At 73.0% G+C, this 56643-nt stretch carries 50 protein-coding genes and 2 pseudogenes (1 of these 52 running past the window's edge); 36 read left to right on the top strand and 16 right to left on the bottom strand.

Going from position 1 to position 56643, the window contains the following annotated elements:
* The 9 genes in view from PSU4_RS03615 to PSU4_RS03655 are tightly spaced (at most 19 nt apart) and all read left to right on the top strand, a layout consistent with a single transcriptional unit that may run on beyond the window.
* A protein-coding gene (locus tag PSU4_RS03615) for a creatininase family protein (RefSeq protein ID WP_147102505.1) crosses the window boundary here: on the top strand, window positions 1-274 show its final stretch. 434 nt of this gene lie to the left of the window's left edge; the window shows 274 of its 708 coding nt (coding positions 435-708); the start codon falls outside the window, past its left edge; the stop codon is at window positions 272-274.
* Between the two features lie 19 nt (window positions 275-293).
* On the top strand, window positions 294-581 hold the full coding sequence (locus PSU4_RS03620) for a putative quinol monooxygenase (RefSeq protein ID WP_186816721.1): 288 nt from the start codon (window positions 294-296) through the stop codon (window positions 579-581).
* 14 nt (window positions 582-595) lie between these two features.
* Window positions 596-1447, top strand: coding sequence for a fumarylacetoacetate hydrolase family protein (locus PSU4_RS03625; protein ID WP_147102507.1), 852 nt, complete (start codon window positions 596-598; stop codon window positions 1445-1447).
* Window positions 1447-2328, top strand: a complete 882-nt coding sequence (locus PSU4_RS03630; RefSeq protein ID WP_147102508.1) for a VOC family protein — start codon at window positions 1447-1449, stop codon at window positions 2326-2328. Before PSU4_RS03625 ends, PSU4_RS03630 begins: the two co-directional genes overlap by 1 nt.
* Window positions 2325-3170, top strand: a complete 846-nt coding sequence (locus PSU4_RS03635) for an SMP-30/gluconolactonase/LRE family protein (protein WP_147102509.1) — start codon at window positions 2325-2327, stop codon at window positions 3168-3170. The genes PSU4_RS03630 and PSU4_RS03635 overlap by 4 nt, the downstream gene beginning before the upstream one ends.
* Before the next feature lie 2 nt (window positions 3171-3172).
* Complete coding sequence (locus tag PSU4_RS03640; RefSeq protein WP_186816722.1) at window positions 3173-4684, top strand: bifunctional 3-(3-hydroxy-phenyl)propionate/3-hydroxycinnamic acid hydroxylase; 1512 nt, start codon at window positions 3173-3175, stop codon at window positions 4682-4684.
* Window positions 4681-5667 carry a fumarylacetoacetate hydrolase family protein gene (locus PSU4_RS03645; RefSeq protein WP_147102511.1) on the top strand — a complete coding sequence of 329 codons (987 nt, stop codon included), beginning with the start codon at window positions 4681-4683 and terminating at the stop codon, window positions 5665-5667. The genes PSU4_RS03640 and PSU4_RS03645 overlap by 4 nt, the downstream gene beginning before the upstream one ends.
* A gap of 7 nt (window positions 5668-5674) precedes the next feature.
* Window positions 5675-6469: an enoyl-CoA hydratase/isomerase family protein gene (locus PSU4_RS03650; RefSeq protein WP_147102512.1), complete on the top strand. Its 795-nt coding sequence runs from the start codon at window positions 5675-5677 to the stop codon at window positions 6467-6469.
* A 3-nt stretch (window positions 6470-6472) separates the two neighbouring features.
* Window positions 6473-7267: an SDR family oxidoreductase gene (locus tag PSU4_RS03655; protein WP_147102513.1), complete on the top strand. Its 795-nt coding sequence runs from the start codon at window positions 6473-6475 to the stop codon at window positions 7265-7267.
* Between the two features lie 19 nt (window positions 7268-7286).
* Here the strand turns inward: PSU4_RS03655 and PSU4_RS03660 are convergent, their stop codons facing one another.
* On the bottom strand, window positions 7287-8960 hold the full coding sequence (locus PSU4_RS03660) for a helix-turn-helix domain-containing protein (RefSeq protein ID WP_186816723.1): 1674 nt from the start codon (window positions 8958-8960) through the stop codon (window positions 7287-7289).
* A 100-nt stretch (window positions 8961-9060) separates the two neighbouring features.
* Between PSU4_RS03660 and PSU4_RS03665 the strand changes: the two genes are divergently transcribed.
* From PSU4_RS03665 to PSU4_RS32720, 3 genes are all read left to right on the top strand, one after another.
* Window positions 9061-10605 (top strand): class I adenylate-forming enzyme family protein, encoded by a 1545-nt coding sequence (locus PSU4_RS03665; RefSeq protein ID WP_222596155.1) that lies wholly within the window; start codon window positions 9061-9063, stop codon window positions 10603-10605.
* 26 nt (window positions 10606-10631) lie between these two features.
* Window positions 10632-11870, top strand: a complete 1239-nt coding sequence (locus PSU4_RS03670; protein WP_147102515.1) for a cytochrome P450 — start codon at window positions 10632-10634, stop codon at window positions 11868-11870.
* Window positions 11871-12521: 651 nt separating this feature from the next.
* A complete protein-coding gene (locus PSU4_RS32720; RefSeq protein WP_147102516.1) occupies window positions 12522-13235 on the top strand; it encodes a DUF6319 family protein in 714 nt (237 codons plus the stop codon).
* On the opposite strand, the gene PSU4_RS03680 is transcribed toward PSU4_RS32720, so the two are convergent.
* Entirely contained in the window at window positions 13202-14266 is a 1065-nt protein-coding gene (locus PSU4_RS03680) for an FUSC family protein (RefSeq protein WP_147102517.1), read from the bottom strand. The genes PSU4_RS32720 and PSU4_RS03680 overlap by 34 nt on opposite strands.
* An 87-nt stretch (window positions 14267-14353) precedes the next feature.
* Window positions 14354-15553: a GAF domain-containing protein gene (locus tag PSU4_RS03685; protein WP_147102518.1), complete on the bottom strand. Its 1200-nt coding sequence runs from the start codon at window positions 15551-15553 to the stop codon at window positions 14354-14356.
* A 140-nt stretch (window positions 15554-15693) separates the two neighbouring features.
* On the opposite strand from PSU4_RS03685, the gene PSU4_RS03690 reads away from it, so the two are divergent.
* On the top strand, window positions 15694-17517 hold the full coding sequence (locus PSU4_RS03690) for a flavin-containing monooxygenase (protein ID WP_147102519.1): 1824 nt from the start codon (window positions 15694-15696) through the stop codon (window positions 17515-17517).
* A 60-nt stretch (window positions 17518-17577) separates the two neighbouring features.
* On the opposite strand, the gene PSU4_RS03695 is transcribed toward PSU4_RS03690, so the two are convergent.
* Window positions 17578-19182: an AMP-binding protein gene (locus tag PSU4_RS03695; protein ID WP_147102520.1), complete on the bottom strand. Its 1605-nt coding sequence runs from the start codon at window positions 19180-19182 to the stop codon at window positions 17578-17580.
* A 107-nt stretch (window positions 19183-19289) separates the two neighbouring features.
* On the opposite strand from PSU4_RS03695, the gene PSU4_RS03700 reads away from it, so the two are divergent.
* From PSU4_RS03700 to PSU4_RS03710, 3 genes are read left to right on the top strand one after another with little or no spacing between them, the layout of a single operon-like run.
* Window positions 19290-20219, top strand: coding sequence for a thiamine pyrophosphate-dependent dehydrogenase E1 component subunit alpha (locus PSU4_RS03700; RefSeq protein WP_147102521.1), 930 nt, complete (start codon window positions 19290-19292; stop codon window positions 20217-20219).
* Window positions 20216-21196, top strand: coding sequence for an alpha-ketoacid dehydrogenase subunit beta (locus PSU4_RS03705; protein ID WP_147102522.1), 981 nt, complete (start codon window positions 20216-20218; stop codon window positions 21194-21196). The genes PSU4_RS03700 and PSU4_RS03705 overlap by 4 nt, the downstream gene beginning before the upstream one ends.
* A complete protein-coding gene (locus PSU4_RS03710; protein ID WP_186816724.1) occupies window positions 21193-21957 on the top strand; it encodes an SDR family NAD(P)-dependent oxidoreductase in 765 nt (254 codons plus the stop codon). The genes PSU4_RS03705 and PSU4_RS03710 overlap by 4 nt, the downstream gene beginning before the upstream one ends.
* A 60-nt stretch (window positions 21958-22017) precedes the next feature.
* On the opposite strand, the gene PSU4_RS03715 is transcribed toward PSU4_RS03710, so the two are convergent.
* The 3 genes from PSU4_RS03715 to PSU4_RS03725 all read right to left on the bottom strand — a co-directional run bounded on the left by PSU4_RS03715 (window position 22018) and on the right by PSU4_RS03725 (window position 26781).
* Entirely contained in the window at window positions 22018-24783 is a 2766-nt protein-coding gene (locus tag PSU4_RS03715; protein ID WP_147102524.1) for an FAD-binding and (Fe-S)-binding domain-containing protein, read from the bottom strand.
* Between the two features lie 88 nt (window positions 24784-24871).
* Window positions 24872-25324, bottom strand: coding sequence for a hypothetical protein (locus tag PSU4_RS31790; RefSeq protein WP_222596156.1), 453 nt, complete (start codon window positions 25322-25324; stop codon window positions 24872-24874).
* Entirely contained in the window at window positions 25321-26781 is a 1461-nt protein-coding gene (locus PSU4_RS03725) for an MFS transporter (protein WP_147102525.1), read from the bottom strand. Before PSU4_RS03725 ends, PSU4_RS31790 begins: the two co-directional genes overlap by 4 nt.
* A gap of 73 nt (window positions 26782-26854) precedes the next feature.
* Between PSU4_RS03725 and PSU4_RS03730 the strand changes: the two genes are divergently transcribed.
* The 4 genes from PSU4_RS03730 (at window position 26855) to PSU4_RS03745 (ending at window position 30652) form a co-directional block, all read left to right on the top strand.
* Complete coding sequence (locus PSU4_RS03730) at window positions 26855-27532, top strand: TetR/AcrR family transcriptional regulator (RefSeq protein WP_186816725.1); 678 nt, start codon at window positions 26855-26857, stop codon at window positions 27530-27532.
* Between the two features lie 157 nt (window positions 27533-27689).
* Entirely contained in the window at window positions 27690-29267 is a 1578-nt protein-coding gene (locus PSU4_RS03735; protein ID WP_147102526.1) for an alpha/beta hydrolase, read from the top strand.
* A 296-nt stretch (window positions 29268-29563) separates the two neighbouring features.
* Complete coding sequence (locus PSU4_RS31120) at window positions 29564-30250, top strand: hypothetical protein (RefSeq protein ID WP_186816726.1); 687 nt, start codon at window positions 29564-29566, stop codon at window positions 30248-30250.
* 3 nt (window positions 30251-30253) lie between these two features.
* On the top strand, window positions 30254-30652 hold the full coding sequence (locus tag PSU4_RS03745) for an Lsr2 dimerization domain-containing protein (RefSeq protein ID WP_147102527.1): 399 nt from the start codon (window positions 30254-30256) through the stop codon (window positions 30650-30652).
* 62 nt (window positions 30653-30714) lie between these two features.
* Here PSU4_RS03745 and PSU4_RS03750 read toward each other — a convergent pair whose 3' ends face one another.
* Window positions 30715-31533 (bottom strand): PaaX family transcriptional regulator, encoded by an 819-nt coding sequence (locus PSU4_RS03750; protein WP_147102528.1) that lies wholly within the window; start codon window positions 31531-31533, stop codon window positions 30715-30717.
* A 428-nt stretch (window positions 31534-31961) separates the two neighbouring features.
* Here PSU4_RS03750 and PSU4_RS03755 point away from each other — a divergent pair.
* The 3 genes and pseudogenes from PSU4_RS03755 to PSU4_RS32165 form a co-directional block, all read left to right on the top strand.
* Window positions 31962-32189: pseudogene (locus tag PSU4_RS03755) on the top strand (cupin domain-containing protein); the annotation flags it as partial.
* 83 nt (window positions 32190-32272) lie between these two features.
* Window positions 32273-33772: an FAD-dependent monooxygenase gene (locus PSU4_RS03760; protein WP_147102529.1), complete on the top strand. Its 1500-nt coding sequence runs from the start codon at window positions 32273-32275 to the stop codon at window positions 33770-33772.
* Between the two features lie 245 nt (window positions 33773-34017).
* Window positions 34018-34677: pseudogene (locus tag PSU4_RS32165) on the top strand (AMP-binding protein); the annotation flags it as partial.
* A 53-nt stretch (window positions 34678-34730) separates the two neighbouring features.
* On the opposite strand, the gene PSU4_RS32170 reads toward PSU4_RS32165, so the two are convergent.
* A complete protein-coding gene (locus tag PSU4_RS32170; protein WP_147102530.1) occupies window positions 34731-35474 on the bottom strand; it encodes an alanyl-tRNA editing protein in 744 nt (247 codons plus the stop codon).
* Between the two features lie 107 nt (window positions 35475-35581).
* On the opposite strand from PSU4_RS32170, the gene PSU4_RS03775 reads away from it, so the two are divergent.
* Entirely contained in the window at window positions 35582-36265 is a 684-nt protein-coding gene (locus PSU4_RS03775; protein WP_147102531.1) for a RibD family protein, read from the top strand.
* Here PSU4_RS03775 and PSU4_RS03780 read toward each other — a convergent pair.
* Window positions 36156-36896, bottom strand: a complete 741-nt coding sequence (locus PSU4_RS03780) for a CDP-alcohol phosphatidyltransferase family protein (protein WP_147102532.1) — start codon at window positions 36894-36896, stop codon at window positions 36156-36158. The two genes, PSU4_RS03775 and PSU4_RS03780, sit on opposite strands and share 110 nt — an antisense overlap.
* 286 nt (window positions 36897-37182) lie before the next feature.
* On the opposite strand from PSU4_RS03780, the gene PSU4_RS03785 reads away from it, so the two are divergent.
* The 6 genes from PSU4_RS03785 (at window position 37183) to PSU4_RS03810 (ending at window position 42544) form a co-directional block, all read left to right on the top strand.
* Window positions 37183-38160, top strand: a complete 978-nt coding sequence (locus PSU4_RS03785; RefSeq protein WP_147102533.1) for a zinc-dependent alcohol dehydrogenase — start codon at window positions 37183-37185, stop codon at window positions 38158-38160.
* Window positions 38161-38162: 2 nt separating this feature from the next.
* Window positions 38163-38561, top strand: coding sequence for a 6-pyruvoyl trahydropterin synthase family protein (locus PSU4_RS03790; protein WP_147102534.1), 399 nt, complete (start codon window positions 38163-38165; stop codon window positions 38559-38561).
* Complete coding sequence (locus tag PSU4_RS03795; RefSeq protein WP_147102535.1) at window positions 38558-39622, top strand: glycosyltransferase family 4 protein; 1065 nt, start codon at window positions 38558-38560, stop codon at window positions 39620-39622. The genes PSU4_RS03790 and PSU4_RS03795 overlap by 4 nt, the downstream gene beginning before the upstream one ends.
* Window positions 39619-40569 (top strand): lysylphosphatidylglycerol synthase transmembrane domain-containing protein, encoded by a 951-nt coding sequence (locus PSU4_RS03800; protein WP_147102536.1) that lies wholly within the window; start codon window positions 39619-39621, stop codon window positions 40567-40569. Before PSU4_RS03795 ends, PSU4_RS03800 begins: the two co-directional genes overlap by 4 nt.
* A 738-nt stretch (window positions 40570-41307) precedes the next feature.
* Window positions 41308-42129 carry a sulfatase-like hydrolase/transferase gene (locus tag PSU4_RS32175; protein ID WP_246114924.1) on the top strand — a complete coding sequence of 274 codons (822 nt, stop codon included), beginning with the start codon at window positions 41308-41310 and terminating at the stop codon, window positions 42127-42129.
* Between the two features lie 4 nt (window positions 42130-42133).
* Complete coding sequence (locus tag PSU4_RS03810) at window positions 42134-42544, top strand: hypothetical protein (protein ID WP_147102537.1); 411 nt, start codon at window positions 42134-42136, stop codon at window positions 42542-42544.
* Here the strand turns inward: PSU4_RS03810 and PSU4_RS03815 are convergent.
* Entirely contained in the window at window positions 42520-43032 is a 513-nt protein-coding gene (locus tag PSU4_RS03815; RefSeq protein ID WP_147102538.1) for an Lrp/AsnC family transcriptional regulator, read from the bottom strand. The genes PSU4_RS03810 and PSU4_RS03815 overlap by 25 nt on opposite strands.
* Before the next feature lie 133 nt (window positions 43033-43165).
* Between PSU4_RS03815 and hppD the strand changes: the two genes are divergently transcribed.
* Window positions 43166-44329 (top strand): 4-hydroxyphenylpyruvate dioxygenase, encoded by a 1164-nt coding sequence (hppD, locus tag PSU4_RS03820; protein ID WP_147102539.1) that lies wholly within the window; start codon window positions 43166-43168, stop codon window positions 44327-44329.
* A gap of 1135 nt (window positions 44330-45464) precedes the next feature.
* Here hppD and PSU4_RS03825 read toward each other — a convergent pair.
* Genes PSU4_RS03825 through PSU4_RS03835 form a run of 3 tightly spaced genes read right to left on the bottom strand, consistent with a single transcriptional unit; the run spans window position 45465 to window position 49041 of the window.
* Window positions 45465-47093 carry an ABC transporter substrate-binding protein gene (locus PSU4_RS03825; RefSeq protein ID WP_147102540.1) on the bottom strand — a complete coding sequence of 543 codons (1629 nt, stop codon included), beginning with the start codon at window positions 47091-47093 and terminating at the stop codon, window positions 45465-45467.
* Between the two features lie 58 nt (window positions 47094-47151).
* Complete coding sequence (locus PSU4_RS03830; protein ID WP_147102541.1) at window positions 47152-47679, bottom strand: VOC family protein; 528 nt, start codon at window positions 47677-47679, stop codon at window positions 47152-47154.
* A 12-nt stretch (window positions 47680-47691) separates the two neighbouring features.
* Window positions 47692-49041 (bottom strand): Rieske 2Fe-2S domain-containing protein, encoded by a 1350-nt coding sequence (locus PSU4_RS03835; RefSeq protein ID WP_147102542.1) that lies wholly within the window; start codon window positions 49039-49041, stop codon window positions 47692-47694.
* A gap of 237 nt (window positions 49042-49278) precedes the next feature.
* Here PSU4_RS03835 and PSU4_RS03840 point away from each other — a divergent pair, with 237 nt between their 5' ends.
* On the top strand, window positions 49279-50214 hold the full coding sequence (locus tag PSU4_RS03840) for a LysR substrate-binding domain-containing protein (protein ID WP_147102543.1): 936 nt from the start codon (window positions 49279-49281) through the stop codon (window positions 50212-50214).
* 277 nt (window positions 50215-50491) lie between these two features.
* On the opposite strand, the gene PSU4_RS03845 is transcribed toward PSU4_RS03840, so the two are convergent.
* Both PSU4_RS03845 and PSU4_RS03850 read right to left on the bottom strand, forming a co-directional pair.
* The gene (locus PSU4_RS03845; RefSeq protein WP_147102544.1) at window positions 50492-51373 is read right to left on the bottom strand and encodes a phosphoribulokinase; all 882 of its coding nucleotides are present in this window, start codon (window positions 51371-51373) and stop codon (window positions 50492-50494) included.
* 25 nt (window positions 51374-51398) lie between these two features.
* On the bottom strand, window positions 51399-52475 hold the full coding sequence (locus PSU4_RS03850; RefSeq protein WP_147102545.1) for a class 1 fructose-bisphosphatase: 1077 nt from the start codon (window positions 52473-52475) through the stop codon (window positions 51399-51401).
* A gap of 331 nt (window positions 52476-52806) precedes the next feature.
* On the opposite strand from PSU4_RS03850, the gene PSU4_RS03855 reads away from it, so the two are divergent.
* From PSU4_RS03855 to PSU4_RS03870, 4 genes are read left to right on the top strand one after another with little or no spacing between them, the layout of a single operon-like run.
* Window positions 52807-53811 carry a sensor histidine kinase gene (locus PSU4_RS03855; RefSeq protein ID WP_147102574.1) on the top strand — a complete coding sequence of 335 codons (1005 nt, stop codon included), beginning with the start codon at window positions 52807-52809 and terminating at the stop codon, window positions 53809-53811.
* Window positions 53811-54605 (top strand): LytR/AlgR family response regulator transcription factor, encoded by a 795-nt coding sequence (locus tag PSU4_RS03860; protein WP_147102546.1) that lies wholly within the window; start codon window positions 53811-53813, stop codon window positions 54603-54605. The genes PSU4_RS03855 and PSU4_RS03860 overlap by 1 nt, the downstream gene beginning before the upstream one ends.
* A gap of 25 nt (window positions 54606-54630) precedes the next feature.
* Window positions 54631-54969 (top strand): hypothetical protein, encoded by a 339-nt coding sequence (locus tag PSU4_RS03865; RefSeq protein WP_246114921.1) that lies wholly within the window; start codon window positions 54631-54633, stop codon window positions 54967-54969.
* Window positions 54966-56642, top strand: a complete 1677-nt coding sequence (locus PSU4_RS03870; RefSeq protein WP_147102548.1) for a sodium/solute symporter — start codon at window positions 54966-54968, stop codon at window positions 56640-56642. The genes PSU4_RS03865 and PSU4_RS03870 overlap by 4 nt, the downstream gene beginning before the upstream one ends.
* Window position 56643: the final 1 nt, after the last annotated feature.

The raw sequence follows: 56643 nt of genomic DNA on the forward strand, positions 1-56643 counted from the left end.
ACTGGCCACCGGGCTGGCCGAGGCGGGGCACGCCTCGTGGGTCGAGAACTTCCCCGCCTCGCGCGTCGACGGCGTCGAGACACCGGCGGGCGGCAAGCCGCTGGTGCCCCCGTCCGCGCTGCAGGGCGCCACACCCGAGCAGGTCAAGGAGCTGCTCGGCGACGGGTCCGCGGGCGGGGCCTACCACCTCGACGGCGGTGAGGCCGACACCGTGTGGAACGCCGCCGTCACCCTGCTGCGCGAGCGGCTGACATCCGGCTGGCATGGCCGATGAACCGAGAGGAACGACAGCGATGAGCGTGCTGGAACTGGCGACGATGCGGGCCCGCGAGGGGCACGGTGATGCCATGGCCGAGGCCCTGCCCATGGCGCTGAAGGTCGTTGCGGAGGCCGAGGGATGCCTCGAGACCGGCGTTCTGCGGTGCGTCGAGCGCCGCGACGAGTTCGTGCTCCGCATGCGGTGGACCGAGGTTGCCGCACACGAGGCCTTCCGCGACTCGACCGACTTCCCGCGGTACCGGGCGATCTTCGCCGACCACCTCGCCGAGGTGGTCGGGTTCGCGCACTACACCGAGATCTGAGAGACGGAGACATCATGCGAGTAGCCACCATCCGCACGGACGACGGACTGCGGGCGGTCCGCGTCGACGGCGCCGAGCTGGTGGTCCTGCCCTACGCCGACGTGCGGCAGCTGGTCGCATCGGGGGAGGACTGGGCGCAGCGCGCCGCCGGGGAGGACGGCGCCCGGCTCGACCTGGCCGATGCCGACTTCGCACCGGTGACCCCGATGCCGGAGAAGGTGATCTGCGTCGGCCTCAACTACGGCAGCCACGCGGCGGAGGCGAGCCTCGCCCTGCCGGAGCACCCGGTGCTGTTCGCCAAGTACGGGCGCAGCCTGATCGGGGCGAACGACGACCTGGCCATCCCGGCCGCCTCGCAGCAGGTCGACTGGGAGGTCGAGCTCGGCGTCGTCATCGGCAGGCCCGCCCGCAACGTGAGCGAGGCCGACGCCGAGGCCTACGTCGCCGGCTACACGATCGTCAACGACGTGTCGATGCGCGACTGGCAGCTGCGCACGTCACAGTTCCTGTCGGGCAAGACCTTCGAGGCGTCCACGCCCGTCGGCCCGTTCCTGGTGACCCCCGACGAGGTCGACCACGCCCGGTCACTGCGGATGGAGCTGTCCGTGGACGGCGAGGTGCGACAGGCCGCCTCGACCGCGGAGATCCACTTCTCGGTCCCGCAGATCATCTCCTACATCAGCACGATCATCACCCTGATGCCCGGTGACCTGATCGCGACGGGAACCCCGGCCGGGGTCGGGCACTGTGCCGACCCGCCGTCCTACCTGACGCCGGGCAGGACGCTGAGCTGCACCATCGAGGGTCTCGGTGCGCAGACCAACCGCTGCGTGGCGGCCGCTCACGACGTGCTGCAGGCCGTCTGATGGGCGCCCCGGTCATCCGCGAGATCGGCCACGTCTCGCTGCGGGTCCGTGACCTGCCTGCGGCTCAGGACTTCGCCGCCGGCATGCTTGGTCTGCACGTCCGCGAGCGGACCGAGGACGAAGCCTGGTTCGCCCTCGGGGCGGGACATCACGCCCTGCACTACCGCGCCGCGGACGAGGACGCACTCGACCACGTCGGGCTCGTCGCTTCGGACGCCGACGCCCTCGCCGAGGCCCGCAAGCGCGTCGAGTCCGCGGGCCTTCGGATCCTGCAGGACGGGCCCCTGAGCCACGGCGTCGAGGACGGGTTCGCCTTCACCGACGAGTTCGGGTTCGTCTTCGAGATCTACAGCCGGATGGTGCAGACCACCCCTGCGCCGCCGACCGCCGCGCTCCGCCCGACCCGCTTGGGGCACTTCAACTTCTTCGTCCCCGAGCCGCGGCGGATGGAACGGATGCTGGTCGAGCTCTTCGACTTCCGGGTGTCCGACCGGATCGAGGAGGGCGTGTTCCTGCGCTGCAACGTCGACCACCACGGCATCGGGGTCTTCCCGGGTCCCGGGCAGATCCACCACTGTGCCTGGGAGTACCCGACGATCGTCGAGGTCGCCGCGATCGCCGACCTCGTCGACGCGCGCGGCGAGACGGTGCTCTGGGGCCCGCTGCGCCACGGCATGGGCCGCAACATCGCCACCTACGTCCAGGAGCCGAGCGGTCTGGTCCAGGAGTTCTACTGCGACATGGAGCGCATCTACGACGACGAGGCGCACACCCCGGGCGAGTGGACCTTCGACGGGCACAAGTGGGTCAGCCTGTGGGGCCCGCACCTGACGCCGGAGGGCTTCTCCGAGCTGGGGTTGCCGCCGGGGACGCGCACATGACCACCACCGGCGGCCGGGTCCTGGTCGACGACCTCCGCTGGGCCGAGTCGCCGAGGTTCCGGGACGGGGTGGTCTGGGTGTCGGACACCCAGGGATCGAGGCTGATCGAGATCCGGCCGGAGGGCACGCGGGTCCACCAGCTCGACACCGCGGTGAACGGTACCGGGTTCCTGCCCTCCGGCGAGCTCGTCGCCGCCCGGATGCACGCCGCCCGGGTCGACCGCTTCGACGGCGAGCGGTGGGCGCCGCACGCCGACCTCACCGGGCTGGTCACCGGGAGACTCGGTGACCTGATCGTGCTGCCGGACGGCACCGTCTACGTCGACGAGGTGCACTCGCCCGACCTCCCGGGGCGGCTGCTGCGGATCGACCCCGAGGGACGCGCGTCGGTCGTCGCCGAGGACCTGATGTTCCCCAACGGGCTCGTGCTCCTCGACGACGGCGCGACCCTGCTCGTCGCCGAGACGTTCGCGGGCAGGATCACGGCCTTCTCCGTCGACGCGGACGGCGGCGTGAGCGACCGCCGCACGTGGTTCGACCTGTGGGCCGAGCTGGGGAAGCCCTTCCGGCCCGACGGGGCGTGCGGGCTCCCGGACGGGTCGGCATGGGTCGCGGCCACGGACGGCAATGCCTTCCTCCGGCTCCGCGACGGCGTGCTCGTCGACCGCATCGACGTCGACGGGTTCGCGATCGCCTGCTGGCCCGGCGCCGACGGCGAGCTGCTGCTCACCACCGCCACGAGCCTCGATCCCGCCGTCCCCGTGATGGAGGCGGCCCACCAGCAGGGCACCCGGGCCCGAGCCGTCGCGGTCCGGCCCTCCACCTTCGACGACGAGGGATGACAATGACCGACACGAACCGGGTCGACGTCGCCGTGATCGGCTGCGGCACCACCGGCCTCGCGCTCGCGCGGCTGCTCGAGCTCGAGGGCCTGAGCGTCGCCGTGATCGACCGCGGGCGGATGCCGATGGCCCGCCCGCGGGCGACCCATCTCGACGACGAGACGATGCGGGCTTTCCAGACCCTCGGTCTGGAGCACCTGGAGAAGTCCTTCTCGCTCGTCGGGACCTATCGTCATTACGACGCCAAATGGCGGGTGATCATGGCGATGGACATGAACCGCGGGATCACCGAGCAGGGCTGGCAGTCCGACTACATGTTTCACCAGCCGGACTTCGAAGCGGTCCTGCGCGGCTACGCCCACGAGTACCCCGCCGCACGGACCTACTTCGGCTGGGAGGTCCGCGCGCTGGCCGAGGAGCCGGACGGTGTCCTGGTGACCCTGCAGGAGACCGCCACCTCGGTCGAGGAGCGGATCGAGGCGAGCTATGTGGTCGGCTGCGACGGCGCGAACTCGTCGGTCCGGACCCTCATGGGCTGCACCCAGATCGACCACCACGCGACGCATCGATCGTTGATCGTCGACATCGTGCCGTTCGTCGAGAAGAACCGCCTGCCGGGGCGGGACTCCTGGATCCAGGGCGCGATCCGCAACCCGCTCACGCTCGTCCCGATCGCGGAGCCGCGGCTGCGGTTCGAGCTGCTGCTGCGGGAGGACGACGACGCACGTGAGTTCGAACGGACCGACAAGGCCTACGAGGTCGTCGCTCCGTGGTTCAAGCCCTTCGAGTACCGGCTGCTGCGCTGCGACGTCTACGAGTGGCGCTCGCTCACGGCGACCCCGTGGCGGGTCGGTCGCGTCCTGCTCGCCGGCGACGCCGCGCACACCATGCCACCCCACCTGGGCCAGGGGATGTGTTCCGGGATCCGGGACGCCACCGCGCTGGCCTGGAAGCTGGGCCGGGTCGTCCGGGGGGAGTCCGACGACGCTCTCCTGGACACCTACGAGACCGAACGCCGCCCGCACGTGACGACCTACACGACGCTCGCCGCCGAGCTGGCGAACCGGATCGAGACGCTCGAGGCGCCGGAGGAGGAGCCCCCGGTGTTCGCTGCACAGGCCCTCCGACCCCGGCTCGGCCCCGGGGTCCGGGACCAGGACGGCGAGGCGGCGGGCACCCTCAGTCCGCAGCCGAGGACCGGCGACGGGCAGCTGCTCGACGACGTCGTCGGCTACCGCTTCGCGGTCGTCGCGGATCCCGCGGTCCTGGCCGCCACGGCACCGGAGACGACCGTGCTGCTCGACGAGCTGGGCGTCCGGACCGTGGCGGCCGACGCCGACGGGCTGCGGGACTGGCTCTCCGAGCTCGGGGCGGGCGCGGTGCTGGTGCGGCCCGACCGCTACCTGTTCGGCGCCGCGGAGGATGCGGCCGGCCTCGACGCGCTGGTCGCCCGCCTCCGTTCCGGGCTCCGACCGGTCGAGGTCACGGCAACGGCCGGGGTGAGCGGCACATGAGGCTGGTGACCTACGCCGTGTCTCGGGCGGAACGACCGGCGCTGCGGGCGGGGGTTCTGCACGGCGAGCTCGTGGTCGACATCGAGCAGGCTCTCGCGGCCCACGGCCGGGCTCTTGTCGCGGACGACCCGTCGGACCTGCTGCAGGTGATCGCCGGCGGACACCCGGCCATCGAGGAGGTCCGGGCGGCGGTCGACGCGGTCGCCCGGGCCGGGGAGACCGGGCGGCCCGGAGCCGAACGGCTCCATGAACTCGGCTCCGTCCCGCTCGTCGCGCCCCTGCCCCGCCCGAACAGCCTGCGGGACTACCTCGTCATCGAGGAGCACATGCGCGGGGTGGTGGCCGCCGGTGTGATCAAGGAGGTGCCCGAGGAGTGGTTCTCGGTCCCGGCGCACTACAAGGGCAACGTCGACGAGATCTACGGGCCGGAGGACACCGTCCCGTGGCCCGCCTACACCGACAAGCTGGACTACGAGCTGGAGATCTGCGCGGTGATCGGTGCCCCCGGCCGCCGGATCCGTGCCGCCGACGCCGGGCGGCACATCGTCGGCTACACCCTCTACAACGACTGGAGCGCCCGCGACATCCAGGCACGCGAGATGAGCATCGGGAACGGGCCCGGCGTCAGCAAGGACTTCGCCAGCTCGATCGGCCCGTGCATCGCCACCCCGGACGAGTTCGACCCCGCCACCGCGCACCTGCAGGCGCGGATCGACGGTGAGGTCTGGTCCGCGGGGACGATCGGCACGATGCAGTTCTCGTTCCCCGAGCTCGTCGAGTGGACCAGCCAGGAGCAGACGCTGCGCCCGGGAGACCTGCTGGGCAGCGGCACGATCGGCAAGGGCTGCGGGGTGGAGATCGACCGGTGGCTCACCCAGGGCTGCGTGGTCGAGCTCGAGGCGGAGGGCATCGGGGTGCTGCGCAACCGCGTCGGCCACAAGGGACAGGGACCGGCCCGAGCGGTCGCGCTCCCGGAACGGTGAGGAACCGATGAGCTACGACGACTACACCTTCCTCAAGGTCGAACCCGGCAAGGACCGGGTGCTGCGGATCACGATGAACCGGCCCGAGAAGCTCAACGCGTCCGGCGAGATCGGGCACGGTGAGCAGGGCCGCATCTGGCGCGAGTTCGACGCGGACCCCGACATGAACGTCGCCCTCATCACCGGTGCCGGGCGGGCGTTCAGTGCCGGTGGCGATCTCGAGGCCGGGAACGGCCCGCTCGCCACCGACATGCGCGACGGGCGGGCCCTGGTGCGCAACATGATCGCGTGCCGGAAACCGATCGTTTCGGCGATCAACGGATTCGCGGTCGGTGGGGGGCTGGCCATCGCGTTGCTCGCCGACATCAGCATCGCCAGCGAGAAGGCGGTGCTGATGGACGGCCATCTCAAGATCGGCCTGGCCGCCGGAGACCATGCCGCGCTCGTGTGGCCGCTGGCCATCGGCATGGCCCGCGCCAAGTACCACCTGCTGATGTGCGACCGGATCAGCGGGCGGGAGGCGGCGGAGATGGGCCTGGTCGCTCGGTGTGTGCCGCACGAGGACCTCCTACCCACCGCCGAGGAGATCGCGGTGCAGCTCGCGGCCGGTCCGCAGTTCGCCATCCAGGGCACGAAGGCGGCGCTCAACGACTGGTACCTGCACAACATCGGCATCTTCGAGCACTCGCTGTACGTGGAGGCGCTCAGCGCGACCCTGCCGGATGCCGAGGCCGGACGCGAGGCGTTCCGCGCGGGGAGCACACCGGAGTTCCCCGGTGCCGCGCACGCCGACGCGTACTAGCCGGTGACCGTGCACGGCACCGTCGTCGTCACGGGGGCGGCCGGCGGGATCGGGAGTGCCACGTGCCGCCTGCTGGCGGCACGCGGCGTCCCGGTCGCCGCGGTCGATCTGCCGGACGGCGACGGGGTGTCCCTGGCGGAGCCGATGGCCCGGGCGGTCCGGGAGCGTGGAGGTACGGCGGTCGCAGTGTCCGCGGACCTCCGCGACCCGACAGCGCTCGACGCGGCGACGGCTGCCGTCGTCGAGCGGCTGGGGCCAGTCGGCGGGGTGTTCGCCAACGCGGGCGTGCTCCGCGCGGGCGGGGCCGCCTCACCGTCGGACGAAGGCTGGCAGGAGTCGTTCGACGTCAACGTCACCGGAGCGTGGAACGTCGTCAGGGCGGCGCTGCCGCACTTCCGACCCGACGGTGGCGGCATCGTCCTGACCAGCTCGATCGCCGGCGCGAAGGGCATGAGCGGGTTCGCCGGGTACGTCGCGAGCAAGCACGCGGTCGTCGGTCTGATGCGGGCGTTGGCCCACGAGCTGGGGCCGCGGTCGATCAGGGTCAACACCGTCCATCCGACGGCCGTCGACACACCGATGGTCAACAACGAGGACCACGCGCAGCGCTGGACCGGCCTGCGTGGACCCGAGGGGCTGGCCGCGCTCCGAGACGTCTACCGGGCGCGGCACCTGCTCCCCGTCCCCTGGCTGGACCCGTCGGACGTCGCCCACGCCGTGGCCTGGCTGCTGTCCGCGGAGGCGCGCTACGTCACCGGCGTGACGCTCCCCGTCGACGCGGGGGCGCTCGCCCGCTGAGCAGGCGCCGTCCCCGGGATCATCGGGGACGGCGCCGCTCCGGCATGGCACGGACCAGGTCGGAGAGGCGGAACGCGAGGGCGATCTCGAACCGGGTCTCCCAGTGCTGCAGGGGACGGCCGAGCAGCTCGGCGATGCGTCCGAGCCGGTACTTCACCGTGCTGACGTGGACATGGCAGCGCGCGGCGATGCGCTCGTGGTTGCCGTCCTCCTCGATGAACGCACGCAGGGTCGTCAGCAGCCGCGCCCCACCGCGCTCCTCGTGGGCCGCGACCGCACCGAGCACCTCGTCGACGAACTCGCTCGCCGCGCCCAGATCCTGCATGTCGACCATGAACCGCAGAGGGCCGAGCGTGTGCCCGTGGACCACGTGCGAGCCCTCGGTCTCCGCGAGCCGCGCCAACCGGCAGCATGCACTCGCCTCCCGCATCGCCGCGGCGATCGTCGGCCTTCCGCCGCTGGTCCCGATCCACACGACCTCACCGCAGGCGCGGTCCAGGAGCGCCTCGACGAACCGGGCAGGTTCGTGGCCCTCGCCGACGAGCGCGACCACGGCACGGTCACCCCGCTGTCCACTCAGGACCGTCTTGCGGTCGACGCCCGAGGCGGGCGAGTCGAGGACCCGGCGGACGAGGGTGCGGAGACCGGGCAGGCCCAGCGCGGGTGCGTCGATCACGACGAGGGTGCACTCCAGGGCCAGGTCGATGCCGTGCCGCGCGGCGCGTGCGACCAGGTCGGGCGAGCGAACGTCCTCGGCCTCCAGCAGCTGCTCGAGCAGCTCGCCCCGCAGCCGCCACTCCACCGCCCGGGCAGCCTCGTGCTTCATCAGTTCCAACGCGAGCACCGTCGCCCCGTGCGACAGGGCGTTCTCCTCGAGCTCTCCCAACGGCTCGCCGAACACCGAGATCGTGCCGAGGTCGGTGCCGTCGCGACGGACCGGGACCGTCGCGACGGGCTGTGGTTCGGTCCCCTGTGGGTCGGTCTCCTGAGGGTCCTCGCTGTGGATCTCGAAGGGCTCCACCACGTGCTGTTCCAGCACCAGCCGGCGACCGGTCAGGCCGCCGAGTGTCGCCAGGACCCGCTCGAGACCGAGATCGGCCACCGCCGCCGCCCCGAGCACGCGGTGGATCTCGAATGTCGCCTGGAGGGTCCGGGTCTTCTCCAGCAGGCCCTGGTAGAGCTTGCCGTTCCCGATCGCGATCGACGCCTGCGCAGCCAGCGCGCTGACCACGGAGACCTCGGTGGGTGAGAAGTCGGTTCGGGTGCGGTTCCCGACGTAGAGCACCCCGATCGCCTCCCCGCCGCGGAGCAGCGGGGCGCAGACCACCGACGCGACTCCCTCCCTGAGCATCGCGTCGCGGACCAGGCCGGGGGCGGCCCACGTCTCGTAGTCCGCCACCACGACCGGGCCTCCCGTCGCGAGGGCGGCCCCACCCAGGCCTTCACCGTGCACGACCTGCATCTCGGCGAACCCGGGCGTCGTCACCCCGTGGCTGACGGCGACCCGCATCGAGCGGGCCGCCTCGTCGTAGAGCGAGAGCCAGGCGATGTGCGTACCGAGCAGCCGAGCCGCGTTCTCCGTGGCGAGCCGCAGCACCCGGGGCAGGTCGACCTCCTCGGCCTGCAGCTCGGCCCCCAGATCGACGAGCGCGCTCAGTACCTCGAGCGGGAGGTCGCGCGGGGTGGTCGGCACACCGCCAGTATCGGTTGGTCTGTAGCAGACGAGCAAGGTGTCGTTCTTTGGTCTGTCGACGACATGGCCCCGGCGTCGAGTCGGTCCTGATACTGCGTCGGTGGAACGACTGACGGACTGGACCACCCTGGCCCGGCGATGGGAACAGGCAGTCGCCGCCGTGCCGGACGCGAGCTTCCTCGAGTTCGTCCCCTCGGAGGGGGAGGGATCGGCGTGGACCTACGCCGAGTTCGACGCCGTCGTCGACGAGACCGGTCGAGCGCTCGGCGCGTACGGCGTGCGACCGGGCGACACGGTTCAACTCGTCCTGCCGAACCACCCGGCGTTCGTGGCGACCCTCCTCGCCGCGGCGCGCGGAGGCTGGACGGTGGTCCCGTGCGATCCGCGCAGTACACCGGCCGAGCTGGCTCGGCAGGCCGCTCGGACGGGCGCCGTCGTCGCGGTCTGTGGCGCGGCCCAGGCGGCCGCGTACCGTGCGTCCGGGACGGTCCTGCCCCTCGTCCCGGTCGCGCCGCAGGACGCGGGAGTCCCCGCTGCGCCGGGCCCGGCGGGACCAGGACACGCACCGGCCGACCCCACGTTCCCGCTGTCGCTGATGTTCACCTCCGGTACCACCTCGGCGCCCAAGATGGTCGAGGTGACTCAGGCGAACTACGCCTTCGCCGGGGACGTCATGGCCGCGGCGGCGGGTCTCCGCCCCGGTTCGCGCTTCCTCGTGGTGCTGCCGCTGTTCCACGCGAACGCGCAGTACTACTCGGTGTCCGCGTCGATCTCCGTCGGTGCCACCGTCGTTCTGGCAGAACGGTTCTCGGCGTCCCGGTTCCTGACGCAGGCCGAACGGGTCCGCGCCACCCACGCCTCGTTGTTCGCCGCCCCGATCAGGATGATCCTGGCGCGCGCCGAGCCCGTCGCGCTGACCCGGCCGATGGAGAACGTGTGGTTCTCCCAGAACCTCACCGCCGACGAGTACGGACGGTTCGCCGCGCTGGTCGGCTGCCGCCCACGCCAGATCTACGGCATGACCGAGACCGCGCCCGCCGTCCTCATGAGCCGACGCCTCAACCTCGCGCCGACGACCATCGGTAGCGCCACGCCGGGCTGTCACGTCCGCCTCCGCGACCCCGACGCCGACGCGCCGCCCGCCCCCGGCGGGACGGGCAGGATCCAGGTCGGCGGGTTCCCGGGGCTCTCGCTGTTCCGCGCCTACCGCGACGACCCGATCGCCACCGCGTCGACCTTCACAGAGGTCGGTCCGGACGGGTTCACCTGGATGGACACCGGTGACCTGGGCCGGCTCACCGACGACGGCGAGGTCGAGTTCATCGGCCGCGGCGGGGACCTGCTGAAGGTCGCGGGGGAGAACGTCTCGGTCGTCGCGATCGAGGCGGCCCTGGTCGAGCACCCCGACGTGCTCGACGCCGCGGTCGTCGGCATGCCGGATCCGGTCCGCGACGAGGTCGCCGTCGCATTCGTCGTCCCGACCGCCGACGCACCGTCGACCCTGGCCCACGACCTCGGGCTGTGGTGCGCGGAGCACCTGTCCGGACCTCGTCTCCCACGGGAGATCCACGTCGTCGAGGAGCTCCCGCGCACCGCGGTGGGCAAGATCCAACGGTTCCGGCTGGTCGAACGCTCCACCGGCTGAACCGACCGTTCTCAAAGGAGAGAGCCATGACCACGGACACGCAACACGGCACCCGGTTCCCGCTCGAACCCGACTACGACCCGTTCGCGCCGGCGATCCGGGAGGACCCCTACACCTGGCTCGCGAACCGGCGGGACCGCGGGCCGGTCTTCTTCAGCCCAGCCGTCGGGATGTGGGTGATCACCCGGTACGCGGACGTCGACGCGGTGCTCCGGGACCCGGACACCTTCTCCTCGGAGAACGCGATCGTCGGGCGCTACCACCCCGAGGTCACGGCGCGGCTCGCGGGGAAGGTCCCGATGACGGCCACCCTGATCGGGATGGACCGACCGGACCACACCCGGCTGCGCCGCATCGTGAACGCCGCGTTCACCCGGGCCCGCGTCGCGCGGATGGAGGAGGACGTGACACGGCTGGCCCGCCGCCTCGCCGAGGACCTGCCCCGGGACGAGCCCTTCGACGTCCTCGCCCGGTTCTCCTACCCGCTGACCCTCACGGTGATCGCCGGGCTGGTCGGCATCCCGCAGCAGGACATCCAGCGCTGCCACGACCTGTCCGAGCAGTGGAACGAGCTCCTGGGCGCCGACGAACGCGGCATGCCGCTGGACGACCAGCTCCGCTGCGCAGACGCCGCCCTGGAGTACCACGCCCACATCAGCGAGCTCATCGCCCAGCGAGAACACGAGCCCGCCGACGACCTGATCACCGCGGTCTGGGACGTCCGCCGGACCGGCGACGTCCCCCTCTCGGACATGGAGATGCTCTCGCTGTTCCCCGGCCTGATCAGCGCCGGGCACGAGACCACCGCCAACCTCATCGGCAACACCCTCTGGCACCTACTGCGGCGGCCGGAGCGCTGGCGAGCGTTCGTCGACGGGACGACCGACGTCGGGAACCTGGTGGAGGAGATGCTGCGGTTCGACACCTCCATCTACGGCATGCCGCGACGCGTCACCCGGGACACGGTCGTGGGGGGCGTCGCCATCCCCGCCGGGGACCTGGTGTTCCTCCACTTCGCCGCCGCCGGCCACGACCCGGACCGGTTCCCCGACGCAGCCGAGCTCCGGCCCACCCGCGAGGACCTCCAGCACCTGTCCTTCGGCCGCGGCGCGCACTTCTGCCTGGGTGCGGCACTCGCCCGGCTCGAGACCCGGATCGCGCTCGAACAACTCGCCGCAATACGTCCCGGGCTCCGGCTCGTGAGCGAACCGGAGCACGTCCCGCACTTCGTCTTCCGCGCACTGCGGGAGCTCGTCGTGGAGTAGTCGGCCCGCCCGGGGCAGACCTCTGGGCCCGCCTGCCGCTCGACCTTCGGCGACGGCCATCGAACCCCGCTGTCCACCCGGAACGGGTCGTCGACGTCCGCGACGGCGAGCGGCTCGCCCGCACGACCGTCCCGCCCTACGACGAGGACTCCTACCTCGCCGTGGCGCCCGGTCCGTACACGATCAAGGGTTTCGGCTCCGGGATCGCCAGCGGCGTCGACGGTCGATCAGCCTCCTCGCGGACCTCCCCGCACCACCCGGACGGCCACGGGCATCCACACCGGACTTCGCTCGGGTCCAAAGTTCGACTGATCGCGACGGGCCGCGGCGCGGAGTGCGCGTGCCCGCAGAGGGAGGGCCGTCGAGCTGGGCCGGTCAGGGGCGTCCACCGGTGCGAACTCGGTGGTGCCGGCGAACCGGTCGTGACCGTCGCGCGGCCCCGACGGGGACGAAGATCAGGACCGTGGCGCCACGACTCGCCAGACGTCCTGCCGCGGACACGCCGGGCCGATGGAGGTGTCCGTCGGCGTGGAGCCACCCGTGGTGTGAAACCCTGCGCGGGGGCGAGTTGTGGAGGCCGCAGAGGGGCTGTCCGGTGACGTCGTCGCGGGTGGAGTGAGGAGATGACGAGTGCCGGGACAGGGTTCCGCGTTGACCGAGCAGGACGTGGCGGCGCTGCGCGACGAGCTGGCCGCGGGCACGACCGTGACGGTCTGGTTCACCGCGGCCGCGGTCGGGGTACCGACCGGGGGGTCGGCCAAGATCGTCGCGGTCGGTGAGGTCCCGGAGGGCGACTTCATCCAGGTCCGGCCCGCGGGCTCGCGCGACACGATGTTCTGCTCGCCCAACGAGCTGACCCGCGCCCGGCCCGCCCGCAGGCCGGCGGCACCGCGGTCCCGGCTGAAGCCGGCCGAGAAGGAGAAGCCGGCTGAGACGCAGAAGCCGGCCGCGGAGGAACAGGCGCCCGCCCCCGAACCTCCCGCACCGCAGGGGGAGCCGCCCGCGGCGCCCGTGAAGAAGTCCCCGGCCCGTCCTCGCAAGCGCGCCGAGCGGTCGGGGCCGGTGACCGTCAGCCTGTCCTCCACCGTCGACGGCGACTGGGCGGTCGAGGTGCGGGTGGGCGCGAAGAGGGTCGTGGCCGCGACACCTCTCCCGGCCACCGTCGTCGCCGCCGTGTCCCGCTCTCTCCCGCCCGCGGTGGCGGAGGTGATGACGTCGGCGCTGGCGGAGGCCCGTCGCCGTCAGGAGGAACGGGTCGCGCAGCTGCGCGAGGAGCTCGATGCCGCCCAGCGCACCCTCGAGCAGCTCGGCGTCGACAGTTGCTCCGACGCTCATTCCTCCGGCTGCCCCAGCCCGACGAGGTAGCCGACCAGGGCCTGGGTGGCCTGGATCGTCGAGAGCAGGTGAAGGAGCTCGTCGCTGGTGTAGGTGACGGTTCCGCGTCGGGACCTCAGCTCGTCGAGCGCGGCCCTGAGCGCGGCCACCGCCTGTTCGGCCCGGCCGACGGCCTCAGCGAAGGCCGGGGCCTCCACGCGGTCGGCGTAGGTGCGTGTCGTCTGCTCGATCGCGTCGCCGACACCGAGCAGCTGGGGGGCGAGCAGCTCCGCCGCCCGATCCCCGGCCCCGCTCGTCGCGGCCCGCGACAGTGTGATCGTCTCGGCGACGAGCCGGGCGGCGACGTCGGTCTGGCGCTGCAGGGCTGCTCCGGCGCCCGGTTCGCGGGTCGCGTCCCTCAGCAGGGCAGCATGCGCCGCCGGTGCGTGTTCGATCGCGCGGACCTGCTCGTGGATCACGTCGACCGAGCCTGTTCCGGCGTACCCGGCGAGGGCGTCGCGGGCGAGGACACCCACGCTTGCCACGTCCGCCCGCAGCCGGCTGCGTAGGGCGCGCGACGCGCGCGACGGCCACACGAGTAGGCCCACGAGGACCGCGACGGCACTTCCGAGCGGGATGTTCAGCCCGCGCGACACCGCGACCACCAGCTCGTCGGTCGCCGGGTAGACGGTGAGGATCAGGGTGGTCGCCGCGCCGAGGCGCACTCCCGTCGTGATCCCGATCATCGGCAGGACGAGGACGGCGACGCCGACCACGACCGCACCGACCACGATCCCCTGCCCGAACAGGGTGAGGGCCGCGAGTCCCAGGGCGAGCCCGGCAACCGTCGCGCCCACCCGGGAGAGGGCGGAGCCGATGCTCCCACCGAGGTTGGGGTTCGACACGACGGCTGCCGAGATCCCGGCCCAGTAGGGATCCTCCAACCCGGCGAGCCGGGCGAGCCACACGGCGAGGCCGACGGCCAGCCCGGTCTTGAGTGCATGTTTGAGCAGCGGGATGGTCGGCAGCTGGACCCGCGCCCGGACCGCCGCCCCGGCGTGGGAGACCCGTGCCGTGCTCATGGCGTGATCATAGTTGCGGTCCGACAACACGCTGGGCAGTGCGCGGGCGAGGTCCGGTCCGGTGTGGAGCTGGGGGCTGGGCCGGGTTCAGCAGGACTGCAGGACGGTGATCTCGACCGACGGCGCGATCCGGTACGGCCGGCTCTCGACGATCCCGCCCAGCGTGCGACGCAGCCGCGACACCTCGGCGCGGACCGTGACGAGGTGCTGGTCGTCGCCGTGGAGGCGGCGGCTCAGCTCGGCCGCGCTGAGTCCGTCGGGGCCCGCGGCGTGCAGCAGCCGCAGGATCTCGGCGTGGCGCGCGGTCAGCGAGCTGCGCCAGTGCCGGTCGCCGCCGGAGACCTCGACGAAAGGTGTGGTCGAGAGGTCGAGGTCGACGACGATGCGGGTCGGGTGGCCCGTCGTCGGCCGCACCAGCCAGCCGCCCGCGACGCGTTCGGGCATGCACAGCCCGAGGCCCGCAACGGTGACGGGCCGGTTCTCCCGCGGGACGGCGATGCGCGCCTGCGCGGCCACCCCGGCGGTGTGGGCGACCCAGCCGTCGTCGTCGACGAGCAGCAGCGGGCCGTCGGCGGCGGCGAGCAGGGGCCCGGCGGAGGTCCGCAGCTGCTGCAACGCCGACTGGTGGTGGCTCCACAGCCGTGACTCCTGGAACCGCACGGCGGTCTGGACGAGCGCGACGATCGCGGGGTGCAGGGTCAGTGCGGGCCCGCTGACGTCGACGATCCCGATCAGCGCGCCGGTGCGCGGGTCGTGCATCGGCGCGGCGGTGCAGTACCAGGGATGCTGCTGCTGTTCGAAGTGCTCGCCGGAGAACAGCTGCACGGGCGCGGCCTCGGCCAGCGCGGTCCCGATCGCGTTGGTGCCCACACGTTGTTCCGTCCACTCCGCACCCTCGGCGAAGCCCAGACCGTCGGCCTTGGCCCGCACCCGGGCCGACCCCTCGCGCCACAGGATGATCCCGTCGGCGTCGGTCACGACCATCAGGAACTGCGACGCGTCGGCCACCGAGCAGACGATCTGGCGCAGGTCGTCGATCACCAGCGACAGCGGGGACTCGCGGCGGCGACGGTGCACGGCGTCGAGGGGGAGGGGGTCGCGCAGCGAGCGGCGACCGGCCGGGTCGAGCCCGTCGCCGAGGACGCGCTTCCACGACCTGGCGACGAGGTCACGCGGGCGCAGGGCCGACCGGCCGCCGCCGATGACCGCGTCGTGCATCCGGACCAGCTCGCGCGCGTAGCTCGGCAGGTCGGTGCCGGGCCGGATCGCGCTGAACTCCATGGACATGGCCTCCTCGACACCCCGGCGTGCCGTGAGGATAGGCGGCCGGGCCCGCCGCGGGCAGCCCGTGCAACCTCGTGCAACCCTTGTCGCCCGTCCCCGCCGCGTGTGGGCTTTGCCACAGGCGACACACGCGGAGGACGAGGATGACCCAGACCCTGGAACCGAGGACCGACGACGCGGTCGGCGACCCGCAGGCCCGCGCCGAGGCGTGGCTCGCCGACTTCGAGGCGGCACTGGCCGCCCGCGACGTCGAGCGCGCGGTCGGGATGTTCGCCGTCGACTGCTTCTGGCGCGACCTGGTGTCGTTCACCTGGAACATCACCACCGCCGAGCAGCGCGACGGCGTCGCCGACCTGCTGCGCGCCACGCTCGACACCACCGACCCGCGCGGGTTCCGCACGTCGGAGCCCGCGGAGGAGGACGGCGGTGTCGTCAGCGCATGGATCGAGTTCGAGACGGCGGTCGGTCGTGGCCGCGGGCACCTGCGGCTCGGGGACGAGGGCGCCTGGACCTTGCTGACGACGCTCTACGAGCTCAAGGGCCACGAGGAGCCGCGCGGGCGTCGTCGCCCCCGGGGTGCCGAACACGGCGCCAACCGCAACCGAGAGACGTGGACCGAGAAGATCGAGCGCGAGCGCGCGACGCTCGGCTACACCGAGCAGCCGTACGTGCTGATCGTCGGCGGCGGGCAGGGCGGCATCGCGCTCGGCGCCCGGCTGCGCCAGCTCGACGTGCCCGCGATCGTCATCGACAAGCGCAGCCGGCCCGGCGACCAGTGGCGCAGCCGTTACAAGTCGCTGTGCCTGCACGACCCGGTCTGGTACGACCACCTGCCCTACATCAAGTTCCCGGACAACTGGCCGGTCTTCGCGCCCAAGGACAAGGTCGCCGACTGGCTCGAGTCCTACACGAAGATGATGGAGCTGAACTACTGGGGCGACACCGAGGCCAAGAGCGCCCGCTACGACGAGGCCACCGGTGAGTGGGTCGTCGAGATCGAGCGCAACGGGCAGCCGCTGGTGTTGCGCCCCAAGCAGTTGGTGCTCGCGACCGGGATGTCGGGCAAGCCGAACGTGCCCGACTTCCCCGGCATGGACCGCTTCCGCGGCGACCAGCACCACTCCTCGGCCCACCCCGGTCCCGACGCGTACGCCGGCAAGCGCGCGGTCGTCGTCGGATCGAACAACTCGGCCTTCGACATCTGCGGTGCGCTCTGGGAGAAGGGCGCCGACGTCACGATGGTGCAGCGCTCGTCGACCCACATCGTGCGGTCGGACTCGCTGATGGAGATCGGCCTCGGCGCGCTGTACTCCGAGGAGGCGGTCGAGGCGGGGATGACGACGGAGAAGGCCGACCTGGTCTTCGCGTCGTTGCCGTACCGGATCATGCACGAGTTCCAGACCCCGCTCTACGCGCAGATGCGCGAGCGCGACGCCGACTTCTACGACCGCCTCGAACGAGCCGGGTTCCGCCACGACTGGGGCGACGACGGGTCGGGCCTGTTCATGAAGTACCTGCGCCGCGGGTCCGGCTACTACATCGACGTCGGCGCCGCCGACCTCGTCGCCAACGGGGACGTGAAGCTCGCCCATGGGCAGGTCGCCGAGCTCACCGAGGACGCCGTCGTCCTGGAGGACGGCACGACCCTGCCCGCCGACGTCGTCGTCTACGCAACCGGCTACGGCTCGATGAACGGCTGGGCAGCCGACCTCATCGACCAGGAGACCGCCGACCGCGTCGGCAAGGTCTGGGGGTTGGGCTCGGCGACCACCAAGGATCCCGGTCCGTGGGAGGGCGAGCAGCGCAACATGTGGAAGCCGACGCAGCAGGAGGCGCTGTGGTTCCACGGCGGGAACCTGCACCAGTCGCGGCACTACTCCCTCTACCTGGCGTTGCAGCTCAAGGCCCGCGCCGTCGGCATCCCGACCCCGGTGCACGGTCTGCAGGAGGTGCACCACCTCGGTTGAGCCGAGGGCAGGGCTTCGCCCCCTGTGAGCGGCGATAGTCGCTATAGCGACTATCGCCACTCACAGGGGTGTGGTGGGTACGCGGTCGGCGGCGGAGGTGCGGGTCGGCGCGTCGGGGGAGTCGGGGTGCTGCAGGGCGGCGCGGGCACGGTCGGCGAGGTCGAGTTTCGCGATCTTGTTCGTCGCCGTGCGGGGCAGGTCGGGGACGAGCACCAGGTACGACGGGACCATGAAGCGGGGCAGGACGTCGTGGGCGTGGGCCTCGACGTCGGCAGCGGACAGCGTCGCGCCCGGGCGGGGGACGACGAAGACGAACACCTCCTCCTCGGAGATGTGCGCCGGGACGGAGACGGCGGCGACCTCGGCGATGTCGGGGTGGCCCGCGAGCAGGTCCTCGACGACCGTCGCCGGGATGTTCTCGCCGCGCCGGCGGATGACGTCCTTGCGGCGGCCGCGGTAGTGCAACCAGCCGTCGGGGCCGATGTCGCCGAGGTCGCCGGTGTGGAACCAGAGGTTGCGCCAGGCCTCGACGGTCTCCTGCGGTTTGCCGAGGTAGCCCTGGAAGGTCGTGTACGGGTCGCGGGGGCGCAGGGTGATCTCGCCGGTCTCGCCCGCGGGCAGGGGGAGGTCGTCGTCGCCGACGATCCGCACCTGCGTCCAGGGCAGGACGGGGCCGGTGGCGCCGGGACGGTCGTAGCCCTGCCCGGGGCGGGTCATCGACGAGGGGAGCCATTCGGTCTGGGCGTAGCAGGTGGCGAAGTCGAGGCCGAACCGCTGGGAGAGCTCGACGGCGTCGGGCGGCAGCGGTGCGACGAACATGGTGCGGACGGAGTGGTCGCGTTCGGCGGGGCGCGGCGGCCGTGACTGCAGGATGCGGAGCATGCTGCCCATGGCGTTGACCTCGGTGGCGCCGAGGTCGGCGACGTCGTCCCAGAACGTCGTCGCGGAGAAGTGTGGCCCGAGGGCGAGCGAGGCGCCGCTGACCAGCGCCCCGGACAGCGAGTAGGCCGTCGCGTTGATGTGGAACAGCGGCAGGCAGGTGTAGAGGCGGTCGTCGGGGCCGAGGCCGAGGCGGTCGGTGAAGATGGCGCCGCAGGTGATCACCTGCGCGTGGGTCACGGCGGTCGCCTTGGGCATGCCGGTGCTGCCGGAGGTGTAGAGCACGACGACGGTGTCGGCGAACGACGCGGCGCCGGGGTCCAGCGGCGTGGGGTCGGCGGTGCCGAGCTCGCCGAGGTCGTCGGCGCCCTCGGGGAGCACGATGGCGGGCGGTCCGTCGGGGCCGGCGGCGGCGGTGAGCGCGGGCGCGCGCTCGCAGTCGACGACGCCGAGGACGCACCCGGAGTCGGCGACGAAGTAGCGCAGCACCTCGCCGGACGCGTCGGGGTTGAGCGCCACGGGGACCGCGCGCAGGTGGGCGAGGGCGAGCAGGAGCCAGACGTGTCGCGGGGACGTCGGCAGCATGATCGCGACGCGGGAGCCCTCGCCGATGCCGCGGGCGGTGAACGCGGCGGCGAGCGTCGCGACGATCCGTTGCGTCTCGGTGTGGGACCAGGACCGTTCCCTGGTGACGACGAACGGGCGTGCGGGGTCGAGCGCGGCGGAGCGGGCGAGCATGCGCGGCACGGTGCGCTCGGTCAGCGGGACGCCGGCGGGGTCGGTCACGGGTGCGCTCCTGTCGCCGTTGCCGTCGGAAGTCGGTTCAGGCTAGCGTACGAGTCGACCGACTGGTCGGTCGGTTTCGGAGCCCGGACAGCAGCGAGAGAGCGACGATGCCCGACGACGTGACGTCCCCACCGCCCGCGGACCTCTACCGGCAGCTGTTGCTGTGCAGACGATTCGAGGAGGTCGTCGCCGAGCAGTACCGCGAGGGCCGCGTCCCCGGACCACTGCATCTCGCGCTCGGCCAGGAGGCCACGGCCGTCGGTGTGTGCGCGGCGCTGCGCCGCACCGACGTCATCACCTCCACGCACCGCGGGCACCACCACTGCCTGGCAAAAGGTGCCGACGTCGACCGCATGATGGCCGAGCTCCTGGGTCGCCGCACCGGGTACTCGGCCGGGCGCAACGGGTCGATGCACATCGCCGACCCGGACGTCGGCCTGTTGGGCACCAACGGGATCGTCGGCGGCGGGCTGCCCATCGCCACAGGTGCCGCGTTCGGACTGCAGGTGCAAGGCCGCGACGACGTCGCCGTCTGCTTCTTCGGCGAGGGCGCGACCGCCACCGGCAACTTCGGCGAGGCCCTCAACCTCGCCGCGCTGTGGTCGCTGCCCGTCGTGTTCGTCTGCGAGAACAACCGCTTCGCCGAGCTCACCCCGTCGTCGACGCACGTCGCCGGGGAGGTGTGGCAGCGCGCCGAGGCCTACGGGTTCCCGGGGGTTCGGGTCGACGGCAGCGACGTCCACGCCGTCGCCGCCGCCTCCCACGAGGCCGTCGCCCGGGCCCGCGCCGGCGACGGACCGACCCTGCTCGAGGTCATGACCTACCGCCTGTCCGGCCACTACGTCGGCGACCCCGCGACGTACCGCGACGAGGCCGAGGCCCAGGCCTGGCGTGACCGCGACGCCGTCGCCCGCGCCCGCGCCGACATCGCCGAGTCCGACGCCACCGCGATCGACGACGAGATCTCGACGTTGCTCGCGACCGCCGTCGAGCGCGCCCTGGCCGCCCCCACCGCCGATCCGGAGGACCTCGGATGACGACGACCCGGCCCCTCAAGTTCTGGCAGGGCGTGAACCAGGCCCTGCACCAGGAGATGGAACGCGACGAGAAGGTCGTGCTCGTCGGCGAGGATGTCGGCGGACCGGGCGGGCCCTACGGCGTCACCCGCAACCTGCGCGCGACGTTCGGGCCGAACCGCGTGCGCGACACCCCGATCAGCGAGTCCACCATCGCCGGACTCGGCGTCGGCGCGGCGGCCGTGGGGCTGCGGCCCGTCGTCGAGCTGATGTTCTTCGACTTCTGCATGCTCGCGATGGACCAGATCGTGAACCAGGCGGCGAAGTACCGGTATTTCACCGGCCGGTCGCTGCCGTTCACGATCCGCACGATGAGCGGCTCCGGCGGCTCCTACGGCGCGCAGCACTGCCAGAGCTTCGAGGCCTGGTTCGCCGCCGTCCCGGGGCTGACCGTCGTCATGCCGTCGAACGCGCGCGACGCCAAGGGCCTGCTCAAGAGCGCCATCCGCAGCGACGACCCGACGCTGGTCATCGAGACGTTCGGCCTGCTCACCGCCCGCCGCGACACCCCCGTCGACGAGGACTTCCTCGTCCCGCTCGGCGTCGCCGAGACCCGCCGCACCGGCGACGACGTCACGGTCGTGGCCACCGGCCGGATGGTCGACAGGTCGCTGGAGGCCGCCGAACGCGCGGCCGCCGACGGCGTCTCCGCCGAGGTGATCGACCCGCGCACGATCGCCCCGCTCGACCGGGCGACGATCGTGGAGTCGGTGTCGCGCACCGGCCGGCTCGTCGTCGTCCAGGAGGCGCCGGGCCCGTTCAGCGTGGCCGCGGAGGTGTGCGCGCTCGCCGTCGAGGAGTGCTTCGACCGGCTGCGCGCCGCGCCGGTCCGGCTGTGCGCGGAGTTCGCCAACGTGCCGACGCCGCAGGAGCTCGTCGAGGCCCGGGTGCCGGGTGTCGACGCCATCCACGCCGCCCTGCTGACGGTGACCCGGTGACCGCGCAGGAGCTCGCCGCGCGGACCGCCGTCGTCACCGGGGGAGCGGGCGGGTTCGGCCGTGAGATCGCGCCGCTGCTGGCGTCGGCGGGGGCGAAGGTCGCGGTGTGGGACGTCGACGAGGCCGGGGCCTGCGAGGCCGCCGCCGAGATCGGTCCGACCGCGCTCGGTCTCGGGGTGGACGTCGCCGACCCGGCCGCCGTGACCGCCGCCGCGGCCCGCACCGCCGAGGCGCTCGGCGTCGTCGACGTGCTGGTCAACAACGCCGCGGTCGTCGACGCCGTGGACCCCTGGGACGTCACCGACGACAGCTGGACCCGCACCATGGCCGTCAACGCCGACGGCGCGTTCTGGTGCGTGCGCGCCGTGCTCCCCGGGATGCGGGCGCAGCGCTACGGCAAGATCGTCAACATCGGGTCGCTCGCCGCACAGTCGGGGCGGCCGGCGTCCAACCCGGCCTACGCGGCGTCGAAGGGCGCGATCCTCGGGCTCACGGTGTCGTTGGCGCGCAACCTCGGCGAGTACGGCATCTGCGTCAACGCCGTGAACCCCGGCTTCATCCGCACCGCGATCCACGACGCGTTCACCGACGACCAGATCGCGACGCTCACCGCCGACATCCCCCTGCGCCGCCACGGCGAGCGCGGGGCCCACGGCCACCCGCGTGACATCGCCGAGGCGGTCCTGTTCCTGGCCTCACCACGGTCGGACTACATCAGCGGCGAGTTCCTCAGCGTCAACGGGGCGTCGCGCACGGGGTGAGCGCGGCACCGTCGTCGGACAGGGCCCGGGGGTCGTGAGCGGCAATAGTCGCGATAGCGACTATTGCCGCTCACAGAGCAGTTGGGCCAGGTGCAGGGAGGGGCGGCCGCGGAGGTCGTCGAGCTGGGTTCGGCAGGAGAAGCCGTCGGCGAGCACGATCGCGTCGGGGTGCGCGTCGACGGCGGGGAGGAGGTTCTGACCGGCGATCGCGACGGAGACGTCGTAGTGCCCGCGGGTCATCCCGAAGTCCCCGGCCAGGCCGCAGCAGCCGGCGACGGTGTGGACGGTGGCGCCCGCGCGTTCGAGCAGGGCCTGGTCGGCGGCCCAGGTCATGATCGCCCGGTGGTGGCAGTGCGGCTGGGCGACGACCTCGGTGCCGCGCAGGTCCGGAGGTGACCACTGTGGATGGTCGGTCAGGAACTCGGCGAGCGTGACGGTGCGGGCGGCGACGGCGCGGGCGTCGTCGGTGCCGAGGAGGTCGACGGCGTCGCGGCGCAGGACGGCGGTGCACGACGGTTCGAGCCCGATGATCGGGATGCCGTCGTCGACGGCGCGGCGCAGGGTGGCGACGGTGCGGCCGAGGATGCGGCGCGCGGCGTCGAGCTGGCCGGTGGTGATCCAGGTCAGTCCACAGCAGACGCCGGCCCCGGTGGGCCGCGCCGCGACACCGGCACGTCGCAGCACGGAGACCGCCGCGTCGGCGACGTCCGGGGCGAAGGCGTCGGTGAAGCTGTCGACGAACAGCACCGCCGGAGTCCCGGCGGACGGCGAGAAAGGCCTGCGGCGGAACGGTGTCCGGGCGAACGGCGGCACCGACCGCCGCGGGTCGACGCCCGCGAGGCGCGCGGCGAGGCGGGTGCCCGCGAGCCTGTTCACGGGCCCGGCGACCCGGCCCGCGAGCCGCGCCCACTGCGGGAGCCGCCCGAGCGTGTAGTGCGTGAGCGGCCGGGGGCGGCGTCGGTAGGCGTGGTGGAGGACCTCGGCCTTGTAGGTGGGCATGTCGATGCCCGTCGGGCACTCGGAGGTGCAGCCCTTGCACGACAGGCACAGGTCGAGGGCGTCGTGCACCTCGGGCGCGCGCCAGTCGGTGCGCTCGCCGCGGACGAGCTCCTGCAGGACCCGGGCGCGGCCACGGGTGGAGTCCCGCTCCTCACGGGTGGCCACATAGGACGGACACATCACCCCACCGGTGCCCGAGTTGTCGGCCCGGCACTTGCCGACGCCGGTGCAGCGGTGCACGGCGGCGGCGAGGTCGCCGTGGTCGTGCGGGAGGGCGAACCCGCCGGGCCGCGCGACCGGGAACGTCCCGGCGACGCGGACGGCGGCGTCGACGGGATCGGGATCGACGAGGACGCCGGGGTTGAGCAGCCCGTCGGGATCGAAGGCGCCTTTGACCTGCGCGAACAGCTCCAGTGCCGCCGCGGGGTACATGGCGGGGAGCAGGGCGCTGCGGGCGCGGCCGTCGCCGTGCTCACCCGACAGGGTCCCGCCGTGGGAGGCGACGAGCGCGGCGGCGTCGGTGAGGAACGCGCGGAACCGGTCGGTGCCGCCGGGGCGGTCGAACGGGAAGTCGAGGCGCACGTGGACGCAGCCCTCGCCGAAGTGGCCGTAGGGGGCGCTGGTCAGACCGTGGGCGGCGACGAGCTCGTCGAACCCGGCCAGGTAGGCGCCCAGCGACGACGGCGGGACGGCGGCGTCCTCCCACCCCGCCCACCCGGGCCGCCCCGACGGCGCGACCCCGGCCAGACCCGCGCCGTCCTCCCGGATGCGCCACAACCGGGCGGCGACCGCGGGATCGTCGACGACCCGCGCGTCGACCCCGAGCCCCGCGGCGGCGAGGACAGCGGCCCGGTCGAGGACCTCGGCGTGGTCATCGCCCGCGAACTCGACGAACAGCCACGCCCCACCGCGCGGCAGGTCGGGAACCCGGTGCGGCCCATGGCGTTCGCGGACGACGTCGACGATCCGTGAGTCGAGCCCCTCGCACGAGCTCGGACCGTGCGTGACCACCTCGGGCCCGGCCGTCCCGGCGGCGACGATGTCGTCGAAACCGAGGACGACGAGCACGCGGTGCGCCCGGTCCTCGACGAGGCGCACCGTCGCCTCCGTGACGACCACGAGGGTGCCCTCGGAGCCGACGAGCGCCCGGGTGAGGTCGAACCGCTCGGGCAGCAGGTGCTGCACCGGGTAGCCGGAGACCTGGCGGTCGAACCGGTCGAACTCCGTGCGCGCGACGGCGAGGTGGTCCGCCATGACTGCGCGCAGCCGGGCGGAGAGCGCGTCGGTGCCCGTGGACGTCCGGAACCGGGTTCCGTCGGCGAGCAGCGCGTCGAGGTCGACGACGTTGTCCGAGGTCCGCCCGTACGCGAGGCTGCGTGACCCGCAGGAGTTGTTGCCGATCATCCCGCCGATCGTGCAGCGCGTGTGCGTCGACGGGTCGGGCCCGAACCGCAGGCCGACAGCGGTGGCCGCCTTCTGCAACGTCGCGTGCACCGTGCCGGGTTGGACGGTCGCGGTGCGGGCGTCGGCGTCGAGGGACAGGACGCGGTTCATGTGCCGGGAGAAGTCGACGACGACGCCCGGCCCGATCGCGTTGCCCGCCACCGACGTCCCGGCCCCGCGAGCGGTCAGCGGGGTCCCGGAGGCCCGGCAGACGGCGAGGACCGCCTCGACCTCTGCCGACTCCCGCGGGTGCACGACCGCGAGCGGCGGGATCCGGTACAGCGACGCGTCGGAGGAGTACCAGGCGCGGGTCCCGGCGTCGGCGGCCGTGGGGACCCCGGTGCGGCGCAGGGCCTCGACGACGTCGCCGTGCGTCGTCGACATCTGGTGACCTCCGGCGGAGGAAGGCGGGCGGGACGGCGCGCGGGAGGCGCGCCGAGCACGACACTAGGCGCGCGTCCCCCTCGTGTGCTCACCCGTGCCCGGTCCGCCGCCACAGCAGCACGACGACGGCGAGCCCGACGACGCTGGGTGCGAGCCCGACCCAGCCGAGCAGGGGTGGGAGGCCGGTGTCGCCGGAGGTGTCGCGGGTCAGCAGGCCGGCGAGCGCGACGGCGGTGCCGGCGACGAACAGCGTCGTCGCGACGCCGCGGGCCCACCCGCGGCCGGCCCGGAGCGCACGAGCGGTGCCGAGCCACCCGGCGACCCCGAGCACCCCGACGACCGTCAGGACCGCGAGCCACGTCCAGGTGGCCGTTCCGACCTCGGCCGGGCCGTAGGCCGGGTAGCCGGCGCCGATGTGGGTGCCGAGCACGTCACCTGTGAGGTGGTCGAGGTACGGGACGGTGGCCGCCGCGACGGTCACCGCCAGTCCGGTGAGCACGACCGGGCGGACGTGGTCGGCGCGGGTCGAGGTGAGGGTCATGCGGTGCTCCTTTCCGCCGGGCGTGCCGGCGACTGTGCGGGCCGCGGCCGGGCCGGTCGCGGCAGGACGACGAGTGCGACGACGACGGCGGCCCCCAGCAACGCGGCGCACAGCGTGAGGCCGAGCGCGTAGCCGTCGTTCAGCGCGGCCGGGGTCGTGAGGCCGTGGCTGCGGTCGTGCGCGGCGGTGCCGAGCGCGGCCAGGCCGAGCGACGCGCCGATCTGGCGTGAGCTCGAGAGCAGCCCCGACGCGGTACCCGCCTCGTGCGGCGCGACGCCGGCGGTCGCCAGGGAGACGACCGGCCCGAGGCACAGCCCGAACCCGATGCTCGCGACGATCGACGGCCCGAGGACGTCGGCGGCGAACGATCCGTCCGGATCGATCATGCCGAACCATGCGAACCCGACGGCTGTCAGCAGGCCGCCCGAGACGAGCAGCGTCCGCGGTGCGACGTGGTAGCCGAGGCGGATCGCGAGCACCGACCCGGCGACGACGCCGAGCGCGAACGGCAGGAACTGCACGCCGGTGAGTGCCGGCCCGACCCCCAGTACGCGTTGCAGGTACAGCGACGCGAAGTAGAACGCCGCCGCCATGGCCGCGCCGACCAGCAGGTTGTAGATGTTGGCTCCGGTGACGGCCCGGTTGCCGAACAGGCCGAGCCTGATCAACGGGTCGCGGCCGGTGGTGCGCTCGACGACGACGAACGCCGCGAGCAGCGTGACCGCGACGGCCAGCGTCGCGATCGTGACCGGGGACGACCACGGATACCGGTCCGTGCGTACGACGCCGAACACCAGCGTTGTCAGCCCTGCGGTGGCCAGTGCGGCGCCGAGGACGTCGGGACGGGCGCCGCGGGTGACCGGGACGTCGGTGGGGACGCTGCGACGTGCCAGGACCAGCGCGAGGGCGGCCATCGGCACGTTGACGAACAGCACGCCCCGCCACCCGGCGAACTGGGTGAGCACCCCGCCGGCGAGGACGCCGAGCGCGCCACCGGCGGCGTTGGTCGCGCTCCACACCCCGAACGCGCGGACCCGCGCACGACCTGCCGGGAACGTCGCACTCAGCAGGGCGAGTGCGGCCGGGGCGAGTGCGGCGGCGCCGATCCCCTGCGCCGCGCGGGCGGCGACGAGCTGTCCCGGGTCCTGTGCCAGCCCGCCGGCCAGGGAGGCCAGTCCGAACAGGACCAGTCCGGCGACCAGGATGCGGCGTCGTCCGAACCGGTCGGCGGCCTTGCCGCCCAGGAGGAGCAGGCCGCCGAAGGTGAGCGCGTAGGCGTGGATCACCCAGGTGATGCCGGTGGCGCCGAAGCCGAGCCCGGTGGCGATCTGCGGTAGTCCGACGTTCACGACCGACAGGTCCAGCGACACCATGAACTGCACGACCGCGACGGCGGCCAGGACGACCCCGGGTGCGTCACCGGGGCGGGTCGGGCCTCTTCGCAACTTATAGAACATGTTCCGAAAGTAGCACCGGCAGCCGCGGTGGTCCATCCGGTTGCGATCCGGCGACGCCCGCCATGATGAGGGCGTGCCCCGCTCCGACACCCCGCGCGGCCGCACCGGCCGGCCGCCGGTGACCTCGCGCGCACAGATCCTCGACGCCGCCCGGCTGCTCATCGACCGCGACGGCTGGGAGAAGCTCACGGTCCGCAGGCTCGCCACCGAGCTGGGCATCGGCACCACGACGCTCTACCACCACGTCCGGGACAAGGGAGACCTGCTGCTCCTGCTGCTCAACGAGTACGTCGCCGCGATCCCGCAGCAACCGCTGCCCACCGAGCCGCGCGACCGCGTCGTCGCCGCCGCTCTCGCGATCCACGACGCCCTCGCCGCCTGGCCGTGGGCCGCGGAGGTCCTCACCACCGACGGCTTCATCGGCCGTCTCGACGCCCCCTCGCTCGCCCTCGTCGAGGCCGTCCTCGACGGTGCCGTCGACCACGGCTGCACCCCCGACCAGGCCGTCGACGTGTTCCGCGGCATCTGGTACTTCACCGTCGGGGAGATCCTCGTCCGCGCCCACTCCACCGGCCGCCCCACCACCCTCCCCGCCCTGCGCGCGCCGTTCTTCGCCGCCCTCGACGCCGAGCGCACACCCCGGCTCGCCTCGGTCGCCGACCGCTGGGTCGAGCTCGCCGCGCGCGACGTCTTCCCCGAGACGCTGCGCGCCGTCGTCGACGGACTGCTCACGCAGGCCACGGCGGGGTGAGCCCTACCCGGACCGTCGGGTCGGCCCCCGGCGGTTCGGGTGCGTCCTCCCTCGAACGCGCCCGCCCCGGTCTCCATCCTCGATGCCGTGCGCCGCTCGCCGGCCCGTCCATCGGCGGGATCATCGCCGCCGCGGCCGACCGGGAGGACCGACCAGGATGACGATCTCACCACGCCGCGCGGCTCTGGCCGCGCTGGCAGCCGCCGCGAGCGTGGCGCTCGCGTCGTGCACGGTGTCGACCGCGGGGGTCGCCATGGCGGCGACGACCTCGGGAAACGCACCGCTCGACCTCGACCGCTACTACACCCAGCTGCTCGACTGGGGCCCGTGCGCGCCGTTCGCCGGCACCGACGCGGAACGGACCGCATTCGCCGCGCCCGGCCTCGACTGCGCGAGGCTCACCGTCCCGCTCGACTACTTCGAGCCCGACGGGCGCGTCGCGACCATCGCGGTCCTGCGCCACCGCACGACCGCGACGGCGCAGCGGGTCGGTTCGCTCGTCGTGAACCCCGGCGGGCCCGGCGGGTCCGGCATCGCCCTGGCCGCCCAGTTCGGCGCGGCGCAACAAGACGGCCCGTTCGACGTCGTCGGGTTCGACCCGCGCGGGGTCGGGGCCAGCACCCCGGCGATCGACTGCGTCACCGACCGCGAGATCGACGAGCAGCGCGCCGAGACCGACGTGGACACGTCACCGGCAGGCGTGGCACGCATCGAGGAGGAGAACAGACGCGCGGCAGCGCAGTGCGTCGAACGCTCCGGCGGAGCCGACGTCATCGCCCACTCCGGCACACGCGACGTCGCCCGGGACATGGACGTGCTGCGCGCCGCCCTCGGCGAGAGGAAGCTGACCTACCTCGGCTACTCCTACGGCACCCGGATCGGCTCCACCTACGCCGAGCTGTTCCCCGGCAACGTCCGCGCGATGGTGCTCGACGGTGCGATCGACCCGACACAGTCGACCGCCGACAGCGCCGTGGCGCAGATGCAAGGCTTCCAGAAGGCGTTCGAGGCCTACGCCGCGGACTGCGCGACCACGGACGGCTGCCCACTGGGCAGTGACCCGGCCGGTGCGACGGCCGCGTTCCAGGCGCTGGCCCGGCCGTTGATCGAGCACCCCGCGGCTGTGCGCGACAGTGACCGCACGCTGTCCTACAGCGACGCCGTCACGGCCGTCGTCGCCGCGCTCTACAACCCGGCGTCCTGGCCGACGCTGACCACCGGGCTCACCGAGCTGAAGGCCGGCGACGGCACCACGCTGATGACGCTCGCGGACGCCTACTTCGAACGCAGCGCGACCGGTGCCTACGGCAACTCGCAGGAGGCACTGATGGTGGTCAACTGTGCCGACGGGGGCACCCCCGACGACCCGGCGGCCACCGCCGAGACGGCGCGCCGGGTCAACGAGGTCGCGCCGTTCCAGGACTCCGGTATCAAGGTGCCCGCCATCCACAGCACCTGCTCGTACCTGCCGGTGGAGCCGGTCACACCGCACCTGCCGAAGGCCGACGGGCTCCCGCGGACGCTCGTGATCTCCACGACGGGCGACCCGTCGACGCCGTACCAGGCAGGCGTCGCACTGGCCGAGGCGCTGGACGCCCGGCTGCTGACGTTCGAGGGGACCCAGCACACCATCGCGCTGCAGGGCAACACGTGCGTCGACACGATCGTGGGGAACTACCTGATCGACCTGTCGCTCCCGCCCGCCGACCCGCGCTGCGGGCCCGGCACGAGCTGACACGATCCGTGTCCCCGGCCCGGACACCTCCGTCCGTGCCGGGGACGACGTCTGCGCGGGTCACGGCGTTGCGCCTCGGTGTGTCGCCCGTCGGGATGGCATGGTTCGATGGATCGCACCCGGCGGGTCCCGGAATCGTCCGGTCCGCGCCGATCCGATCGACCCGCAACCGGTTGGTCCGACGTGAGATGCGTCGGGTGGGCGGACAATGCGGGTCGTGGTGTGATCTGCTGTGCCACAGGGAAGGGTGGTCCTGCGGGATCACCCGCGAACACATACATCGAAGGAGGACACCAGTGGCCGACGACGCGACCGGATCGTCCGCCGTCCTGTCGATCCAGGGCGAGCAGCAGCAGGAGACGGGGCGGGTCCGCGCGTCCGACGAGGACGTCGACCTCTACGTCGACGGGGTCTCGGACGAGGTGCTGGCGTGCCGCGAGCGCGGGCGCCACCTGTTCCCGACGATCAGGCAGGCGGGGATCCACTTCAACGGTGTCGACCGTGACGGAATGCTCCTGCGTCGCCTGGTCTGCACCTGCTGCAACTTGGCGGTGAAGGTGGAGAAGTGGGAGGGCGTCCGCGCGGGCGGTCGCACCCGGTTCCGGCGCGTCGCGTCGAACCTCGAGTACCGCACCGGCAACGACGGCGAGGTCTACCTCGCGCCGAGCGGCCGCGGGCACATGACGCCGCGTCAGATCGGCGACTCCGTGGCGTCGAAGGCGCTCGCCGGGCAGACGCTCACCGCGCTGCGCAAGGCCGCCACCAAGGCGGCGGCCGAGGCGGCCGCGGAGAAGGCGGCGGCCGACAAGGCGGCGGGCGAGAAGGCCGCGACCAGGGCAGCGGCCCGCACGGCCGCGAAGCCCGCCGCGAAGCCCGCCGTGAAGGCCCCCGCGAAGGCCGCCGCGAAGACCCCCGCCAAGTCGGGCGCCGCTGCAGGCAAGGCGCGCACGACCCGCGCCCGCAGCGCGAAGGGAACCAGCTGATCCATGGGTATCCGGGAGATCCGCTACTGCGACATCAGCGGTACGGAGGACGAAGTCGAGACCCACGAGCTCAACATCGACCAGATGCACATCCGCATCGATCTCGCGGGACCCGAGTACCGGAAGCTGCTCGACCTGCTCGGGCCCTACCTCGAGGCGGGGACGATCGAGGCCTCGATCCCGGGCTACGGCGGCCGCCGCGCCGTCCACACCAGCACGGGCCTGACCGTCGAGGAGCGCGCACAGCTGCGCGAGTGGGCGGAGTCCAAGGGCATCGAGGTGCCGTCGAACAACCGCTTCAAGCGCACGCTGGTCGACCAGTGGCGTGAGGAGATCGAGGGCGGCGGCTCCGAGTCGTCGGGATCTCCGACGTTGTTCGAGGACGACGACTCCGAGGACTGACGCACGACAACCGGCCCCGGCCCCCGTCCACAGTGGCGGGACCGGGGCCGGTGCGCGTCCGCTCAGCTCGCCGCCGGGCGCGCGCCCTCGCCGAGCAGGGCGTCGACCCACGCCTCGGCGGGCGGGCGGAGCAGGCCGTGCGCCTCGAGGAACGTCTCGTGGGCGCGGCGGCCCGACCAGTCGGCGGGCAGCAGGTCGGGTGGGAGGTCGGGGTCGCGGAACGGGAAGTGCCGGTAGTCGTGCACCAGCCGCATCCGTTCGACGAGCGCGTCCGCCCCGGCCGGTGTGCCGGCGCGGTACCGCGGCAGCCGGGGCCGGTAGGTGTCGAGCAGGACGCGGTAGTCGCGGTCGAGCCCGTCGAGATCCCAGGCGCGGGCAGCGATGTCGCGGTCGGAGGCGTCGCCCGCCGACCGCGACCGGAACAGCTCCAACCGGACGGCCGGCTCGTCGGCGAACGTGGCGCGGACGTCGTCGAGACGCTCGTGCGGGCTCAGCCACACCGACGCCGACACCGGCCCGAACCCGAACCAGGCGAGCTTCTTGCGCAGCTGTTCCCGCAGCGCCCGCTCGGTCTCCGGAACCGAGTAGATGACCATGCGCCACTGGCCGTCCCACGGACCGGCGGCGCGGCGGAAGATGCGGTCGCGGCCCTCGTCGAGCAGCGCCCACGCCGAGTCGCTGAGCGCGTAGACGGTCTCGCGACCCTCGCGCCGGCTCGCCAGCCAGCCCTCCTTGCGCAGCCGGGCGACGACGACGCGCACCGTCGGCTCCGGGATGTCGAAGCAGCCCATCAGGGCGACGAGCGCACGCAGGCGCACCTCGCCGCCGCGATAGCGCAGGTAGTCGCCGAAGAGGTCGAACACCAGCGAGCGGGCCTTCACGACTCGGCAGGGTAGCCGCTCGGACGCGTTCCGAACAGCAGACGACCGTCATGTGTCTGTCGCGATCTCGGGCGAGCAGGGTCGGGATGTGCCGCGGCTCCGCCGACGACGTCCAGGTCGCCTCGTCGGTGAGGGTGAGGGCGGTGGTGCGGGCGAACCGTCCGGGCTTCGAATGTGCGCCGCTCGGGTGACCCCCGTCATGACAGTAGGGTCGTCGTGCTGCATCCGTACATCGGCCGTCAACGATGTGGCACGTGTCCCGCCGCGAGTAAGGGTAACGAAGCATGGACGGCCGTTGCCTGTGCGTCGTACATTCGGGTCGTTCCGCCACGGTGCTGTCGAGAACGTGAGCCTCCCGGCCCGCGCGCCGTCGGCGGGGGGAGGGCGCGATGACCGCGACCGACCGGCTCCCGAAGATCAGCGCAGCGGAGCAGGAGCACACCGACGCCGCGCTCGCCGCGCAGCTGGAGCTGGAGGCCGAGGGACACCCCGGCGTCGTCGAGCCCGGGCACGCCGCGGTCCGGTTCACCAACCCCGCGACCGCGGGCGACTGCCTGTCGACGATGCGCTGCGAGATGCACCGGCTGCACGCCGGCACCCGCACCGCGACCACTCGCACCGCGGGCTCGGCGGTCTGGCAGGTGTTCGACGGCGCTACCCGGGGCCCGGGTCGTCGCTCGTGACGCGGGTCGAGGGCGTCGGCGAGCTGCGCAACACCGTCGTCGCGGGGGCCTGAGGGATGCGCGTCGCCGTCGTCGGGGGCGGGCCGGGAGGGCTGTTCGCGGCCACCCTGATCCGCCGCGCCGACCCGTCCGCCGAGGTCACCGTCTTCGAGCGCAACCGCGCCGACGACACGTTCGGCTTCGGCGTCGTCTTCTCCGACCGCACGCTCGCGGCGATCGACGAGGCCGACCCCGTGCTGCGCGAGGCGCTCACCGAGCACGGCCGGCACTGGGACGACATCGAGGTCCGGCTCAAGGGCGAGCGGATCCGCTGCGGCGGCAACGGGATGGCCTCCGTCGTGCGACGGACGCTCCTGGGTCTGCTGCAGGCACGGGCCCGCGAGGCGGGCGCCGAGCTGCGGTTCGCCACCGAGGTCGGGCTCGACGATCTCTGCGGGTACGACCTGGTCGTCGGGGCCGACGGCGCGGGGTCGCGGATCCGGGAGGCGCTCGGCGACGAGCTCGGCACCGAGGTCGAGACGGCGACGGCCAAGTTCATCTGGTTCGGCACCGACCACCTCTTCGACGGCCTGACGTTCGTCCACGAACGCAGCCCCGACGGCGTCTTCGCCGTCCACGGCTACCCGATCTCCGCACCCGGCGCCGACCCGGTGTCGACGTTCATCGTCGAGACCGACGAACAGTCGTGGCGCCGAGCAGGCCTCGATGAGTTCGACGTGACCCAGCCGCCCGGCGCCAGCGACATGATCACCAAGGAGTACCTGGAGAAGCTCTTCGCCGAACAGATCGACGGCAGGAAACTGCTGGTCAACAACTCGCGCTGGGGCAACTTCCGCACCCGGCGCACCCGGCGCTGGCACACGCTGCGCCCGCGGCCCGTCGTGCTGCTCGGCGACGCCGTGCACACCGCGCACTTCTCCGTCGGCTCCGGCACGAAGATGGCGATGGAGGACGCGGTCGCGCTCGCCGCCGCGCTGGCCACGCACCCCCGCGACCTACCGGCCGCGCTGGCCGCCTACGAGGAGGCCGCGCAGCCGTCGGTGCGGCGGATCCAGGACTCGGCCCGGCCGAGTCTGTCCTGGTGGGAGCACTTCGGCCGCTACCACGACGCGTTCGAGCCGTGGCAGTTCGCGTACCACTTCCTGTCGCGCAGCATCTCCGACGCGCGGCTCGCCCGTCGGGCCCCCGACTTCGTCGCCGCCAGCCACCAGGGCTGGGTCGACGCGCACGGCTCCGAGCCGCTGCAGACGCCGTTCGGATCGGCGCACGGGCGGCTCGTTCCCGCGAGCCTGGCCGACGACATGCCCGTCGTCGACGCCCCGGACTCCGAGGCCGGCCTGCCCGAGGCGTTCGCCGGGCTGGACCGGGTCGCCGCCCTCCGGCCCGCGTTCGTCGTCGTCCGCGGCGGGACCCCGCTCACCCGGGTACTCGTCTCCGAGCAGGCGCGGCTGGTGCTCGGGCTGTCGTCGATGGTCGTCGAGCCCGACGCCGACGCCGACCTGGCGACGACGCTCGTCCTCTCCGGGCGGGCCGACCTGGTCGGGGTGCCGTCGTGACCTGCGCGGCCGCCGTGTGCGGGTTCCGTGCGCGGGGTGGTGTCCGACGAGCACGTCGCGAAGGAGCTGCTCGGCCGCATCGGCATCCGGACGACCGACCGCCGCGCCTGCGACCGATCGCCGCCGCACTCGGCGACCTGCTCGTCGCGAACCCCGCATCTCGACGAGATCGAGATCAACCCCTTGCGCCCGACCCTGACCGGGTTGGTCGCGCTCGATGCCGTCGTCGTTCCCGGGAGGGTCAGATGCCCAGTCCGATCAGTGACCACACCGTGCCCTGGCCCGACGACGTGGCCGCCGACTATGTCACCAAGGGGTACTGGGCCGGCGTCCCGCTCGGCACCCTGCTGCGCGAGGCGGCGGACCGCGATCCCGACGCGACGGCGCTCGTGGACGCCGCCGCCGGAATCCGGCTCACCCATCGCGAGCTCACCGAACGCGCCGACGCCGCCGCCGTCCGGCTGCTCGACCTCGGCCTGGAGCCCGGGCATCGGATCGTCGTGCAGCTGGCCAACGGCTGGGAGTTCGTCGTCTCGACGATCGCGTGCCTGCGGGCGGGGATCGTCCCGGTCATGGCGCTGCCCGCGCACCGCCGCACCGAGCTGGCCCACCTCGCGTCGCACTCCGAGGCGACGGCGATCGCCGTCCCGGACCGGTTGCGCGACTTCGACCACCAGGAGCTGGCCCATTCGCTCGAGGTCGGGCTCGTCCTCGTCGCCGGTGACGACGTGGCCCCCGGCAGCGTCGACCTCCGGGCAGTCTGCGGTCCGTCGACCGACCCCGCGGCCGACCGCGACCGGCTCGCCGCGATCCCGATCAGCAGCCGTGACGTCGCCGTCTTCCTGCTCTCGGGCGGCACGACCGGCCTCCCGAAGCTCATCGCGCGCACCCACGACGACTACGCCTACAACGCCGGCGTCAGCGCCGACGTCGCCGCCGTCGACGCCTCGTCGGCGTATCAGCTCACGCGAACGCGCAGGCGTCGAAAGCCCCGGCCCTTGTTCTCCACCTTCACGACGTCGACGCGGCCGATCAGCTTCGTCGACGCCACGTGCGTGCCGCCGTCGGCCTGCTGGTCGAGACCGTCGATGTCGACCACGCGGATCGTCTGCAGGTCCTCGGGCAGCAGGTCGGCCGTCGTCCGGATGAGGTTCGGGATCTCGAACGCCTCCGCCCGTGGCAGCAGCCGCGCGGAGATGGGCCGGTCGAGCGCGATCTCGGCGTTGACGGCTTCGGCGACCCGGTCCTTGAACCCCTCCGGGACCTCGGGGAGGTCGAAGTCCATCCGCGCGGTCAGCGGCTCCATGTTGCCGCCGGTGACCTTCGCGCCGAAGTCGCGGAACACCACCGCCGTGAGGATGTGCAGGCCGCTGTGGGTGCGCATCAGGCCGGTGCGGCGTTCGTCGTCGATCGCCCCGCGGACCTCGGTGCCCGCCGCCGGGACCGGGTCGCCCTCGGCGGGGACGAGGTACAGGTCGTCGCCGCGGAAGGTGCCGACGATCCGCGTCCGCACCCCGCCCCACAGCAGCACGCCCTCGTCCGGCGGCTGGCCCCCGCCACCGGGGTAGAACGCCGACCGGTCGAGCACGATCCCGCGCTTCGGGTCGACGGCCACCACCGTCGCGGTGAAGTCGCGAACGCTCGGATCGACCAGGTCGAGACGGTGGGTGTGTCCGTGCCGGGTGACGTCGTCGGCAGCCATGACCGCGACCCTAGGACCTGCCCCGCCGAACTGCGCTGAACCGGTCGGGATCGCGAGACGTCGGGGAGAGGGTGGGTTTCGACCGGTACCTGTGCTCTCCTGAGGTGATGACGGGACGTCCGCACGTGCTGCTGTCGGCCGCGGTGTCCCTCGACGGCTGCATCGACGACGTCAGCGGCGAGAGGTTGATCCTCTCCAACGACGCCGACCTCGACCGGGTCGACGAGGTGCGGGCGTCGGTCGACGCGATCCTGGTGGGCGCCAACACGATCCGCTGCGACGACCCGCGTCTGCTCGTGCGGTCGGACGCCCGCCGCGCGGCCCGGGTCGCGACCGGACGGCCGCCGTCGCCGGTCAAGGTGACGCTGACCCGCACCGGCAAGATCGCCCCCGACTCGCGGTTCCTCACCGCGGGGGAGGGGGAGCGGATCGTCTACGCGCCGGCGTCGGCGGTGTCCGACGTGCGCGACCGGATCAGGGACGCCGCGACCGTCGTCGGGGTCGGGGACCCGCTCGACATCGAGACGCTGCTGGCCGATCTGCGCCGGCGCGGGGTGCGTCGGCTGATGGTCGAGGGCGGCTCCGAGGTGCACACCCTGTTCATGGCGTCGGGGCTGGTCGACGAGCTGCACGTCGTGTTCGCGCCGTTCCTCGTCGGGCAGCCGGGGGCGCCGCGGTTCGTCAACGCCGCCGAGTTCCCGCAGGGGCCGACCCACCGGATGCGGCTGGTCGAGACCCGCCCGATCGGCGACGTCGTGCTGCTGCGCTACCTGCCCTGCTCAGATACCTGACGTCGCGCCCGAACGACCAGACGAGAGCGACGAGGGCGATGCCGACGATCGCTGCGTCCACTGTCGCGGGCAGCAGCGGTGCCGAGGCGACGACCAGCACGATCCCCTGCGCGGCGGCGACGACCTTGGCGCCGGTCGTCGGCGGCACGGTCCCGCGCATCCACGGCACCACGGCGGTGATGCCGACGAACGCGTACCGCATCGCCCCGATCGCCACCACCCACCAGCCGAGCAGCCCCGCGACGTGCACGGACAGGACGGCGATGAGCCAGGCGTCGGTCTCCATGTCGAACCGCGCCCCGAACTCCGACGCGGTTCCGGACCGGCGCGCGACCCGGCCGTCGACGGCGTCCAGCGCGAGTGCCACCGTGGCGAGGACCACGAGCGCGCCGACGGGCACCGGGAGACCGGCCACCCCGTCGGCGACCAGGGCGGTGACCCCGCCGCCCAGGACCGCACGGACCGCGGTGACCCGGTCGGCGGGCCCGTTCTCGCGCCGCCCCCGGGCGAGCAGGACCGCGAGCACCAGGGCGTGCACGGTCCCGGCGACCCACCCGGCGACCCCGAGCCCGGTCGTCGCAGCCAGGACGCCCAGCAGCGCCAGCTCGCCGAGCACCGTCGTCGCGATCATGAGCCCTTCCGTTCCCCGTCCCGTCCTTGCGACGCACGCGAGGCCCGCCCGGTTCACCCCCAGCCGCGCGCAACCTCAGTGTCGTCGAACGGGCGCGGGAGGACCGTGAGGTTGCGCGCGGCATGCGAGAACTCGCAACAGGCGGGAGGCCATGACCGCGGAGTGGCAGCGGAACGGCTGGTTGAGGGTTCGCGGGGACCTTGCGGTGACGTTCACGTGCTCCTGGTGGACCGGGACGGCCTCGACGCGTGATCCTCTGACGCGACCGTCGTCCGGGAGGAGCGCGATGACCGACGCACGAGCGCTGTGGTTGCGCGCGCCCGGCGAGCCGGAGATCCGGGACGTCCCCGTGGAGGAGCGGGGGCCCGGCGAGGTGCTCGTGCGGACGTCGTTCAGCGGGGTCAGCCGGGGCACCGAGGCGATCGTGTTCCGCGGCGGGGTGCCGGAGAGCCAGCGCGAGATCATGCGCGCGCCGTTCCAGGAGGGCGACTTCCCCGGACCGGTGAAGTACGGGTACCTCAATGTCGGCGTCGTCGAGGAAGGCCCCGCCGATCTCGTGGGCCGCACCGTGTTCTGCCTCTACCCGCACCAGACGCACTACGTCGTCCCGGCGTCGTGGGTCACCGTCGTCCCACCCGACGTGCCGCCGGAGCGGGCCGTGCTGGCGGGGACGGTCGAGACGGCGGTCAACGCCCTGTGGGACGCCGCGCCGCTGGTGGGGGACCGGATCGCGGTCGTCGGGGCGGGAATGGTCGGGTGTGCGGTCGCGGCGGTGCTGGCGGGGCTGCCGGGGGCGCGGGTGCAGCTGGTCGACCCGCTGCGGTCCCGTTCGTCGGTTGCCGCCGCGCTTCACACAGGGTTCGCGCAGCCCGAGGACGCCGACGGCGACTGCGATTTGGTCGTCCACACCAGCGCCACGAGCGAGGGGCTCGCCCGGTCGTTGGAGCTGCTCGCCGACGAGGGCGAGGTCGTCGACATGAGCTGGTACGGCGACCGGCCGGTCACCCTGCCGCTGGGCGAGGGTTTCCATCCGCGCCGGCTGACGATCCGCAGCAGCCAGGTCGGCACGGTGGCGCCGCGCCGCGCCCGCCGCGGGTTCGCCGGGCGCCGCGACGTCGCCATGCGGCTGCTCGCCGACGACCGGTTCGACGCACTGGTGACCAGCACGGGAACGTTCGAGGAGCTGCCGGTCACACTCCCGCGCGTCCTCACCGATGAACCGCCGGGGCTCCTGCACCGTGTCGGGTACGGGGGAAGGAGCTGACGTTGTTCGCCATCACCGTCCGCGACCACTTCATGGTCGCCCACAGCTTCCGCGGCGAGGTGTTCGGCCCGGCGCAGGCGCTGCACGGCGCGACGTACGTCGTCGACGCGACGTTCCGGCGCACCGACCTCGACGACGACGGGATCGTCGTCGACATCGGGCTCGCCACCGCCCAGCTGGGCGAGGTGCTGGGGGAGCTCAACTACCGCAACCTCGACGACGAGCCCGCGTTCGCGGGGCGCAACACGTCGACGGAGTTCCTGGCCAAGGTCGTCGCCGACCGGCTGGCCGAGCGGGTGCACGCCGGCGCCCTGGGGGAGGGCGCCCGCGGGCTCGCGGGTATCGCGGTGACGCTGAACGAGTCGCACGTGGCGTCGGCCTCGTACGAAAGAGCGTTGTGAACCGCGCGGTCACGGTCGTCGTCCTGCCGGCCGGCGTCGACGACCCTGCGCGCCCGTCCGGCGGCAACGTCTACGACCGGCGGCTGTGCACGGCGCTCGCGGCGAACCGGCCGCTGTGCGAGATCGAGGTCGACGGCACCTGGCCGCGCCCCGAACCCGCCGCCCGGACGGCACTCGCGTCGGCGCTGGCCGCGATCCCGGCCGGCACCGTCGTCGTGCTGGACGGGCTGGTGGCCTGCGGGGTGCCGGAGGTCGTCGTGCCGCACTCCGCGCGGCTGCGGTTGGTCGTGCTCGTCCACCTCCCGCTCGGCGACGAGGCGGGCGCCGCGCCGGGTCTGGCCGCCGCCGAGCGCCGCGTCCTGCACGCCGCGGCGGCGGTCGTCACGACGAGCGCGTGGACGGCACGCCGGGTCGTCGAGGGGCACGGTCTCCCGGCCGCCCGGGTGCACGTCGCCGAGCCGGGCGCTGACCCCGCACCCCTCGCGGCCGGCTCCGGCGACGGCGGCAGCCTGCTGTGCCTGGGCGCGGTCACGCCGACGAAGGGGCAGGACGTGCTGGTCGAGGCCCTGGCCGCGGTCGCCGACCGGCGCTGGACGTGCCGCGTCGGCGGGCCGCTCGACCGGGCGCCCGCGTTCGCCCACCGGGTCCGGGAACGGGCCCGCGTCCACGGCCTCGCCGAACGGGTCAGCTTCGACGGGCCGCTCGCCGGCCGGGCCCTCGACGCCGCGTTCGACGGCGCCGACCTGCTGGTCCTGCCGTCGCGGACCGAGGCCTTCGGGATGGTCGTGCGCGAGGCCGCGGCCCGCGCCATCCCGGTGCTCGCCACCGACGCGGGGGGTGTCGGCGAGGCGTTGGGGGAGGGCGGGCTGCTGGTCGAACCCGGCGACGCGCGGGCCCTGGCCCGTGGGCTGCGCCGCTGGTTCGACGACGCCGGGCTGCGACATGCGTTGCGCCGCAGCGCAATGGTGGCGCGGTTCGCTGTCCCGGGCTGGGACCGGACCGCGGCCCGGGTCGCCGCGGTGCTCGACGCCCTCGCCCCCGCACCGGCGTTGCTGAGATGACCGCGGTCGCTCCGGCACCGGCCGCGCCGCCGCGGCCCGGCGGCCGTGCGCTCCTGCGCCGACACGGCAGCGTGATCGGCGGCGTCGCGGTGCTCGCCGTCGTCGCGTGGCAGCTCGGCGCCGGCCCGCTGCTCGACGGGCTGCGCGCTGTCGACCCGACCGTCGTGGTCGTCGCGCTCGCCGTCGGCCTGCTGACGACCGGCTGCAACGCCGCCCGCTGGCGACTCGTCGCGGGCGGGCTGGAGCTGCCGCTGCGGTTGCGGCCCGCGCTCGCCCACTGCTACCAAGCGACGTTCCTCAACACCGTGCTCCCGACCGGCGTGCTCGGCGACGTCGGACGGGCCGTCGGGCACGGCCGTGCCGTCGGCGCGGTGGCGCGGTCGGCGCGCGCGGTCGCCCTGGAACGCTTCGCAGGCCAGATCCTGCTGGTCGTCGTCGGTCTGACGGTGCTGCTGGCGCAGCCCGACGCGTTCTCGGTCCTGCTGCCCGGGCCGGTCGCGGTCGGCGTCGCCGGGACGGTCGTGGTGGCCGGCGCGGTCGCGGTGCGGTGCGTGCCGCCGCTGCGATCCGCGGTCGCGACGCTGCTCGCCGATGCCCGGACGGGCCTGTTCTCCGCCCGCGTGTGGCCCGGCGCGTTCGGGCTCTCGACGATCGCGCTCGCCGGCAACGTGACGCTGTTCGTCGTCGCGACCAGAGCGATCGGGTCGGACGCGCGCGTCACCCAGCTGCTGCCGGTCGTGCTCGTCGCCCTGTTCGCGACGGGCCTGCCCGTCGGCATCGGCGGCTTCGGTCCGCGCGACGCCGCCGCGGCACTGGGCTTCTGCGCCGCGGGCCTGCCTGCCGCCGACGGCGCGTCCGCGTCGATCGTCTACGGCCTGCTGACGTTCGCGTCGACGATCCCGGGCGCGGTCGTGCTGGCGGCCCGGCGCGGTCGCGCGGTCGGATGAGGAGCGTCCTCGCTGTCGCCGTGGTGGTCGTCGCGCTGGTCGCTCCCGCGGCCTTCAGCGCACTCACCCCGGCCGCCTTCCTGCGCATCCCGCTCGAAGGGCTCGTCGCCGCCGCGGTGCTGCTCGTGCTGCGCGGGCGGGCCCGCCGGATCGCGGCCGTCGTGTTCGGGACCGCGCTCGGGGTCCTGACGGTGCTGCGCCTGTTCGACCTCGGCTTCTCCGCCGTCCTCGACCGACCATTCGACCCGCTGAACGACGCCGGCCTGCTCCGGGGCGGTGTCGACTTCGTGCGCTCCTCCTCGGGCGGGACCGCGGCCGTCGGGACGATCGTCGGTGCGGTGGTGCTCGGGCTGCTGGTGATCGCCCTGGTGACGGCCGCGGTCCTGCGCACGGCCCGCGTCGTCACCGGGCACCCGACGCCGTCGACGCGCGTCGTCGCGGTGCTCGCCGTCGCCTGGACCGTGCTCGCCGTGCTCGGCACCCAGGCCGCCGGACTGCCCGTCGCCTCCCGCGACGCGGCCGCGCTCGCCGCCACCCACATCGGCCAGGTCGGTGCCGCCATCACCGACCACCGCGAGTTCGAGGCCGCCGCCGCGGACGACCCCTACCGCACCACCCCGGGTGACGAGCTGCTGACCGCGTTGCGCGGCAAGGACGTCGTGCTCGTGTACGTCGAGAGCTACGGGGCGCACCGCCCTCACCGACCCGTCGCTGGACGCCCTGCTCGACGGGGCGGGCCTGCCCGCCCGCAGCGCCTTCCTCACCTCGCCGACCTTCGGCGGCGGCAGCTGGCTCGCGCACTCGACGCTGGAGTCCGGCGTCTGGATCGACAACCAGGCCCGCTTCGACGATCTCGACGCCACCGGCCGCGCCACGCTCGCGGCGTTGTTCCGCCGGGCCGGCTGGGCGACCGCCGCGGTCCAGCCCGGCACCACCTCCGGCTTCGCCGACGCCGACTTCTACGGCTACGACCAGGTCCTCGACGCGCACACCCTGGGGTACGAGGGCCCCAACTTCAGCTTCGCGACGATGCCCGACCAGTACACGCTGAAGACGTTCCAGGACCGGCTCCGCGCCCCCGGCCACGCGCCGCTGATGGCCGAGCTGACCCTCGTGTCCAGCCACGCGCCGTGGACGCCGCTGCCCACGCTGGTGCCGTGGGACCAGGTCGGCGACGGCTCGGTCTACGCCTCGACGTCCGGGCCGAGCCTGCCGCCGCAGGCCATCATGACCACCGACCCGGCCGTCGTCCGCGCGAACTACCTCGCCTCGATCCGCTACTCGCTCGCGACGCTGATCTCCTACCTGCAGACCTACGGCGACCCGGACCTCGTCACGATCGTCGTCGGCGACCACCAGCCCGCACCCGTCGCCACCGGCAACGACCCGAACCGCGACGTGCCGGTCTCGATCGTCGCGCGCGACCCCGCCGTCCTCGACGCGATCGCGACCTGGGGCTGGGAACCCGGGCTGCGGCCCTCGGCGCAGGCACCGGTCCGGCGCATGGACACCTTCCGCGACGGGTTCACGCAGGCCTACGGGCCGCGCCCCATAGAGTGATCACATGCCTGGGCGGGCCGCGGCCGCGGTGGTGGATGTCTTCGTCTACGTGGTCGTACTCGGCCTGTTCGTCGAGTACCTGCCTGCGGTCCTGAGCGAGACCTTCACCCTCACCCTGCTGACGGCGGTGCTGCTCAAAGTCGTCCTCGAGGTGGTGATCCTCGCGAAGAACAAGGTGAAGACACGATTCCGCGAGGCCGCGTCCCCGATCGGGAAGGTCGGTGCCGCGCTGCTGCTGTGGCTGGTGCTGTTCAGCAGCAAGTTCGTCGTCCTCGAAGTCGTCGACCTCGCCTTCGGCTCCCGCGTCAGCCTGGGCGGCTTCTTCTCGGTGTCGGGGCTGATCGTCGCCCTGATGGTGGCGCGTGAGCTCGTGCGCCGGCTGCTCGCCTCCTACGACGCCCCCGAGCCGCGGTAGGCCGGCGCCCTCCGCGGTGCCGCCCGCGGAAGGCTGCGCAACAGCGGCAGCGTCCGCGGCGCCACCACCTCCGAGAGGACGACGACGCTCGTCGACCGCGCCACCACCCCGGACCGGTTGAGCTCCAGCAGGGTGCGCTGCAGCTCCTCGTGCGACGACGCCGCCAGCCGGCACAGCACGTCCGACGAACCCGTCGTCGCGTACGCCTCGAGCACCGCCGGATGAGCCGCCAGCTCAGCGGCGACGTCGTCGAGCGCGCCCTGGGCGATCTCCAACGTCACGAAGGCGTGGACGCCGAACCCGGCCGCGACGAGGTCGACGTCGGGGCCGTACCCGGTGACGACGCCCTCGCGTTCGAGCCGGTCGATCCGCGCCTGCACCGTGCCGCGCGCGACCTGCAGCAGCCGCGACAGCTCCAGCACACCCGCGCGGGGGTGCTCGCGCATGGCGGCGAGGAGGTCGACGTCGAGCGCGTCGAGGTCGGTCATGTGGTCAGAATGTACAGCTCTGATGGTGTTCTGCCGCGCGATCTGCACACCTGCTCCACTCGCAGTGACGCTGGTTGCGGGCCATCCCACGCCGCGCTGTCCTGGCTGCACACACCCCACCCGAGGAGGCGCCATGAGCATCGACCACGACCTCTCGACGGACCAGCTCCACCGGCTCCTCGGCCTCGTGGATCACGACGCCGGCGACGACCCCTTCCCCGTCACGGGGTGGGACGCGGTGGTGTGGGTCGTCGGCAACGCCGCGCAGACCGCGCTGCACCACCGGCTCGTCCTCGGCATGGAACTCGTCGCCTACTCCGGGCCCGAGACCGGCAACGCCGACCACCACGCCTACGTCCTGCAGGCCGGCCACGTCCGGTTCGTCGTCACCGGAGGGGTCGACCCCGCGAGCCCCCTGCACGACCGGCACCGCCTCCACGGCGACGGCGTCGCCGACATCGCGCTCGAGGTCCCCGACGTCGACCGCTGCGTCGCCCACGCCCGCTCCGCCGGCGCGACCGTCCTCGTGGAGCCGCACGACGTCTCCGACGAGCACGGCACCGTCCGCACCGCCGCGATCGCCACCTACGGCGACACCCGGCACACCCTCGTCGACAGATCCCGCTACGACGGCCCCTACCTGCCCGGATACATCGCTGCGAATGGACCCGCCCTCGCGACGCCGGCGTTCCAGGCCCTCGACCACGTCGTGGGCAACGTCGAGCTCGGGCGGATGGACGAGTGGGTCGCGTTCTACACCCGCGTCATGGGGTTCACGAACATGGCCGAGTTCGTCGGCGCCGACATCGCGACGGACTACTCGGCGCTGATGAGCAAGGTCGTCGCCAGCGGGGACCGGCGGGTGAAGTTCCCGCTCAACGAGCCCGCCCGGGGCCGCAGGCGCTCCCAGATCGACGAGTACCTCGACTTCCACGCGGGCCCCGGCGTCCAGCACCTCGCGCTGGCCACCGACGACATCCTCGCCACCGTCGACGCCCTGCGCGCCAGGGGCATCGAGTTCCTCCCGACGCCGGCGTCGTACTACTCCGACCCCGCCCTGCGGGCCCGGATCGGCGACGTCCGCGTCGACATCGAGGAACTCGCCGCCCGCGGCATCCTGGTCGACCGCGACGAGGACGGCTACCTGCTGCAGATCTTCACCCGACCCGTCGGCGACCGGCCGACGGTGTTCTTCGAGTTCATCGAGCGTCACGGCTCGCTCGGCTTCGGGAAGGGCAACTTCAAGGCCCTGTTCGAGGCGATCGAGCGCGAGCAGGCCCGCCGCGGCAATTTCTGACCCCCCGCCTGTGAGTGGCAATAGTCGCTATCGCGACTATTGCCACTCACGAGAGCGCGGGGCCCAGGGCCGAGTAGCGCGCCCCCGATCCGCGCCGAGAGCCGAGCGCAACCTCACGGTCGTGTTCCGGGCCAGGAGCAGCAGTGAGGTTGCGCGCGGATTGTGGGGCGGGTGGGTGCCGGCCAGGAGGGCGGCGCGGACGCGGGAGGCGTCGGCCGGGTCGGTCCCGCGCCAGGCGACGACGTGGTCCGGGCGAAGCAGCGCGTACTCGCCCGGGGCCAGGAAGCCGACGCCGTCGAGCAGTGCCAGTCCGGTCCGGCGAGGTCGAGGGTCGAGCGGCCGTCGGCGAGCCACCGGTGCGGCACCCGGGCCCCGACTCGACCGGCCGGCGCGAACACAGTGATCGGCTCCTCCCCGGCGGGTCCGCCGCCTCCGAGGGCGCCGGCCGGGTACCGGAACGTGCCTGTGGCCAGCACGAACGGGTGCGCGATCGCGCTCGCCGGCCGGTGAGGTCACCATGCACGCCCTGGCCGACCGGATCGGCGTCCGCAGCCCGATGGCGCTCTACCGGCACGTCGGGAGCAAGGACGGGCTCGCCGCCCCGATGGCCGACGCTGTCTACGCCGCGATCGACGTCCCCACCGGCGCCGGCGCCCGGCCCTGCACGGGCTCGGGACCAGCGCCTGGGCGCAGGTCCAGGAGCATCCGTGGTTCGCCCGCCTCGCGTTCGCACGCCCGCCGCTGGGCCCGGGGCCCTCGCGATGTACGAAGCCGCCCTCGGCGAACTCGCACTGCTCGACCTCGGCACCGCCGCCCGCATGGGTTTCGTCAACACCGTGCTCGGGCACGTCCTCGGCTCGGGTCTCGCGCTGCTCGAGGAACGGTCGATGAGGGCGACGGCCGACCTGGCGACCGCCGCGGACCTCGACCGTGCTGTCGGCCCCTACCTCGCCCGGGTCGCCGCGGCCGGCGCCCACCCGCGCACTTCAGCGCGCGGGCGGCCGACCCGGACCGGCTGGCCGCGCCACCACAGACGTTCGAGGCGATCCTCGACTGGCTGCTCGACGGGCTCGAGACCCTGTCGTGAGTGGCAATAGTCGCCCCAGCGACTATTGCCACTCACAGGGAGGCACGGTCAGCGGTCGAGCCAGGTCGTCGCGAAGAACATGTCGCGCGACAGGTACCGGTCGACGCCCTTGACGTCCTTCTTCGTGATCGTCGCCAGGTAGGCCCGGCTGATCCAGACCACCGCGAGGTCCTTGTTCACCTGGACCTCGACCTGCTGGTAGTCCTTCGTGCGCTGGGCGTCGTCGCCGGTGACGGCGGCGTCGGCCAGCCACGTGTCGACGTCCGGGTTCGAGTACTTCCCGAAGTTGCCGCTGCCCCCGGTGCCGACGAGCCGCTGCGCCCCCGGGAACGGATTGTCCAGCGGCGCGACGGTCGTGCTGAGCTGGAAGTCCCCGCTCTGCACGACGGCCGACGAGTACTGCGCCAGGTCGTAGGTCTTGACGTCGACGTCGATCCCGATGGCGGCCATCTGCGCCTGGACGAACTCGGCGAAGGGCTGCCGGCTCGACGTCGTCTTGAACGTGAAGTCGGGGTTCCCGCCCTTGGCCCGGTAGGCGTCGACGAGCTCCTTGGCCTTGGCCTGGTCGAACGTCGGCCACAGGTCGGCGGCCTGCTGGGTGTGGAACGGGCCGGCCCCGTCGAACAGGCTGGTCGCCGTCGTCAGCCGGTTGTTGTACTGGCTGGCCGACAACGCCTTCATGTCGAGGGCGCGGATGATCGCCTCGCGCATGCTGCGGTCGTCGAACGGTGCCGTGGTGAAGTTGAAGAACAGGTACTCACCGGAGTTGCCGGGGCCGTAGTAGACCCGCAGGTCCGGGTTGTTCAGGCCGCGGACGAGCTCCTGGTTGTACGCGGCGAAGGCGAGGTCGATGTCGCCGTTCTGTGTCGACGACGTGCGGGTCTCGGTGTCGGGCAGCGGCCGGAACTCCAGCCCGTCGAGGTACGGCTTGCCCTGCTGCCAGTAGTTCGGGTTGCGTGCCAACGTCATCTTCGAGTCGCGGGCCCAGCTGGTGAGGGTGAACGGGCCGGCGCCGACCGGGTTGTCGGCGATGTCCTTGCCGTACTTCTGCAGTGCCGCCGGCGAGATGATCATGCCGAGGGTGCCGTTGAACCCGCTCTGGGCGAAGACGATCGGGAACGACGCCAGCGGGGACGTCAGCGTGAACCGCACCGTCAGCGGGTCGACCGCCTGCATGTCGGCGATCATCGCCGCGTAGGCGTGCGCGGGTGAGGTCGCCTTGTCGATGTGGCGCTGGGTGTTCACGATGACGGCGTTCGCGTCGAAGTCGGTGCCGTCGGAGAACGTCACGTTCGGGGTCAACGTCATCGTCCACGTCGTTCCGTCGTCCGACGTCGTCATGCCCGTCGCGATGAACGGCTCGACCTTGCCGTCAGGGGAGAGCCTGAGCAGCGAGTCGTAGACGGCGTTCTGCGCCATGTTGGTGTTCTGCACCGTCGGGTCGAAGCTGACGGCCTCACGGTCGGTGCCGAGGATCAGCGTGCCGCCCTCCTTGGGCGTGCCTTCCTCGGCGAGGTCACCGCCGTAGGGGTCGATCGCGGTGATCGGCCCGGTCTGTGCACCCGACGATCCCGTCGACGACCCGCAGCCCGTCACGACCAGCAGCATCGCGGCGGCCGCCGCCACCACCCCGGCCCGGCGGGCCTGCCACCGTCGTCGTCCCGTTCGCACCTGCATCTCGCCCACCCACTCCTCGTCGAGTCCGGCAGTGATCAGTGCTCGCGCGGCCGGCGCCTCACGTCCCGGCGGGGGACGGCGTCGACACACCCACCCCGCCGCGCGTGTCCGCGCCGTAGCGCGCGACCTCCGCGCCCAGGTCCAACGGCACGCCGCGGCGCGTGCGCGCCTCGTAGTGCGAGTCGTCGAGCCGGTCGGCGGGGACGAGCCAGGCCACCTCGAACTCGATGCCGTCGGGGTCGCGCGCGTAGATGCTCTTCGTCGTGCCGTGGTCGGTGGCGCCGACGAGGGCGCCCGCCCGGCCCAGGACCTCGGCGAGATCCCCGAGCTCGCGCAACGTCCGCAGCTCCCAGCCGAGGTGGTAGAGCCCCACCGTGGTGGAACCGGCCGGCGAGTCGTGCGCGCCGTCGCCGATCGCGAACAGCCCGATGTCGTGGTCGTTCGTCGAGTCCGGAGCCTGCATGAACGCCGCCCGCCCAGGGCGGTCCATGACGACCCGGAAGCCGAGCAGGTCCCGGTAGAAAGCCACACTGCGGTCGACGTCGCGGACGTAGAGGACGGCGTGGTTGAGCCGGCTGATTCCCACGGTGGTGCCGGGTCAGTCGCCCGCGACCGGGAGCGGCCGCCCGATCGAGTCGAGCGCCTCCTGGACGGCGGGATCGTCGTCGGTGCCCAGGTGACGCCAGTCCTCGCCCTCGTCGAGGATCTTGTCGGCGGCCCGGATCGTGGTGAAGTCGTGGCCGTCTCCGGCGAGCGCCGGCGGCGGGGTGCCGTCGGTCTTCAGGGCCTTCGCCGCGCCGAGCAGGATGCGCCGCATCCGGATGACCGCCTTGTCGAGCTGGCCGAGCTGCTCGGTGCTGCGGTCGTAGATCGGGCCCATCGACTCGGTGACCATCAGGTCCTGGCTGACGAAGTCGGCGACACCGCTGAAGGTCTCGGTGCGCTGGACGTCGCGGTCGAGCTTGTAGCCGTTCTCGGCGGTGTACTCGCGCGGGGTGATGCCCCCGACGCGGCGGATGAACGGCGTCTCGAACGGGCTGAAGCTGTGCAGCGGGGCGCCGCCGTGGCCCTGCGGGTTGGCGTCGACCTGCGCGTCGAAGTTGTAGCGCCAGCAACTGTGGTCGTCGATCGGGACGACCATCAGGTGCCGGGTGTTGTAGGGAATCGCCGCGATGATCGTCGAGTAGGGGGCGATGTACTCGGTGATGCGGACGTTGGTGTGCCCGTTGGGCGTGGTCCGCAGGCCTCCGTAGCGGAAGCCGTACCAGGTGTTCTCGACCTCGATGCGCGGCGCCTGGTCGTGGGTCCAGAACCGCCACGTCGCCTTGTTCGACGGGTAGCCGGGCTTGTCGGTGCCGTCGTCGGGGAAGTCGCCCGCGGCGAAGAAGCCGTGCAGCCAGGAGATGTGGGCGGTGTCGAGGTTGCCCTCCATCGTCTGGATCCAGTTGCAGTCGGCGTAGAGCTTCGTGGCCAGGGTCCGCTCGGGCGGCAGCGACTCGGTGCCGAAGTCGCGGAACGGCGTCATCGTGTCGGCCGGGCCCATGTAGGTCCAGACGATCCCGCCCGACTCGTGCACCGGGTACGCCTTGGCCTTCACCCGCTCCTTGAACGAGCTCTCCGGCGGCTCGCTGGGCATGTCGACGCAGTTGCCCTCGGTGTCGAACTTCCAGCCGTGGTACGGGCAGCGCAGGCCGCAGTCCTCGTTGCGCCCGAAGAACAGGGAGGCGCCGCGGTGCGGGCAGTTCTCCTGGATCAGGCCGGCCTTGCCGCTGGTGTCGCGGAACGCGACGAGCTTCTCGCCGAGCAACGTGACCCGCAGCGGCGTGCAGTCGGGACCGGGCAGTTCCTCGCTGAGCGCGGCGGGGGTCCAGTAGCGGCGCAGGACGTCGCCCATCGGGGTCCCCGGCCCGACCCGGCACAGGGTCTCGTTGTCCGCGTGCGACAGCATCGTCGGCCCTCCTCGTGGCGCGTCCGGGCACGGCTGTTGCCGGGCACGGTCGTGCCACTCCCGGAGCGAATTCAGGTCCTCGGCGGGATTCCGCCGGATTGCGTCTTCGACGTTAACCCAGGCCATTCACGCGGCGGAAACAAGCAATTCGTCTGACGCGCCATCAGCGTCGTGAATACCGCGACCCTTGATTCAGGAAAGGCTTACCTTCCTTTCTCGACGTGATGTGATGGCGGCGTGACGTCCTCGTCGGCGAGGCTCGCCCGTCTCGATCTCAACCTGCTCGTGGTGCTGCGAGAGCTCCTGCGCGAACGCAACGTCACCCGCGCTGCCGCCCGCGTCGGCGTCTCCCAGCCCGCCGCCAGCGCCGCCCTCGCCCGGCTCCGCCGCCACTTCGACGACGAGCTGCTGGTCCGCAAGGGCGCCGGCTACGAGCTGTCCGCGCTCGCCCACCAGCTCGCCGACCAGGTCGAGACCGTCTGTGACGGCATCGACCGGCTCCTGACCACCGGCGCCGACTTCGACCCCGCCACCTCGCACCACGAGTTCACGATCGTCATGTCCGACTACGCCATCGCTGTCATGGGGGAACGCCTCGCCGCCGAGACCCGCAGGCGCGCACCCCACGTGCGGCTCAACATCGTGCTGGTGCGCGAGGCCCTGGCCGCCGGCATCGACCGCACCATCCGCGCCGTCGACGCCGTCGTCTCCTCCGCGACCGCCCGGTTCCGGCTGCCCGAGATCCGTTCGACGCTGCTGTTCCGCGACCGCTGGGTGTGCGTCGTCGGCCGGGACGCCCCCTACGGCGACACCCTCACCCTCGACGAGCTGCGCGGCGCCGGGTGGGTCGTGCCCTACCACCGCGACTCCGAGTTCCCCTCGGTCGTGCCCGTCAGCGAGCAGCTCGCAGCATTGGGAATCCGGCCGTCGGTGGCCGTGCGCGTCGACAGCTACGTGGCCGTCCCGTTCCTCGTCGCCTCCTCCGGGCACGTGGCGCTCATGCAGGAGACGCTGGCCCGGACGATGGAGACGCGCCTGGGGCTGCGGGTGCTCGACCCGCCCGCGCCGCTGGAACCGTTCGTCGAACGGGTGTGGTGGCACGAGCGCCTCACCTCCGACCCTGCCCACCGCTGGTTCCGCCGGATCGTCGAACGCGCCGCCCGCCCGCTGTGAGAGCGCCTGCGACGCTCGTGAGTGGCAATAGTCGCTATAGCGACTATTGCCACTCACAGGGGCTACGACTTCCAGCTGCCGGCGAGGAACAGCTCGCTCGACAGGTGCCGCGAGACGCCCTTCACGTTCGGGCGGGCGATCGCGGCCTTCGCAGCCCGCGAGCGCGCAGCAGTTCCGGACGACGCGTGCGACCGGAAACGACATCCCGCGCGCAACCTGACGGTCGTGATCCGGTGCCGCGACGACCGTGAGGTTGCGCGCGGGGTTCTGGGCGCGGTCAGGCGCCGACGGCCTGCTTGCGACGCTCCATCAGGCGCCAGATCATCGGGGTGAAGATCAGCTGCATCGCGAGGTCGAACTTGCCGCCCGGGCAGACGATCGTGTTGGCCCGCGACATGAACGAGTCGTGCAGCATCGACAGCAGGTAGGAGAAGTCGATGCCCTTGGGGTTCGCGAAGCGGATGATCAACATCGACTCGTCGGCCGTCGGGATCGCGCGGGCGATGAACGGGTTGGACGTGTCGACCATCGGGACCCGCTGGAAGTTCACGTGCGTGCGCGAGAACTGCGGGCAGATGTGGTTCACGTAGTCCGGCATGCGGCGCAGGATCGTGTCGGTGACGGCCTCGGTGGAGTAGCCGCGCTGGACCTTGTCCCGCTGCAGCTTCTGGATCCACTCGAGGTTGATCACCGGGACGACTCCGATGAGCAGGTCGGGGTGCTGGGCGACGTCGGCCTTGTCGGTGACGACGGCGCCGTGCAGGCCCTCGTAGAACAGCACGTCGGAATCGGGTGCGAGGTCGGTCCACGGGGTGAAGGTGCCGGGCGGCTGGTTGTGCGGCGCGGCCTCCTCGTCGTCGTGGAGGTACTTGCGGACCCTGCCCGTGCCCGACTCGCCGTAGGTGCGGAACAGCTCCTCGAGCTCCTCGAAGAGGTTGGACTCGGGGCCGAAGTGGCTGAAGCTGTGGTCGCCCTTGGCGTGGGCCTCGGCCATCGCGACCTTCATCTCGGCCCGGTCGAAGCGGTGGAAGCTGTCGCCCTCGACCGTGGCCGCGTTGACGTGCTCGCGGCGGAAGATCTGCTGGAAGGCCCGCATGACCGAGGTCGTCCCGGCCCCTGACGCGCCGGTGACCGCGATGATGGGGTGCTTGTTCGACATCGTGTCTCTCCGTTCGTCTTCCGGGTCAGTTCGCGGTGGCGCGGAACAGTCCGCGGGTGCTGTAGAAGGGGGTGTCCACCCCGGTGTCGACGTTCTCGACGTGGTACTTCGCCACCCGCTCGACCTCCTCGACGGCGCCGAAGACGAGCGCGATGCGCTGGTGCAGCCCGGTGGGCACGACGTCGAGGATGCGCTCGTGGCCCGTGTTCGCGGCGCCGCCGGCCTGCTCGACGATGAACGCGACGGGGTTGGCCTCGTAGAGCAGGCGCAGCCGGCCCGGCTTGGCGGGGTCCTTGGTGTCGCGCGGGTAGAGGAAGACGCCGCCGCGGGTGAGGATGCGGTGGGTCTCGGCGACCAGGGACGCCACCCAGCGCATGTTGAAGTCCTTGCCGCGGGGGCCGGACCTGCCGGCGAGGCACTCGTCGACGTAGCGCCGTACGGCGGGCTCCCAGAAGCGGCGGTTCGACGCGTTGATCGCGAACTCCGACGTGGACTCCGGGATGCGGATGTCCTCGCGGGTGAGGATGAACTCGCCCAGCTGCGGGTCGAGGGTGAACGCGTGCGTGCCGCGGCCCACGGTGAGGACGAGGATCGTCGACGGCCCGTAGATGGCGTATCCGGCGGCGACCTGGGTGGTGCCGGGCTGCAGGAAGTCGTCGGCCGTGGGGGCGGCGGCCGCGCCCTCGGGCGCCCGCAGGACCGAGAAGATGCTGCCGACGGACACGTTCACGTCGATGTTCGACGACCCGTCCAGCGGGTCGAAGACCAGCAGGTACTTGCCGCGCGGGAACTCGGCCGGGATCTCGTACGGGTCGTCGAGCTCCTCGGAGGCCATGCCGGCGACCTGGCCGCCCCACTCGGTGGCGCGGATGAAGATGTCGTTGGACATCACGTCGAGCTTCTGCTGGGTCTCACCCTGCACGTTGACGGTGCCCTGGGCACCGAGGACGCCTTCGAGCGCGCCGTGGGCGACCCGGCCCGCGATGGCCTTGCAGGCGATGGCGACGTCGAGGATCAGCGAGTTGAGGTCGCCCACCGCGTCGGGGTGGCGCCGTCGCTCGTCGTTGAGGAACCGGGCGAGCGTCGTACGGTCGGCGAGCATTGCGTTTCTCCCCGCAGCCGGGTCGGACAAGAGTCAGGGTCGAGCACGGTCGAAGGACAGGGCGGCGCGCACGGTGCGGCCGCCGTGTCATGGAGGTTGCCGTTCCGCGTCGCCCGGCCCATCCCCTACGGGGGTGGCGGGCAGGGGGTGATGCGCACGAGCCGCGCCCGGTGGTGACGGTCACTACAGTGACGCCGTGGACGCGATCGGGCCGACGCGTGTCGTGGGCGACGACGCCCCCGACGGCGCGGATCCCGGCACGTCCACGGCGGCTCCCGGGCGGCGGCGCCGGTGGTGGCCGCGGTCGCGGCGGCTCCCGGCGTCGGACGCGATGGCGGTGCTGGCCGCGGGCCAGGCGATCGCCGAGGACCTGCGGGGCGGGCTCGTCCACGACCGGGCCGGGGCGGCCGCGCGGCGGCTGCGCACCCTGCTGGACGCCGACGCGGTGGGTCTCGGGGCCCTGTCGGGGCCGCTGGCCTGGGCCGGGCGGCCCGACGAGGACGCGGCCGGCCTGGTCGACCAGGTGCGTCGCGACGGGCACCGCGCCGGCCGGGCGGGCCGCACGCTCGCGTTGCCGCTGCCGGTGCGCGGCGAGCCGGGCGGGGTGCTGGTCGTCGTCGGCGCGGTTCCCGCGGCCGCGGCCCGGCAGGCGGCGGCGTGGACGGGAGAGGCGCTGGCCCGCGGCCGGCTGGAGTCGTCGGCGGAGGCGGCGGAGCGCGCCGAGCTGCGGGCGTTGCGCGCGGAGATCTCGCCGCACTTCGTCTACAACGCGTTGACGACGATCGCGGCGTTCGTCCGCTCGGACCCCGACCGGGCACGCGAGCTGATCCGCGACTTCGCCGAGTACATCCGGCACAGTCTGGCGCGCCGCGGTGAGTACACGACGCTGGCGGGGGAGTTCCGCGCGATCGAGGCCTACCTGGAGCTGGCGCGGGCGGTGCTGGGGGAGCGGCTGCGGGTGCAGGTGCGGATCGCGCCGGAGGTGCTTCCCGTCGCACTGCCGTTCCTCACGTTGCAGCCACTCGTGGAGAACGCGGTGCAGCACGGTGTGGAGCGGATCGAGGGTGGCGGATCGGTGCAGGTCAGCGGGGAGGCGCAGGGCACGGACTGCGTCATCGCGGTCGAGGACGACGGTCCGGGCATGGATCCCGAGCACGCCCGCGCGGCGCTCGCCGGGGACGCGTCGGGGTCCGGGCTGGCGCTGGCCAACGTCGACCGCCGGCTGCGCGCGGTGTACGGGCCGCAGTACGGCCTGGTGATCGAGACGGCGGAGGGCGCGGGCACCCGGATCGTCGTGCGGGTGCCGCGTTTCGCGCCCGGTGTGGTGGCGGTCTGATGCCCGACCGGCTGCGGGTCCTGGTCGTCGACGACGTCGCGCCGGCACTCGACGAGCTGTGCGGGATGCTGCGCGACTCGCCCTGTGTGCGGGAGGTCGTCCCGGCCGGCGACGCGGTGACGGCGCTGCGGCTGATCCAGGCCGCCGACGGCGACGGGCCCTTCGACGCGGCGTTCCTCGACATCTCGATGCCGGGCATGGACGGGCTGGAGCTGGGGTCGCTGCTGTCGCGGCTGGCCGACCCGCCGGAGATCGTGTTCGTCACCGCGTTCGAGGAGCACGCCGTGTCGGCCTACGGCGTCGGCGCCCTGGACTACCTGCTCAAACCGGTGTCGACGGAACGTCTCGACGGCGCGCTCGCCCGGATCCGCCGCGTCGCCGGGGCGTCGCGGGAGGAGCAGCCCGCGGGTGCGCGCGCCGCCGAACCCGTCGACAAGCTGGCCGCGGTGCCGGTGGAGCTGGGTGGGCGGACGCGCTGGGTGCGTCGCGACGACGTGCGGTTCGTCGAGGCCCAGGGCGACTACGTGCGGCTGCACACCCGCGGCGGGTCGCACCTGCTGCGGATGCCGATCTCGCGGCTGGAGGAGCACTGGGCCGACCACGGCTACACGCGGGTGCACCGCAGCTTCCTGCTCGACGTCAGCTCGGTGCTGGAGCTGCGCAGCGACAGCGGCGGCGGGCTGCTCGCCCACACCGACGCGGGCGACGTCCCGGTGAGCCGCCGCCACGCCCGCCCGCTGCGCGACCTGCTGCTCGACGCCGCGACCCGCGGCGACCTGCGCGGGGCCCGGTGAGCACGTGGTGAGCAGGGCCAGGCGCGTGACCGTCACCAGCCCGCAGACGGCCGTCGTGCTCACCGCCCGCCGGGGCGGGGTGTCGTCGCCACCACCGCGGCTCTCGGCGGCCGAGCGCGACCGCGCCGAACGCCTCCGCCGGGCGCAGCTGCGGCTCGCGCTGGTCGGGCTGACCGGGCTGGCGCTGGTGCTCGTCGGGCTGCCGATCCTGCTCGACGCCGTCCCGGAGCTGATCCGGCCCCGGCTGTTCGGGCTGCCGGTGAGCTGGCTGGCCGTCGCGGTGCTGCCCTACCCGGTGCTGGCGCTGCTCGCGTGGCGGCAGCTGCGCCGGGCGGAGCGCCTGGAACGAGCAGACGAGCTGTGATCGCCCTCGCTGCGCTGCCGGTGGTGCTGGCGACGCTGCTCATCGGGGCCCGCGGGGTCGCGGCGCTGCGCTCGACGTCGGACTTCCTCGTCGCGTCCCGGCGCATCTCGCCGACGCTCAACGCGGCCGCGGTGTCGGGGGAGTACCTGTCGGCGGCGTCGTTCCTCGGGGTGGCGGGGCTCGTCGTGAAGAACGGGGTGGGCGCGCTGTGGTACCCGGTCGGGTTCACGGCGGGCTACGTGGCGATGCTGCTGTTCGTCGCCGCCCCGATGCGCCGCACGGGCGCGCTGACCGTGCCCGACTTCGCGGAGGCCCGGCTGGGCTCGCCCGCGCTGCGCCGGTTCTGCGCGGTCGTCGTGCTGGTCATCGCGGGGTTGTACCTGGTGCCGCAGTTCACCGCCGCCGGGCAGGTCCTGATGGCGGTCAGCGGCCTGCCGTACTGGGTGGGTGTCGTCGTCTCCGGGGTCGCGGTCAGCGTGACGCTCGCGCTCGGTGGGATGCGCGCGGCGACGTACGTGCAGGCGTTCCAGTTCGTCCTCAAGCTGCTGCTGTTCATCGTCCCGGCGGTGTGGCTGATGACCGCGGTCGGCCCGGAGACCCGGCACGAGGCGCTGCACCCGGCGGAGTTCAGCCGGTTCACCGCGGACACCCCCGTCGAGTTCCGGCTGCCGACGCGCATCGAGGTCTCCACGCCGACGACGGTCGTCGCCGACACCGACACGGGACCCGTGCCGGTGCACCTCGAACAGGGGACCCACGTCGCGCCCGGGCAGGCGCGCTGGGTCTTCCCCGCGGGTGCCGACGTGCCGCGCATCCGCGGTGCAGCCCTGCCCGGCAGCGACGACTGGCAGCGCCCGCTGCTCGACTCCGACCGCTCGGGGCACTCGCTGCTCGCGACGTGGTCGGTGCTCGTCGCGACGGCGCTGGGCACGATGGGGCTGCCCCACGTCATCGTCCGTTTCCACACCAGCCCCGACGGCCGGGCGGCGCGGCGGACCGCCGCGATCACCGTCGGGCTGCTGGGCACGTTCTACCTGTTCACGTGGGTGTACGGGCTGCTCGGCGGGGTGCTGATACCGGAGCTCTACCTGTCGGGTGCCACCGACACCGCGGTCGTCGAACTGCCCGGCCGCGTCGACGACGGCACCGCCGGGCAGGTGTTCACCGGGCTGTTGACGGCGGGGGCGTTCGCGGCGTTCCTCGCGACGTCGCTGGGGCTGCTGCTCGCGCTCGCCGGGGCGGTCGCGCACGACCTGTTGCCCGGCTCGCTGCGCCGGCTGCGGCTCACCGCGCTGGTGGCCGCAGCGGTCGTGGTCCCGATCGCGCTGCTCGCCGCCCGCGTCGACGTCGGGGCAGTCGTGACCTCGGCGTTCGCGGTCGCGGCGTCGACGTTCTGCCCGCTGCTCGTGCTGGGCATCTGGTGGCGGCGGCTGACGGTGCGGGGCGCGTTCGTCGGCATGGGGGTGGGCCTCGTGGCCTCGGCGGGGGCGATGGCGGCGAGCCTGCTGATCCGGCCCGCCCCGGGTGTCACCGCCCTGTTGCTGGGGCAGCCGGCGCTGTGGTCGGTGTCCCTCGCGTTCCTGACGATGGTCGGCGTGTCGTGGCGCGACCGGCCCCCGCCGGGTGCGGAGTCGGCCATGTTGCGGCTCCACCTGGACGAGACCAGGGCGTGAC

This window comes from Pseudonocardia sulfidoxydans NBRC 16205 (assembly GCF_007989085.1).
Lineage (GTDB): Bacteria > Actinomycetota > Actinomycetes > Mycobacteriales > Pseudonocardiaceae > Pseudonocardia > Pseudonocardia sulfidoxydans.

Excerpts from the sequence above, each read along its gene's own strand:
- PSU4_RS03620 (WP_186816721.1), top strand. The coding sequence starts at position 294 with ATGAGCGTGCTGGAACTGGCGACGATGCGGGCCCGCGAGGGGCACGGT.
- PSU4_RS03625 (WP_147102507.1), top strand. The coding sequence starts at position 596 with ATGCGAGTAGCCACCATCCGCACGGACGACGGACTGCGGGCGGTCCGC.
- PSU4_RS03630 (WP_147102508.1), top strand. The coding sequence starts at position 1,447 with ATGGGCGCCCCGGTCATCCGCGAGATCGGCCACGTCTCGCTGCGGGTC.
- PSU4_RS03635 (WP_147102509.1), top strand. The coding sequence starts at position 2,325 with ATGACCACCACCGGCGGCCGGGTCCTGGTCGACGACCTCCGCTGGGCC.
- PSU4_RS03640 (WP_186816722.1), top strand. The coding sequence starts at position 3,173 with ATGACCGACACGAACCGGGTCGACGTCGCCGTGATCGGCTGCGGCACC.
- PSU4_RS03645 (WP_147102511.1), top strand. The coding sequence starts at position 4,681 with ATGAGGCTGGTGACCTACGCCGTGTCTCGGGCGGAACGACCGGCGCTG.
- PSU4_RS03650 (WP_147102512.1), top strand. The coding sequence starts at position 5,675 with ATGAGCTACGACGACTACACCTTCCTCAAGGTCGAACCCGGCAAGGAC.
- PSU4_RS03670 (WP_147102515.1), top strand. The coding sequence starts at position 10,632 with ATGACCACGGACACGCAACACGGCACCCGGTTCCCGCTCGAACCCGAC.
- PSU4_RS03680 (WP_147102517.1), bottom strand. The coding sequence starts at position 14,266 with ATGAGCACGGCACGGGTCTCCCACGCCGGGGCGGCGGTCCGGGCGCGG.
- PSU4_RS03685 (WP_147102518.1), bottom strand. The coding sequence starts at position 15,553 with ATGTCCATGGAGTTCAGCGCGATCCGGCCCGGCACCGACCTGCCGAGC.
- PSU4_RS03690 (WP_147102519.1), top strand. The coding sequence starts at position 15,694 with ATGACCCAGACCCTGGAACCGAGGACCGACGACGCGGTCGGCGACCCG.
- PSU4_RS03700 (WP_147102521.1), top strand. The coding sequence starts at position 19,290 with ATGCCCGACGACGTGACGTCCCCACCGCCCGCGGACCTCTACCGGCAG.
- PSU4_RS03705 (WP_147102522.1), top strand. The coding sequence starts at position 20,216 with ATGACGACGACCCGGCCCCTCAAGTTCTGGCAGGGCGTGAACCAGGCC.
- PSU4_RS03715 (WP_147102524.1), bottom strand. The coding sequence starts at position 24,783 with ATGTCGACGACGCACGGCGACGTCGTCGAGGCCCTGCGCCGCACCGGG.
- PSU4_RS31790 (WP_222596156.1), bottom strand. The coding sequence starts at position 25,324 with ATGACCCTCACCTCGACCCGCGCCGACCACGTCCGCCCGGTCGTGCTC.
- PSU4_RS03725 (WP_147102525.1), bottom strand. The coding sequence starts at position 26,781 with ATGTTCTATAAGTTGCGAAGAGGCCCGACCCGCCCCGGTGACGCACCC.
- PSU4_RS03735 (WP_147102526.1), top strand. The coding sequence starts at position 27,690 with ATGACGATCTCACCACGCCGCGCGGCTCTGGCCGCGCTGGCAGCCGCC.
- PSU4_RS03745 (WP_147102527.1), top strand. The coding sequence starts at position 30,254 with ATGGGTATCCGGGAGATCCGCTACTGCGACATCAGCGGTACGGAGGAC.
- PSU4_RS03760 (WP_147102529.1), top strand. The coding sequence starts at position 32,273 with ATGCGCGTCGCCGTCGTCGGGGGCGGGCCGGGAGGGCTGTTCGCGGCC.
- PSU4_RS32170 (WP_147102530.1), bottom strand. The coding sequence starts at position 35,474 with ATGGCTGCCGACGACGTCACCCGGCACGGACACACCCACCGTCTCGAC.
- PSU4_RS03775 (WP_147102531.1), top strand. The coding sequence starts at position 35,582 with ATGACGGGACGTCCGCACGTGCTGCTGTCGGCCGCGGTGTCCCTCGAC.
- PSU4_RS03780 (WP_147102532.1), bottom strand. The coding sequence starts at position 36,896 with ATGATCGCGACGACGGTGCTCGGCGAGCTGGCGCTGCTGGGCGTCCTG.
- PSU4_RS03785 (WP_147102533.1), top strand. The coding sequence starts at position 37,183 with ATGACCGACGCACGAGCGCTGTGGTTGCGCGCGCCCGGCGAGCCGGAG.
- PSU4_RS03800 (WP_147102536.1), top strand. The coding sequence starts at position 39,619 with ATGACCGCGGTCGCTCCGGCACCGGCCGCGCCGCCGCGGCCCGGCGGC.
- PSU4_RS03810 (WP_147102537.1), top strand. The coding sequence starts at position 42,134 with ATGCCTGGGCGGGCCGCGGCCGCGGTGGTGGATGTCTTCGTCTACGTG.
- PSU4_RS03815 (WP_147102538.1), bottom strand. The coding sequence starts at position 43,032 with ATGACCGACCTCGACGCGCTCGACGTCGACCTCCTCGCCGCCATGCGC.
- hppD (WP_147102539.1), top strand. The coding sequence starts at position 43,166 with ATGAGCATCGACCACGACCTCTCGACGGACCAGCTCCACCGGCTCCTC.
- PSU4_RS03825 (WP_147102540.1), bottom strand. The coding sequence starts at position 47,093 with ATGCAGGTGCGAACGGGACGACGACGGTGGCAGGCCCGCCGGGCCGGG.
- PSU4_RS03835 (WP_147102542.1), bottom strand. The coding sequence starts at position 49,041 with ATGCTGTCGCACGCGGACAACGAGACCCTGTGCCGGGTCGGGCCGGGG.
- PSU4_RS03845 (WP_147102544.1), bottom strand. The coding sequence starts at position 51,373 with ATGTCGAACAAGCACCCCATCATCGCGGTCACCGGCGCGTCAGGGGCC.
- PSU4_RS03850 (WP_147102545.1), bottom strand. The coding sequence starts at position 52,475 with ATGCTCGCCGACCGTACGACGCTCGCCCGGTTCCTCAACGACGAGCGA.
- PSU4_RS03855 (WP_147102574.1), top strand. The coding sequence starts at position 52,807 with ATGGCGGTGCTGGCCGCGGGCCAGGCGATCGCCGAGGACCTGCGGGGC.
- PSU4_RS03860 (WP_147102546.1), top strand. The coding sequence starts at position 53,811 with ATGCCCGACCGGCTGCGGGTCCTGGTCGTCGACGACGTCGCGCCGGCA.